Here is a 55,330-nt window from a genome sequence, read left to right as displayed (position 1 = left end):
GCGCTGGCGGCGAAGATCACCGGGTCCTGCGGGACCAGCGCCACCTCGCGACGGAAATCGTCGCGGGCCATGGTGGGCAGTTCAACCCCGTCGATGCTGATCACGCCCGCCTGCGGATCATAGAAACGCAGCAGCAGTTGCAGCACCGTCGTCTTGCCCGCGCCGGACGGGCCGACCAGCGCCACCGTTTCCCCCGGCGCCACGCGCAACGTGATGCCCGACAAGGCCGACTGGCCGGGGCGCTGGGGATAATGGAACAGGACGTTGTCGAAGACGATCTCTCCGCGCACGGGGCGGGCCAGCGGCATCGGGGCTTCGGGGTCCTGAACGGTGTCCTCGGCCTCCAGCAGCTCCACCAGCCGTTCGGTCGCGCCGGCGGCGCGTTGCAGCTCGCTCCAGATCTCGGACAGGGCACCCACGGCACCGGCCACCAGAACGGCGTAGATCACGAACTGCACCAGCTGGCCGGTGGTCATCCCCTCGGCCCGCACGTCACGCGCGCCGACCCACAGGATGCCCACCACGCCCGAGAACACCAGGAAGATGACGATCATCGTCATCACCGCGCGCGTGCCGATCCGGCGGCGGGCCGAGGCGAAAGTCTCCTCCGTCAGTTCGGCAAAGCGGGTGCGCACGGCGGACCCTTGCGTGAAGGCCTGCACGGTGGGGGTGGCCGTCAGGATCTCGGCCGCGTTGCCGGAGGATCGTGCGATCAGATCCTGGTTCTCGCGGCTGTGGTGGCGCAGGCGGCGGCCCATCACGACGATCGGGATTACCACCAGCGGCACCAGCAGCAGCACCAGCCCCGTCAGCTTCGCGGAGGTGAAGAGCATCAGCACCAGTCCCCCCGCCAGCATCATGACGTTGCGCAGCGCTACCGAGACTGACGATCCGATGACCGACAGGATCACCGTGGTGTCCACCGTCAGGCGCGAGATGACCTCGCCCGTGATGATGTTCTCGAAAAAGGCCGGGCTCATTGCCGTGACGCGGTCGAACAGGGCGCGGCGGATGTCGGCGATCACGCGTTCGCCCAGCCGGGTGACAAGGTAGTAGCGCGCCCCCGTCCCCACAGCCAGAAGCCCGGCGATGCCAAGAAAAGCCAGGAAGTATTCGTCCAGCAGAGCCTCGGTCGAGGTGCCGAAGCCGTCCACCACCCGCCGCACCGCGATGGGCAACGACAGGCTGGCCCCCGCCGTGACCGTCAGGGCGATCAGGGTGCCGATCACCATCACGCGGTACGGCCACAGGAACGGCACGAGCGCGCGCAACGTCCCCACCTTGCGCGACGATGCGCGGTCCGTGTCGTTGCGTCTGGCCATCTGCGTCCCCTTTTCGTCCGACGCGGGTTTAGGCCCATCATCCCCGGCGGGCAAGGCGCATCGCGCGGGCGTGATGGGGCTTCCCGCCGTCCCGCTTCCATGCCAACAAAGGCGGCACAGCACAGGGGATCGCCATGAACATCGACATGATCGAAGCCGCCGCCGCCCGGGCCCGGGGCCATGTCCGCCGCACGCCGCTGCTGGGATCGCCCTTTCTGGACGACCTTGCGGGACGCCGCATCCTGGTGAAGGCCGAATGCCTCCAGCACACGGGATCGTTCAAGTTCCGGGGGGCGTGGTCAGCGATCTCCGCCCTGCAGGGCGCGGCGGGCGTGATCGCCTTCTCCTCGGGAAACCACGCGCAGGGGGTGGCGCTGGCGGCGCGGATGCACGGGCTGCCGTCCGTGATCGTGATGCCGTCCGACGCCCCGGCCCTGAAGATCGCCAACACCCGTGCCTTCGGCGCGGAGGTGGTGCTCTACGACCGCCGCACCGAAAGCCGTGAGGAGATCGGCGAGCGACTGGCCCACGACCGCGACCTGACCCTGATCCGCCCCTATGACGAACCACTGGTGATCGCGGGCCAGGGCACCTGCGGGCTGGAGATCGCGGAACAGGCCGCCGAGCTGGGCGTGACCGAAGCCGACGTGCTGGTGTGCTGCGGCGGTGGCGGATTTACTGCCGGCATGGCGCTGGCCCTGGAAGGATCGCGCCTGCGGGTTCGCCCGGCAGAGCCCGAGGGTTTCGATGACACCGCTCGTTCCCTGAAAGCCGGAACGCGGCTGCACAACGGCGACGCGCAATCCATCTGCGACGCCATCGTCACCCCGGCCCCGGGCGAGATCACGTTCCCCATCCTTCAGCGCCTGTGCGGCCCTGGCCTCGTGGTTTCCGATGAGGAAGCCCTGCGCGCCATGGCCCTCGCCTTCCAGCGCCTGAAGATCGTGATCGAGCCGGGGGGCGCCGTGGCGCTGGCCGCGGCCCTTTTCCGCGACATCGAAGCGGAGACGGTGATCGTCACCGCGTCCGGCGGCAATGTGGATCCCGCCATGTTCCTCCGCGCGCTGGACACGCTCTGATGCCGCTGCTGCCGCTGTCCGACCGCGCGATCCAGTATGACACCCGTGGCGAGGGCGCGCCGGTCGTTCTGGCGCATCCCTTGGGCTTTTCGTCCGCGATCTGGGAGGGGATCACCCTGCCCGACCACCTGCGCGTCGCGTCCTACGACCTGCGCGGCGCACCGATGGGGGCCCTTGTCCGCGACGCCGAGGCGTTGATGGACGCGCTGGGCCTGCGCGACGCCGTATTCGTGGGTGCAGGCCTTGGCGGCTTGGTGGCGCAAGGGTTGGCCGTGAAGCGGATGGACCTGGTGCGCGGCCTTGTGCTGATGAACACGGCCGCCCGTGTCCCGGCCACCTCCGCCTGGCGGGCGGCGCAGACCACCGCCACCGACATGGCCCCGCTGATCGAGCCGATCATCGCCCGCAGCTTCGCCCCTGCCGCCCGCCGATCCGCCCCGGCGGACCGGGCGCGGGCGATGCTGTCGTCCTGCGATCCGGCGGTCTACGCGGCGGGCGCCGCGGCGATCGAGGGGACGGACTTCTACACGACCACCGCAACCCTGACCCTTCCCACGCTGGTGATGACCGGCGCGGACGATGCCATCACGCCGCCCGACCTTGCCCGGGAAACGGCCGATCTGATCGTGGGGTCCGAGTTCAGGTTGCTGCGCGGGTCCGGTCATTATCCCGCGCTAGACGCACCCCTTCCCCTATCGGAGGCGCTGAGCGCGTTTCTGGCGCGCATCGGGCATTGACGCGGAATCGGGCGGATCTATCTTTCGGGCATGGCTGACATATTCCGTATCATCATCGCGATCCTTCTTCCGCCGCTGGGCGTGTTCCTTCAGGTGGGCCTGCGGGGCGCCTTCTGGCTGAACATCCTTCTGACTCTGCTGGGCTACATTCCTGGCATCGTGCACGCGGTCTGGATCATCGCGCGCCGCTGATTGCGCTTGATCGCGGACGGGTGTCGCGACAACGTGAACGGATGCTCACGATCCTTCCCGAATCCCCGCTTCATCCTGATCTGGGCCTGCTGATGGAACGCCATCATCAGGCGATGCACGCAGACAGCCCGCCCGAATCCATCCATATGCTCAGCGCCGAACGGCTGGCGGAACCGGGCATCCGGTTCTTCGTCCTGCGCGATGATGGCCGTCCGGTGGGCATGGGCGCGTGGAAGGCCCTGACGCCCGATCATGCCGAGATCAAGTCGATGCACATCCTGACCGAGGAGCGCGGCCGCGGCCTTGCCCGTCAGCTGATGGAGTATCTGGTCGACCAGGCCCGCGCCGCCGGCTTCAAGCGCCTGAGCCTCGAGACCGGAGCGCAGGACAGCTTCGCCCCGGCCCGTGCCCTGTATGTGCGAGGCGGCTTCATCGAATGCGAGGCCTTTCCGCCCTACAAGCCGGACCCCAACAGCACATTCATGACGATGGCCCTCTAACACCTTGCGTCCTGCGCCTGCGTGACGCAAAAAGCGCGCGTGGCCCCGTAGCTCAACTGGATAGAGCAAGGACCTTCTAAGTCCTGGGTTGAGGGTTCAAGTCCTTCCGGGGTCGCCACTGCCCGCATAAGTATATGGCGAGAACGGATAAAGTCCCCAGTTTCCAGTCGGGTTTCCTGTTCCTGTGCTGCGTCCTTCCGGGTCATTTCGGCGTCATCCAATTGGTTCGCAAGCCGTATTTCATGGAAAACCAAGTTTCATCGGGCACGTCTATTGGGGCGAACTATCACGCAACCGCTCCGGCTGACGTAGCGTCTGGGTCTTTGGCGCGGCACTTTTTGCACACCACCTGCCAGTTTTCCGTCCTGCGATAGGCGCCGATGCGTCGCAGGTATAGCCTGACCTTGGCCCTTGGCAGAGAACGCATGCGCAGACGACGTCTTGACGAAGTTGCTTTGCACCGTTGCTTCCTCAGGCCGGTGAACAAAACGGCGGCTTGTCGGTTGATTGCCAAAGGGAGACCGACATGACCCAGAAACCCGACCAGACCCGCAACGACGAGCCGAAACGCGACGATGCACCTGCCGGCCAGCCGCAGAGCAAGGAGCACAGCCCAAACCCGGATCACACGTCTGATGACGCTCAGGCCAAATACGAAGGCTGAAGCCGCGGCCCTTAGTGCTTTATGCTGCGGAACGGCCTCGTATCGACCACCAAGTATAGGTCGAAGAGAATCGCACCGCTCTGGCAGGAGGCGCGCGGCAAGATCGTCGATGGATTTCTTAATACCATCTGTGCGCCGCAGAACAGGCCAATATCTTAAGGGCAACAGGCATGAAGAAGCCGCGGCGCTTGCGGGCGGCCGCGGCTCCTTTTGTGGACGTCCAGGTTAGCTGTCCTTGTGCTGATCCGGCTCTTCCTCGGGCATGATGTCGTCCGGCCTCTCCGGGATGATGTCGAGCGTGATTGGCGTGACCACGTTTCCAACCGGGTCCGGCCGGCGCTCGTCGTCTTCGCGATGTTCGGGATAGCCTGCCATCACTTGTCCTCCTCGGGGATACGGTTGCCGATGTGATCCTCGACCTGTTCGGTCAGGTTGTTCCTGCCGTCCTGGCCGCGGTCGCGCGAGTCCTGCGACTTGTCGCGGTTGGAAAGGATCTGGTTCTGCCCGATGTCCTCGGGCGCGATCTCGGACATGGCGCCGGTGCCGTCGCCTTTGCCCTGAACGTGCCCGCCGAACTTCTTGTGGTCTGCATGTGCCATGGTTGGTCCTCCTTGGGTACCAACGAAGTGCCGGGAACGATGTTCCTGCGCCAGCCATGCTGAGATGCTGATCTTGAGTGCGCGACGAACATCATCTTCCCATACGAACATCCGGGTGGACCGTCCGGATGAAATCTTGTCGGTGATGATCAGCGAACCTGCTCCACCACCCAGATACAGCCAGTTTCGCTGCTGGCGCCTCGGAATATTGTAAGTCGAGGATTTATCTAGACACGTGCGGGTATGAGCCTTCGATTTTTGTCTGCGGTAGCTGCGAGATAGTGCGGCCGAGGAGACGCGGCTTACGGCCATGCTGCGCCTTAGCGTACCAGCTTGCGACCTGGCGGGATCCGATTCAGCCAGTCCCCAGAGGAACGACTTGCGCAAAAGGCACAATGGCAGCCGCGCCGGCACCGGCCGCACACAGCCGAGGTTTGCCAAGTCAACTCCACCGACAAAGGGACTGACCCGTTGATCCTCATCGATCCAGTGATCGAGCCGATCCGGAACAGGGTCGTCTGCCCGTGCGCAACGCCGCTAACGTGACCCGACACGCCGATCCATGCTCACGTCGACCACAACACAGGTTCTCACCACAGCCAGACACAGGGCGACCAAAAGCCGGCTGCTCATTTCGATTTGTCAATACGGGGCATTGCCGGTTGCCATTCCGGGCAAGGGCGGGCGATAGTCGGGATGCCCCCCGAACAAGCGGAAACGCCTCCCCATGTTGACCGAACGCGACGTGTCCTTCTTCCATGTCATCGATCCGCCCGCACTTCTTCTGGACAGCATCATCCTGACCTGCACGCTGCGCCAGCACCTGCCCGGGGCGGAGGTGATCGCCTATTGCCCGGAAACCAAGCGCGATCTCGTCCCCGGCTACATCCGGGACTTCTACCAGCACATGGACGTGGACCTGCGCTTCATGCCTGCGGGGGAGTTTCAGCCCTATTACAAGCAGGGCAACAAGATCGTGGCCGCCTGCCAGCCCCGCAGCGCCAAGCACTCGGTCTTTCTGGACACCGACATCGCGATCGGGCGGCCCTTCGACATCAACCTTCTGGCCAAGGCGGGCCATGTGGGGGTGGTGCCGGAAGGCAAGTTCACCTGGGGCAAGGACCAGACCTGGTGGAACCGCGTGTACGAGAAGTTCGACATGCCCCTGCCCGAGGAGCGAATCCGGCTGAGCCGCGTTGCGCTTCCCAGCCTGCCCTATTTCAACGCGGGCATGGTGAGCTTCCCGACGGACTCCTCCTTCGCGGCCGAATGGATGGCCGTGGCGCTGGCGCTGGACGCGTATGAGGACATTCCCCAACGCCGCCCGTGGCAGGACCAGATCGCCCTGCCCCTTGCCATACAGCGCTCCGGCCTTGCGGCGGACGTTCTCGGCCCGATCTTCAACCTGTCCCTGACGCGCAACCTCAACAAGCCGCAAGAGGTGGAGCAGGAGATCCGTCGGGTCGACCGGGCCGACGGGATCATCCTGCACTTCCACCAGCCGCATTATCTGAACGACACCCGTTACGCCGGTGACGTGGATGCGGCCCTGCGCCGCTTCACCAGCTGGGACAGCGTGGACGCGATGATGGAAGGCCCACGCGAACGCAGCGCTCGCGCGGGCCACGTCTTCCACCAGTTTCACACGCTGAAGAACAACAAGCAGCGCACCCCGGAAGAGAACGAGCTGTTCAACAAGTACCGCACCGAGAAGGACGCGATCAACGTCGCGCGGCACAACATGGACATCTGGCTGAAGAGCCAGCCGGACTCCATCCTGCGCTGAAGCCCGGCCGCGACGCAATTGCTCCGTCCCGGCGCTGCTGCAGGGCGAGCCCTTGTAGCGATGTGGCTTTCGGCCATCCGGCGCCCGCGAGGGCACCGGACCGCCTTGCGGTCAGACGACTGTTACACCTTCGCCCGAAGCGACGGCCAGTGCTGCGACCACAGCGCTGCGATGGGCTTCGTATCGTTCCGGAAGCCGTGGAAGACGGTCGGATAGCACATGCCGGCTGCGGGATAGGCGCCGCCCGCCACACGGTCCACGTAATCCTTCCACGGGCGCCAGGCCGGGTGGAAAAGGCCAAGCGCGTGCAGCGCCCAGACCAGCCCCGCCGGCTGGTTCAGGCTGCGGTAATCCGCATCCAGCGCCGGGTTGATGCAGTTGTTGTTCTTCCCGTCATTGACGATCAGCCAATCCGGGTCCCCCACCTGCAGTTGAAACTTCGGCCGCATGAAAACCACATCCCCCTTGGCGAAGGGAATGGCGGGCTGGGCGTCGATCATCTCGGGCCGCACGCATGTCTCGTTTGCGCCGAGCGTGCCGGGATGGCGGGCGGTGACGGTGGCGCGGGCCCCGTCCCTTTCCCGCACGAGTTCCAGTCCCCCGACGCACAGGCGTGTCTGGTCGCCCTTCCAGCCCTGCGCCGTGTATTGCCGCATGAACGGCAGGCTGATCGACAGGCCGTCCACCGCATCGACCACACGGCGGCGGGTGATGGAGGAGCGGAACGGGTCGTCATGCGGCTCATAGGCGTAACGCAACGTTTCCGCCGTATGAGCGAAATACTGTTCGGGCCAGTTGCCGACGCGCTTCGTCGCCAGATCCTCGATCCCCTGCCCGAACGCCTTGCGCTTGAGGAGGATGGGCCCCAGCACGAATTGCCAGTGCCCGCCATCGGCGCCGATCTCCGGCCCGTCCCACTGGATGCCAAGGCTGATCAGCCCGCGCACCAGCGCCGTCTTTTCCGCCAGGGTCGGGATGTCGGTGCAGATCAGCATCATCGCCGTGTTGATCACGTTGCCGAGGTTGCGGCCGTAGTTCGTCTCGCAATCCCCGCTGTCGAAGGGGGTCAGCGTCTCGTACCCACCGTCGACATTGGTGCGGGTGGTCTTGCCGATGACCGGGTTGAAGCGCGAGATCCGCTCCACCAGAAAGGCCACGTCCACCGACACCCCGCCGCCGGGCAGGGCGGGAAGGCGGGACACGACACCGGCAAGGTCCAGAAGCGGGAACGCGGCCTTGCGCGTCGTGCGCACAACCGGCGGGGCAAAGGCGCGGGCTGGCGGCAGGGCATCGGTCACCTCCAGCGCGGAATACTGGGCCACCACCCCCCGGCGGGCGCCATAGGGGGATGCGGCCGTGGGCGTGCCCACGATCGGCCCCGGCACGCCCACCGACTTGAGGAGGTTGTCCCCGGCCTTCAGCGTCACCGGGAACGTCGCCAGCCGGGTCGCGTCAAAGGTTCCCATCGTGGCGCTGCCGGCGGCCCGCTGGTCCAGCCCGTGCATCCCGTCGCCGAGGGGATTCACCTCGGCCCCGTTCAGGACGCGCCCGAATTCGTCCCGTGCCGTGGGCGGCGACACGGAATGGACGGTGATCCCGGCGGTGGCCACCGCGGGCACCAGAACAAGAACGTCGTCCTGCGTCAGGCGGCTGCTTTTCGCCCCCGACACGACATAGGTCACGTTGCGGGCGACAAAGGATTGCGTGGTCACCGTCATCAGCGCGCCCCCGCCAGATGCAGGGCGTTCTGGGCGGCGTCTGCGTGTCTGCCTCGGATTGGGCAAGTCATAGAGGATCTCCTTGAACATCACGCGATTTGCGAGACCCTCAACCTGCCCCCAAGGTTTTTCGGAACGTTTGCGAGGGCGTGCGGCATCGATACAGGGCCTGCACATCCGCCGGCACGTCCGCCGTGTTCAGCCGGGCCCGATCCGTGTAGCACGTCATGGAAACATGCCGAAGGAACGCCGCATGACCACGACCGCCGCCGACAAGGCCGCCCTCCTCGCCACCTCCGTCCTGGTGCCCCTTGTCGGCTACCTGACGCTGACGCCGGGGGATGAGCTTCCGGTGGCGGCCCCCGGCAACGACAAGATCAACCACGCGCTGGCCTGGGCCGCGATGAGCTTCCCGCTGGCCGCGGCCCGTCCGCAGGCGATCAGGTGGATCCTGCCCGTGGCCGTGGCTTACGGGATCGCGGTGGAAATCCTTCAGCCCTTGGCAGGCCGGTCGCAGCAGGCTTCGGATGTGGTGGCCGACACCTTCGGCGCCCTGGCAGGATGCGGCCTTGGCTGGTTGCTGCACAGGGTTCTTATCGCGCGGCGGTAGGTTCCGGGGCGGGTATCCCTGCGCGTGCCGGCCGATGATCCTACTGGCGCCGAGCATGCTTCTGTCCGTCCATGTGCCGATCGCGTTGCATATGGGGAGACCCTGCCCTCAAGGCCGCCAAGCCCGCCGGTCATTGTGCTTGATCCTTGAGGACCTCCAGCGCCAAACAAACCATGCCTGTCTCGAGCCTCTGGCAAACAGGCCGAAACACCTACTTTCAAGCTTTCCAAGGCGACCGAAACATGGTCACGCTCAGCCGGAATGGCAAGGCAACTCAACTGAGACAACCGGTGTTGAGCCTGCTTGGCTAAGTCATTGATAATGATGGTACCGACTCCCCGGCTCGAACGGGGGACCCCCAGATCCACAATCTGGTGCTCTAACCTACTGAGCTAAGTCGGCACTGGGTGGGCGTTTAGCCCCCGGTTCGGGGGATTGCAACCCCCTTCTCGCTTGCATCCGGAACTTTCCGCGCTTACCCCCGAAGAAAGCAAGGAGCACATGGCCATGAGCATCGACAAGCAAAGCGACATCGCCGCGAACATCCAGATCGGCCCCACCACGCTGGGCATGGTCCGCATCTACATCGAGGCGGAGGGCATCGAACTCCCCCTCGACTTCGACCCGGACGAGGCAGAGGAGATCGCCGAGGAGCTGCTGGCCGCGGCCGAACGGGCGCGCCAGATGGGCGACAGCCCCGCCCCCGCCGGCAAGAAGAAGCGCTAGAACCGCGACAGCCCGAAATCCGGATCCCTCAGGCCCTGCAGGCGCTGCGCGGCGTGGCGGGCAAAGCACTGCACCATCGACTTGCGCCGCGCCGGGGCCAGCTTGTGTTCCGGCGCCATGCGCACGATCTCGGCGTCATAGGCGTCGGCCAGGATCAGGCCGGTGTCCTCGGGCAGAAGGTCGACCGGAAAGTCGGTGTCGACCGCCCAGAAGAACCGGTCGCACCATTCGCGGTAGTTCTGCCACTTGCGGTCCGACTGGAAGTCCGCGCGCCCGGACTTGCACTCCACGATCCAGATCTCCCCCTTCGGACCAAGGGCCATCACGTCGACGCGCAGGCCTGCGCAGGGCACCAGTTCGGGCACGGACACGTAATCCAGCGTCCGCAGATGCCGCGCCACGCCGCGCGCCAGCCGGAAACCGGGAGCTACAAGATCAAAGGGATCGGACATGCCCTTTGTATGAACGAAGCATGAACGGATGTCCAGATCAGGCGTAGAAGAGGCCGATCCGCTTGCCGTCCATCTCCTGCACCTCGATCTCCATGTCGTAGATGGAGGACAGGACGTCCGGCTGCATGATCTCGGCCACGGGTGCCGCGTGCACGATCCGACCGGCCTTCATCGCCACGATGTGATCGGAATACCACGACGCGAAGTTGATGTCGTGCAGGACCAGAACCACGGTCTTGCCCAGCTCGTCCGCCGCCCTTCGGATCAGCCGCATCATGTTGCGCGCGTGCTTCATGTCGAGGTTGTTCAGCGGCTCGTCCAGCATGACGTAATCGGTGTCCTGGCACAGCACCATGGAGATGTGGGCCCGCTGGCGCTGCCCGCCCGACAACTCGTCCAGAAAGCGGTCGGCCAGATCCTCCAGATGCAGGAAGCCGATGGCCTCTTCCACCTTGGCGCGGTCCTGCGCCGTCAGCCGCCCCTGCGACCACGGATACCGCCCGAACCCCACCAGATCCCGCACCGTCAGCCGCGAGGAGATGTGGTTGTCCTGCCGCAGGATCGACAGGCGACGGGCCAGAACCTCGCTTCGCGTCGTGTCGATGTCGAGCCCGTCCACCTGAACGCGGCCGCTGTCCTTGTCCATCAGCCGCGCGATCAACGACAGGAGCGAGGATTTCCCCGCCCCGTTCGGCCCGATGATCGAGGTCACGCCCCCCGCCGCGATGGTCAGGTTCACGCCGTCCACGCAGGGGGTGCTGCCATGACGTTTGGTCAGATTCTCGATGACGATCATCGCGCGGCCCCACGGATCAGAAGGAAGATGAAGATCAGCCCGCCCAGAAACTCGATGATGATGGACAGGGCCGTGTCGAAGGCGAAGACCCGTTCCAGCACCGTCTGCCCGCCCACAAGGCAGATGATGCCCAGAAGGACCGAGGCCGGCAGGATGAAGCGGTGCCGCCCGTCGCCGCACAGCACATGCGCGAGGCTGACGACCAGCAGGCCGAAGAAGGTCACCGGCCCCACCAGCGCGGTCGACACCGCCACCAGCACCGCGATGATGCCAAGGATCATGGCCACCCGGCGCCGATAGGGCACGCCAAGGCTGATGGCCCGCTCCCTCCCCAGCATCAGGACGTCGAAGCTGTGGGCGATACGCCACATCAGAAGGCTGGCCGTAAGCACAAGGGCGAAGGACACGCCCAGAAGCGTCGGATCAATGCGGTTGAAGCTGGCAAACAGCGTGTCCTGAAGGTTCTGGAACGCGACCGGATCCATCATCCGCTGCATGAAGCCCGACAGGTTGCGGAACAGCACGCCAAAGACGATGCCCACCAGCACCATCAGGTGCAGGCTGCGATGGCCGCGCAGGAACAGCCAGTGGAACAGAAGGGCGGCGAAGCCGGTCATCACCACCACCTCCACCCCGAACTGCGCCTTCACGGGCACGGCGACCAGCGCGCCAAAGCCGAAAAAGAACACGATCACCGTCCGGACCAGCACGAACAGCGCGTCGAACCCCATGATCGAGGGCGTCAGGATGCGGTTGCCCGTCACCGTCTGGAACAGGACGGTGGACACGGCGATGGAATAGGCCACAAGGCACAACCCCAGCAGCTTCGTCCCGCGGTATTCGAGGATGAAGGCCCAGCTGCCCTTGGCCCCCAGCGTCATGAAGGCGGCGGCCGCGATCAGGGCCACGATGGCCAGCGCCACCAGCACCAGTGCAGGGCGGCGTTCACGCAGCGGCATTGTGGCGTGTCCGAAGCAGCAGATACAGGAAGACGACGCTGCCGATCAGGCCCAGCATGGTGGCGATCGGGATCTCGTAGGGCTCGCGGATCGTGCGGCCCAGAATGTCGCAGGCCAGAACGAAGCCCGCGCCGGTGATGCCGACCCAAGGGACGGCGCGCCGCAGGTTGTCCCCCATCCGCAGGCTGACGATGTTGGGCACGATCAGGCCCAGGAACGGGATCGTCCCCACGCTGACCAGCACCGTCGCACTGACGAGGGAGACGATGACCAGCCCGATCACCACCGTCGCGCGGTAGTTCAGGCCGAGGTTCGTGCTCATGTCCCGGCCCATGGCGGCCAGCGTCAGCCGGTCGGCCGCGAACCATGCGGCGACGGCCAGCGCCCCCGCGATCCACAACAGCTCGTACCGGCCGCGCAGCACGCCGGAAAAATCCCCCATCGACCATGCACCCAGCGAGGCGAGAAGGCCCCAGCGATAGGCGATGAAGGTGCAGACCGCGCCGATGACCCCGCCCAGCATGATGCCGACCAGCGGCACCATCAGCACGTCGCGCAGGGGCACCATCCGCAGGATGCGCAGGAACAGCGCTGTTCCGGCCAGCGCGAAACCGGCGGCTACCAGCATCTTGGCCATCAGCGGCAGGCCGGGCGCGAACAGGGTGATCAGCAGCAGCCCCAGCATGGCCGATTCCACCGTGCCCGCGGTCGAAGGTTCGACAAAGCGGTTGCGGACGATCATCTGCATCACCATCCCCGCCACGGCGGTGGAGGCGCCGGCCAGCACCAGCGCCAGCGTGCGCGGCACCCGGCTGGCCAGAAGAACCTGGACCTGCTGCGCGTCCACGTCGCCGCGCAGCAGGTCCAGTGGGCCGATCTCGGTCACGCCGACAAACAGGCTCAGCCCCGCAAGGGCGAAGACGAGGCAGAGTCCGATCGTCAGCCGTGTCACGTCACTGCGCGTCCGTCAGGGCCGCGTCCACCTGATCCAGCAGCCGGTTCACGGCCTGATAGCCGTTCATGACAATATACGCCTCCTGCGGGTGCAGATAGACGACATGGTCGTTCTTCCAGGCGTTCGTCTGGCGGACCAGCTCGTTGTCCAGAACGGCCTTGGCAGCCTCGCCCGCCTCGCGGCCCACGGCGGCGTCGCGGTCCACGACGAACATCCAGTCAGGGTTGCGGTCCAGGATGAATTCATAGCTGGCCGCGTCGCCGCGGTCGGACCGGTCGTCCACCCCGTCCATGACCGACGGCAGCCCCAGTTCGTTGTGGATCCAGCCCGTGCGGGAATCCGGCCCGTAGACGCCGATCTTGCCGCCGCTGACCACGAGCATCAGGGCCCGGCCCTTGCCTTGCGCGTCGGCCTTCACCTTGGCGATCTTGGCCTCCAGCTCGCCCACCATCTCGGCCGCGCGATCCTGCGCACCGAAGATGTTCCCCAGTTCGGTGATGTTCGCGGTCACGCTGTCCAGAAAGGCGCCGTTGTCCACTGACAGGTCGATCGTGGGCAGAAGCCCTTCCACCTGCGGATAGGCCTTGGCCGACCGGCCGCCCAGGATCAGCAGGTCCGCATCGGCCGCCGCGATCGCCTCCACATCCGGTTCGAACAGGCTGCCGATCTTCAGATAATCGTTGCCGTTGTATTTCGACAGGTAGTCCGGCGCGTTCGACCCGGGCACCCCGGCCACCGCGACGCCCATCGCGTCCAGCGTGTCGACCGCGGCCCAGTCCAGCACCAGCACCTTCTTCGGCGCGGCGGGCAGCGTGACCTCGCCCTGGCGGTGGGTGATCGTCATCTCCTGCGCGCCGGCGGAGATGGCCAGAACCGAGGCGAGGCCGGCACCGGCCACAAGTCGTGCAATGAAGCTCATTCGTTTTCCCCTGAAATAAATTTCATCGGACTGGCGGTGGCTTGCCCCTGATACGGCGTCATTCACCATATCCGACAAAACTTGTAAACCTTCGGCGGCGCGTTGACGGGACACGGCGACGATTTAAGATGGGCGCATGATGCAGACCGAACCCGAAGACCTTGCGGCCCTGCCGCTGACACAGCTGCGGGCCTGTCCGCATTGCGATGCCTTGTATCGCCTGCCCACCGTGCGGCCGCGCGAACGCGCGGTGTGCCAGCGCTGCGGCCTTGTGCTTATGGCCCCCCGCGCCCGCGCCTTCACGCGCATCGTGGCGCTGTCGGCCTGCGCGCTGATCCTGCTGGCGGTCGCGCTGTTCACGCCGTTCCTCGACCTGTCGGCGGCGGGGCTGCATTCGGACGCCTCCATCTGGGACGCCGCGATGGCCTTTTCCGACGGGATCATGGTGCCTTTGTCCATCGCGGTGGCGGCCTTCATCATCGTGATCCCCGCACTGCGGCTGGCGCTGATCGTTTATACGGTGTTCCCCCTGATCGGCGGGGGCGCGCCCGCCCCGCACGCCGCCCGCGCCTTCCGCATCGCCGACGACCTGCGCCCCTGGTCCATGGCCGAGATCTTCGTGATCGGCGTGGCCGTGGCGCTGGTGAAGATCGCGGGCATGGCCTCCGTCACGCCAGGGATCGCGTTCTGGACCTTCGGTGTGCTGGTGATCGTGCTGATCTGGCAGGAATCCTTCGTGGACCGCGAACAGATATGGTCGGCGCTGGACGCGGCCCGGCCCGACCGCGGACAGGCCCCGGCATGACCGTGCGCATCCCCACCGCGCGCGGGGCCGGTCTGGTCGCCTGCACCCGCTGCGGCCGCGTGCACGAACCCCAAACGCCCCGTTGCACCCGCTGCGGATCCGCCCTGCAAAGCCGCGACACGCGCAGCCTGCAACGGGTCTGGGCGTGGTGGGCGGCGGGGCTGATCGCCTACATCCCCGCCAACATCTATCCGATGCTCCTGACCAGCGCGCTCGGCTCCTCCACCCAGTCCACGATTTTGGGCGGCGTGGTGGAGCTGTGGGCCCATGGCGACCTGCCGATCGCGATCATCGTCTTCGTGGCCTCGGTCGTGATCCCGGTGGGCAAGTTCCTCGCCATCGCCTTTCTGGCGCTGAAGCTGCGCGGGCCCCATAAACCAGACCGTCACGGCCGCCACCGCCTGTACGAGGTGGTGGAATTCATCGGCCGCTGGTCCATGATCGACGTGTTCGTGGTGGCAATCCTCGCCTCTTTGGTGCAGTTCAGCCTGGTTGCCACCGTCAATCCCGGCCTGGCCGCGATCTGCTTTGCCCTTTCGGTCGCCTTTACCATGCAGGCGGCCCTTTCCTTCGACCCCCGCATCATCTGGGATGACTGAGTGACCGACGAGACGCCCCCGCCCCGCCCCGCCGACATGCAGATTCGCCCGCCACGCCGGCGGTGGTGGCGGCGCATCTCCGTCATCTGGCTTGTTCCGCTGGTGGCGCTGGTCATCGCACTGGGCGTGGCCGTGCAAAGCTACACCAACCGCGGCACGCTGGTCCGCATCAGCTTTCAGGACGCCAGCGGGATCGAGGCGGGCAAGACCGTCCTGCGCTACCGCGAGGTGACGGTGGGCGCGGTGGAGTCCGTCAGCTTCTCCTCCGACCTTGGCCGCGTGATCGTGGCGGTGCGGGTGGCGAACGACATCGCCCAATACATGGATCAGGACGCCCAGTTCTGGGTCGTCCGGCCCGAAGTGTCAGTGCGCGGGATCAGCGGGCTCGACACGGTTCTGTCGGGCTCCTACATCGCCGGCGACTGGGACAACCGCATCAACGGCGAGGCGGAGACGTTCGAAGGTCTGGAAACCGCGCCCCTGCAGGCCCGTGGCGGCACCCCCATCACGCTGCGGCTGCAGGACGGGAACCAGATCTCGGCCGGGGCGCCGATCATCTACAAGGGGATCGAGGTCGGGACCGTGGGCACGCCCCGTCTGGACGACAGCGGCGCCAACGTCCTGATCGACGCCGTGATCCGCGCGCCCTATGACAAGATGCTGACCACAAACACCCGCTTCTGGGACACGTCGGGCTTCGACATCAGCCTTGGCACCAGCGGCATCCAGCTGGACGTGCGTTCGCTGGCGTCGCTGATCGAAGGCGGGATCACCTTCGACACCATCGTGTCGGGCGGCGACCAGATCGCGGCGGGGCAGGACTTCTTTGTCTATCCCGACGAATCGGAAGCGCGCAGCACCGTCTTCACCGGCGGCCCGCAGCTGGAACTTCCGCTGACCATGGTCATCGACGGATCGATCGAGGGGCTGAGCGAGGGGGCCGAGGTCCGCTACAAAGGCGCCACCGTGGGCCGCGTGTCGGATCTGGGCGCCATCGCCAACATGGATCCCGAAACCCCGCACATCCGCATGCTGGTGAACCTGCAGATCGACGTGGCAAAGCTGGGCCTGCCGAACGAGACGACGGTGGACGGCGCACGCGACTTCGTGGCCAACCTCGTGGAACGCGACAACCTGCGCGCGCGCCTCGCCACGGCCTCCCTCTTCACCGGATCGCTGATGGTGGAGCTGGTGGAGCAACCGGATGCCGAGCCCGCGACGCTGGACCTGACGAACGAGCCCTACCCCCTTATTCCCGTGGCGCCGCCGGCGATCACGGAATTCCAGACCACCGCGCAGGGCGTCATCAACCGCATCGGCGGCCTTCCGGTCGAGGAGTTGATGCAGGCCGCGATCGGCGCGCTGAACAGCGTGCAGACGCTGGCGGGCGATCCCGAAACGCGCCGCGTCCCGGCCGAGGCCGCGAACCTTCTGGCCGACGCGCGCGCCTTCCTGACGGGCGAGGACATCACCGGCACCCTGACCAACCTGAACCAGACCACGGCCAGCCTGCGCCGCATCTCGGAACAGCTGGAACAGGGACAGGCGGTGGCGAACCTGATCGCCGCGATCGACAAGGCCAACAACGCCCTGACCGGGGTCGAAGGCGCTTCGGCCGAATTCCCGCAGATCGCCCAGCAGGTCCGGGAACTGTCCGCCAAGGCCAACCGCCTGCAGATCGAGGAACTGGCCAACAGCGCCGACAGCCTGCTGCAAAGCGCCGACGCCGTTCTGTCGAACCCCAACACCCAACGCGTGCCGGGTGCGCTGTCCGACGCCCTGACCGAAGTGGCGCAGGTTCTGGCCGAGGTGCGCGAAGGCGGGGCCATCGGCAACGTGAACGATGCCATCACCGCCGCCGAGGAGGCCGCCAACAGCATCAACCGCGCGGCGCAGGACCTTCCCGCGCTGACGGCGCAGGCGGGCCGCGTTCTGAACGATGCCGGAACCACCGTATCCGGTTATGGCAGCGATTCCCGCTTCAATGTGGAACTGGTGACCGCCCTGCGCAGCCTGCAGGAGGCCGCCGATTCCGTGACCGCGCTGGCGCGGTCGATCCAGCGCAACCCGAACTCCCTCATCCTCGGGCGTTAAGGAGAGACACATGATGAAACCCGCCTTGACCCTTCTGCTGGTGGCGACCCTTGCCGCCTGCGGAACCCCCGACGCCTATCAGCTTCAGACCCAGCCCGTGGCGCAGCGGCTGAACACGTCCGCCCGCACGATCATGGTGCGCGAGGTGTCGATGCCCGATTACGCCACCGATGACAGCATGGCGCTGCAGGATGCGGGCGGCGCGGTGCAGATCCTGTCGCGCGCCCGCTGGGCCGACCTTCAGCCCCGCGCCGTGACGCTGGCCCTGTCGCGCCAGCTGAACCGCAGCCTGTCGGCCACCGTCGCCCCCGAACCCTGGCCCCTGTCCGGCCTGCCGGATGGCGAGGTGGACGTGCGCGTGGACCGCATCTTGGCCGGCGCCGACGGCCAGTTCCACCTTGACGGCATCTATTACGTGCGGGCCGAGGGTGTGTCGCTTGGCGCGCCGTCGCAGGATTTCGCCATCGCGGTGCCCGTCGCCGGTCAGGCCCCGGCCCAGATCGCGGTCGCCCAGTCGACGGCCGTCGCGCAGCTGGCCGCACAGATCGCCCGGTCCGTGGCGCGCTGACCCGGACTTGTGGTCCACGGGCCCGGACTTTATGTCAGGGCCCAAGACAGACGGAAGAGTGCATGCCCAAGAAGACGAAAAGCCCCGCGCGCGACTGGATCGAGAACGCGGCCCTACGCGGGCTGATCGGTGGGCTTCTTCTGTTGCCGTACCGCGTGCGCGTGCCCTTGTGCGGCTGGATCATGACCCATGTGATCGCCCCGATGGCGGGCTATCGCGACCGCATCCGCACGAACCTCGCCTTCGTGCTGCCCGACCTTCCGAAAGAGGAGGTGGAGCGTCTGGTCCGCAAGGTGCCGGACAATGTCGGCCGCACGGTGATCGAGTCCTATTCGGGCGCGGAGTTCCTGAAGCACGCGGGGGCCAGCCCCGTGCGCGGACCGGGACTGGCCGAGGTCGACAAGGCCCATGCCGAGAAGCGTCCCGTGATCTTCCTGACCGGCCATTTCGGAAACTATGAGGCGAGCCGCGCCGCGATGACGGCCCGCGGCTACACCGTCGGCGTCCTCTACCGGCCGATGAACAACCGCTATTTCAACAAGCACTATGTTGCGGCCATGGAATCGCTGGGCACCCCGGCCTTTCCGCGCGGACGTCAGGGCTTGGGCGGGATGCTGCGGCACCTGAAGTCGGGCGGCAAGCTGGGCATGCTGATCGACCTGCACATGTATGACGGCGCGCGGCTGACCTTCTTCGGCCAGACCGCGATGACCGCCCTGTCGGCGGCGGATCTTGCGCTGAAATACAAGGCTCTGCTGGTGCCCACCTATGCCGTCCGTCAGGAAAACGGTCTGGATTTCGAAATCGTGATGGAAGCGCCCATCCCGCACACGGACCCCGCGACGATGACGCAGGCCCTGAACGACTCGCTTGAAGCGCTGGTGCGCCAGCATCTGGATCAGTGGTTCTGGATCCACCGCCGCTGGAAGGCGGCGATGAAGAAGCGCCGGCGCTAGTTCAGGCGTTCCGCCGCGACCACGGCGCCGGGGCCCGGCGCCTGAAGGATCACCACCGTCCGGTCCTGCCCCGCAGCTGGGGCCTGGAGGTCCAGCGGCGCCTTGCCGTCCCAGTCTCCCACGACCTGCCAGTCCGTGACGATGTTGCGGTAGGCGATGGATTTGCCCGCATTCTCGCCGCGCTCGATCTCCACCGTCATCTCGGGGCGGAAGCGGACGACCTGCACCTGCACGGGCTGGGCCAGCGTGGCGGCCGCGGCCTGCACGTGGATCTTGTCGCCTTCGCGGGTCAGGGTCAGGTCGGGATCGGCGCTGCCCAGCTGCTGGGCGATCAGGGCCTGCACGCGGGTGGGCTGATTGCCTTCCACCCGCTCCGACCCGTCGATGATGAACTGGGGGGTGTACAGCATCCGGCTGCCTGCCACTCGGGCATAGTCCTTCTGACGCGCCGTGAAGGCCGCCTGCCCGAAGTGATCGGTCCAGCCGATGTAATCCCAGTAATCCACGTGCAGCGCCAGCGCCAGAACGCGCGGATCGTCCGCCAGCTGGGCCAGAAGCTCATCCGCCGGGGGGCAGGCCGAGCAGCCCTGCGAGGTGTAAAGCTCCACCACGACGGCGGGGGCGGAGTCCGCCCAGGCCGCGCCGGAGATCCCGAGGCTCAGTCCACAGACGGTGCCGAACAGTCGCTGCATGATCCCCACCTTCCTTCGCGGCCTTTCTAAACGCCCCGGCCCGCCCATGCCAATCAAGGAATTGAGAGATTTCGTGCCGATACTTTTCTTGCTGGCAAACCGGCATACATTCGTATACCGATAGGCCGAGTCTTGCACCGTGTCGCCGAGGCTGGCATCACGGAGGCAGCGCCACCAACCCGAGCCAGTGCCAGGAGGCCCGCTATGACCGTCACCGTTGGCCATGACAGCCAAAAGACCCGCAAGACGCTTTCCGTCAATGGAAAGAACGTCGCGTACTACTCCATCCCCGCGGCCCAGGCCGCCGGTCTGGGTGAATTCGACAAGCTTCCGGCCGCGCTGAAGGTCGTGCTGGAAAACATGCTGCGCTTCGAGGATGGCAAGACCGTCACCGTCGACGACATCAAGGCCTTCTCCGACTGGGGCAAGTCCGGCGGCAAGAACCCGCGGGAGATCGCCTACCGCCCTGCCCGCGTGCTGATGCAGGACTTCACCGGCGTTCCCGCCGTGGTGGACCTTGCCGCGATGCGCGACGGCATCCTTGGCCTTGGCGGTGACGCCCAGAAGATCAACCCGCTGAACCCGGTGGACCTGGTCATCGACCACTCGGTCATGATCGACGAATTCGGCAACCCCCGCGCCTTCCAGATGAACGTCGATCTGGAATACGAGCGCAACATGGAACGCTACACCTTCCTGAAATGGGGCCAGAAGGCGTTCAACAACTTCCGCGTGGTGCCTCCGGGAACCGGCATCTGCCATCAGGTGAACCTTGAATATCTGGCGCAGACCGTGTGGACGGATCAGGACCAGAACGGCGAGGAAGTGGCCTATCCCGACACGCTGGTCGGCACCGACAGCCACACGACCATGGTCAACGGTCTGGCCGTCCTCGGCTGGGGCGTCGGCGGGATCGAGGCCGAGGCCGCGATGCTGGGCCAGCCCGTGTCCATGCTGATCCCCGAGGTTGTCGGCTTCAAGCTGACCGGCCGAATGATGGAAGGCACCACGGCGACCGACCTCGTGCTGAAGGTCGTGCAGATGCTGCGCAAGAAGGGCGTGGTCGGCAAGTTCGTCGAATTCTACGGCGAAGGCCTGGATCACCTGCCGCTGGCCGACCGTGCGACGATCGCCAACATGGCGCCCGAATACGGCGCGACCTGCGGCTTCTTCCCGATCGACGCGGAAACGCTGCGCTATCTGGAACAGACCGGCCGCGACAAGGACCGCATCGCGCTGGTCGAAGCCTATGCCAAGGAGAACGGCTTCTGGCGCGGCGCCGACTATGCGCCGATCTACACCGACACGCTCGAACTCGACATGGGCGAGATCGTGCCCGCCATCTCGGGTCCGAAGCGTCCGCAGGACTACACCCCGCTGACGAACTCGGTCGCGGGCTTCCGTTCCACGCTGGCCGACTATCGCAAGGTCGAAGGCGACGTCATGGATCTGGTGAAGTCCGTTCCGGTCGAGGGCAAGGACTACACGATCAATGACGGATCCGTCGTGATCGCGGCCATCACCTCATGCACCAACACGTCGAACCCCTATGTGATGATCGGGGCCGGTCTGGTCGCCCGCAAGGCCCGCGCGCTTGGCCTGACCCGCAAGCCGTGGGTGAAGACTTCGCTCGCCCCCGGAAGCCAGGTCGTCCAGGAATACCTGGAAGCCGCGAACCTTCAGGAAGATCTCGACTATGTCGGCTTCAACCTCGTCGGTTTCGGCTGCACCACCTGCATCGGCAACTCCGGCCCGCTGGGCGATGCCGCGATCTCCAAGGCCATCAACGAGAATGATCTGGTGGCCACGGCCGTCCTGTCGGGAAACCGGAACTTCGAAGGCCGGATCAGCCCGGACGTGCGCGCGAACTACCTCGCCTCGCCCCCGCTGGTCGTGGCCTATGCCATCGCCGGCGACATGAACATCGACCTGACCACCCAGCCGCTGGGTCAGGATCAGAATGGCAAGGACGTCTTCCTGAAGGACATCTGGCCCTCGAACGAGGAGATCGCCGATCTGGTCCACAAGACCGTGACGCGTGAAGCCTTCCAGAAGAAATACGCCGACGTCTTCAAGGGCGACGAAAAGTGGCAGGCGGTGGAGACGACGGACAGCGAGACCTACGACTGGCCGCCGACCTCCACCTACATCCAGAACCCGCCCTACTTCCAAGGGATGGCGAAGGAACCGGGCGTGATCTCGGACATCAAGGACGCCAAGGTTCTGGCGATCCTCGGCGACATGATCACGACCGACCACATCTCGCCCGCAGGCTCGTTCAAGCCCACGACTCCGGCCGGGAAATACCTGACCGAGCGTCAGGTTCCGCAGAAGGATTTCAACTCCTACGGCTCGCGCCGCGGGAACCATGAGATCATGATGCGCGGCACCTTCGCCAACATCCGCATCAAGAACGAGATGCTGGACGGCGTCGAAGGCGGCTACACCAAGGGTCCGGACGGGCAGCAGACGTCGATCTTCGACGCGTCGATGGCCTATCAGCAGTCGGGCACCCCGCTGGTGATCTTTGGCGGGATCGAATACGGCGCAGGTTCGTCGCGTGACTGGGCGGCCAAGGGCACCGCGCTTCTGGGCGTGAAGGCCGTGATCGCCGAGTCGTTCGAGCGCATCCACCGTTCGAACCTCGTGGGCATGGGCGTCGTCCCGTTCGAGTTCACGAACGGCGACACCCGCAAGAGCCTGAACCTGACCGGCGACGAGACGGTGAGCATTGAAGGCTTGGCCGGCGATCTGAAACCGCTGAGCAACGTGCCCTGCACCATCACCTATGCGGATGGCACGGCGAAGTCGATCAAACTGAAATGCCGGATCGATACGGCGATCGAGATCGAATACGTCGAGAACGGCGGCGTGCTGCACTACGTGCTGCGCGACCTCGCCAAGTACTGATGAACGAGGCCCCGGAGCGATCCGGGGCCTTTTTCATTGCGCGAAGGGCAAGGTTAGCGGCAGCGCCGCGCCCAGCGTCTGACCGTGCGACAGGTCCGGGAACACGTGCTGCGTCACCGTCAGCTTCGGCCGGGACCGCAGCCGCTCTACGAACGCCTCCCTCCGCTTCGCGGCTTCGGCCCGGTGCTGGCGGAACGCTTCCTCATCCATCGTGCCGCGCCGTCCTTCCGCCGCGCTGTAGGCGAGGAACAGCGGCGTCGGCCGCGGCAGATCCGCCGGTGTGATCCGCTCCAACACCCCATCCCCCCACCACAGCGACGGGCTGACCGCCGCATACCGGTCGAAGCTTGCAGGCGCGGTCAGCAGCGTCCAGAGGGTGAAGAGGCCGCCGAAGGAATGCCCGGACAGGGTGCGCGTGGTGATGGCGAGCCCATCCTCCGCCGCCGCGCGCAACGGGCCGGTCAGGCGCGGCAGGAACAGCTGCGCACCGCCGATCCTGCGCTCGGGCCGCTCGGGGTCCGGCACCGGGCCGCCAGCCAGCGGGGTGTAGTCCAAGGAACGGCGGGTGGTGTCGAACCGTTCGTCGGTCGGGTATCCGATCCCCAGAACCGCAAGGCCCGGCACCGCAGTCAGCATGTCCGGCGTCAGCGCATCAAACATGCCGTTGCCGTCCAGAAGATAGAGCGCATGTGTCGCACCTGCGACAGGGACGGCACGGAAGATCCGGTACCCATCAACGTCCCACACGTCCAGACGATGGCTGGGAACCGCGGCCCTCAGAATCGACAGGTCGGCCTTCGACGGCCGGAACTGGGCCCGCGCCAGCGCGGGCGCGGTCAAGGCAAGGCCGGTCAGCATGAAGCGTCGTGTCCACATATTCCTACTCTTTTCCTAAGGCATAGAACGTCGCGGCGTGGGAAGGAAAGTGTCTTTTCCGGCTGCCGGTCTTGGGATAGGCGACGGGCATGGAATTGCGTGTTTCGGATCTGAGCTGCGCCCGCGGCGGGCTGATCGTCCTTCAGGGCGTGTCGCTGACGTTGCGGGCAGGTCAGGCGCGGGTGCTTCGGGGTCCGAATGGGTCGGGAAAGACCACGCTGCTGCGCACACTGGCAGGCCTGCAACCCCCCGTCGCCGGCCGGATCGACGCGGGCGCGGATGCCATCACCTACGCCTCCCACCTCGACGGCCTGAAGGCCACGTTGACCGTGCGCGAGAACTTGCAGTTCTGGGCCCGCGTCCACGATCGTCCGGTGGGCGATGCGCTGTTGCGCATGAATCTTGACGGTCTGGCGGATCGGCCCGCGCAGGCGCTGTCGGCGGGGCAGAAACGCCGGCTGGGGCTTGCGCGTCTGCTGGTGACGGGGCGGCCGATCTGGCTTCTGGACGAACCGACGGTGTCGCTTGATGCCGCGTCGGTCGCGCTTTTCGCTGCGGTCGTGCGGCAGCATCTGGCGGACGGGGGCGCGGCGCTGATCGCCACCCATATCGATCTGGGCCTTGATGCCGAGGTGCTGGAGATGGCCCCCATCGCCGCCCGTGACATCCTGCCCCAGGGCGGCTTCGACGAGGCGTTCCTGTGATCGCCCTTCTGCTTCGGGACCTGCGCCTGTCGGTGCGGTCGGGCGGCGGCTTCGGGCTGGGGCTGGCCTTCTTCCTGTTGGTCACCATCCTCGTGCCGCTGGGCGTCGGCCCCGAAAGCGCGCTGCACGCCCGCATCGCGGCCGGCATCCTGTGGATCGGCGCGCTGCTGGCCTGCCTGCTGTCCCTTGACCGCATCTTCGCGCTGGATCACGAGGATGGATCGCTGGACCTGCTGGTCACGGCGCCGATGCCGCTGGAAGGGATCGTCGCGGTGAAGGCGCTGGCGCACTGGCTGGTCACCGGCCTGCCCCTGACGCTGGCCGCACCGCTGCTGGGCGTTCTGCTGAACCTTCCCGTGCACGGGTATCCGTGGCTGTTCGTGTCGCTTCTGGTGGGCACACCCGCGCTGTCGGTCATCGGCACCTTCGGCGCAGCCCTGATCGTGGGGCTGAAGCGCGGGGGCCTTCTCCTCAGCCTGCTGGTGCTGCCGCTGTATGTTCCCACGCTGATCTACGGGGCGGAGGCGGCGCAGCGCGGGGCGGACGGCCTGCCCGCGCTGGTGCCGCTGGCGCTTTTGGCGGCCATCAGCGCGGGCAGCGCCGCCCTGCTTCCATTTGCCTCGGCGCAGGCGCTTCGGATCAATCTAAGATGACTTGTGCTGCGCGCGGAAAAGGATGAATCCACCTTCATGTCGATCTGGGAATACGCGAATCCACGGAAGTTCATGCAAGTCTCGGGGCGGTTCCTGCCCTGGGTGGCGGGACTGGCGGCCCTGTGTCTGGTCGTGGGCCTGATCTGGGGCTTCTTCCTGACACCGGACGACTACCGCCAGGGTGCCACCGTCAAGATCATCTTCCTGCACGTTCCGTCCGCCCTCGTCGCCATCAACGGCTGGATGGTGATGCTGGTCGCCTCGCTGATCTGGCTGATCCGGCGGCATCACGTGTCGGCGCTGGTGGCCAAGGCCGCGGCGCCCGTGGGCATCACCATGACGGTGATCGCGCTGATGACCGGGGCGATCTGGGGCCAGCCGATGTGGGGCACGTGGTGGGCGTGGGATCCGCGGCTGACCTCGTTCCTGATCCTGTTCATGTTTTATCTGGGCTACATCGCGCTGTGGCAGGCGATCGAGGATCCGGACACCGCCGCCGACCTCACCTCCGTCCTGTGCATGGTAGGGTCGGTGTTCGCCATCCTGTCGCGCTATGCGGTGCTGTTCTGGAACCAAGGGCTGCATCAGGGCGCGTCGCTGTCGATGGACAAGCAGCAGCACATGTCCGACACCTACTGGTATCCGCTGGTGCTGTGCATGGCGGGCTTCATGCTGCTGTTCCTCGCGCTGGTGCTGCTGCGCACCCGGACCGAGGTGCGCCGCCGCCGCCTGCAGGCCCTGATCCTGAGGGAGCGGATGGCATGATGCCAGAACTGGGAAAATACGCGGGCGCCGTTCTGGGCGCCTATGGCTTGTCACTTCTGCTGATCGCGGGGCTGGTCGGGCTGTCAGTCTGGCAGGCGGTGCGGATGCACGCCCGCCTGCGCGATGTGGAGGAACGGGGCAAGGAATGAAACCGCTGATCCTCATCCCTCCGCTAGCCTTTGCGGGCCTGGCCGCGCTGTTCTGGTTCGGCATGATGCGCACCGATCCCGGCGCCCTTCCCACGGCGTTCGAGGGCAAGCCCGCCCCCGCCATGGCCGCTACCCCTCTGGGCCCCGACGCGCCCCCCACCGACGCGCAACTGCGTTCGGGCGGGGTGAAGCTGGTCAACTTCTGGGCCAGCTGGTGCGCGCCCTGCCGGCAGGAACATCCGGTGCTGGAACAGCTCGCGGCCGAGGGGGTGGAGATCATCGGCGTCAACTACAAGGACCGGCCCGAAAACGCGCTCAGGTTTCTCGCGGAACTGGGGGATCCCTACGCCGCCAAGGGCGCGGACGAAACTGGGCGCATGGGGCTGAACTGGGGCCTGTATGGCGTGCCCGAGACGTTCGTCATCGACGGTCAGGGCAACGTGCTGGCGCGCATCGCGGGCCCCATCACCCCCGCCGCGGTGAACGCGGTCCTGCAACCGGCGCTGCAGGCGGGCGGCTAGACCGCCTGCCCCGCGGCCCAGCCCGACGACCACGCCCACTGGAAGTTGTAGCCGCCCAGCCAGCCCGTGACGTCCACCACCTCGCCCACGAAATGCAGGCCGGGCATGCGCCGCGCTTCCAGCGTGCGGGGGTCCAGATCCTCGGTGTCCACACCGCCCAGCGTGACCTCGGCCGTGCGGTAGCCTTCGGTGCCCACAGGCTTCAGCTGCCATGCATGGACCTGCCGCTCGATCGCCTCGATCGCGCCGTTCGACAGGGCGCCGATGGCCCCCGTCACGCCGCAGACCTCCTCCATCCGGCGGGCCAGCTTTTCGGGCATGTGCCGCGTCAGCGCCGTTCGCAGGGCGATTCGGGGCTGTTCGCCGCGCAACTGCCGCAGATCGTCCGACAGGCTGCGACCGGGCAGAAGGTCCACGGTCAGCGCCTCCCCCTCACGCCAGTAGCTGGAGGCCTGAAGGATCGCGGGACCTGACAGCCCGCGATGCGTGAACAGAAGGGCTTCGTCGAAGCTGGCGCCGGTGGTCACCCGCGCGTCCAGCGCGATGCCGGACAAGGGTTGCAGATGCACCAGCTCCTGTTCGGCAAAGGTCAGCGGCACCAAGGCGGGCCGCGTTTCGATCACGTTCAGGCCGAACTGGGTCGCAAGCTGATAGCCGAAGCCCGACGCGCCCATCTTGGGGATGGACTTGCCGCCCGTGGCCACGACCACCCGCTCCGCCTCCACCACCCCGCGCGAGGTGACGACACGAAAGCCGCCTTCCACCTTCTCCACGCTGGTGCCGAGCCAGAGCTGGACGCCCGCCTCGCGCATCTGGTCCAGCAGCATCCGCACGATCTGGGTGGAGGGACCGTCGCAGAACAGCTGGCCCAGCGTCTTTTCGTGCCAGGCGATTCCCGCCTCGTCCACGCGGGCCACGAAATCCCACTGGGTGTAGCGCTTCAGGGCCGACAGCGCGAAGCGCGGGTTGCGCGACAGGAAGCGGTCCGCCGCGATTCCGGTGTTGGTGAAGTTGCACCGCCCCCCGCCCGAAATGCGGATCTTCTCCCCCGCCGCCTTGGCGTGGTCGATGACAAGAACGCGCCGCCCGCGGCGGGCGGCCTCGATGGCGCAGAACATGCCGGCCGCGCCGGCACCAAGGATCACGATATCGGTTTTCATGCCACGTCCCTAGCCGTCCCCGAAGTTTTCGACAACGCGCGATTTTTTTCGCAATTGCCTCTTGCAGCCTCCGCAACCTCTCGCTAGAACCCGCCTCACGCAAGTTGGGGCGTCGCCAAGTGGTAAGGCAGCGGTTTTTGGTACCGCCATTCGCAGGTTCGAATCCTGCCGCCCCAGCCAAAATCTTCCGGATTTTCCAAGCTTTTTCGACGTGAACCCAAGGTTCGCGTTCTTGCGCATGAAGCGCGGGCTTTCCGTCCACAAAATCATCAAACTGACGGCCGGTCCCTACTTTCTCGCCGCAAAACAGCTATGATGAATATATGGCCTGCTCGAGGTTCAGACCCAAAAAGAGATGAAAGGCCAGCTTCATGGTTCTTGTGGACAAGGAAGAGCGTCGGCGGGGCATACCGCTGACGCCGGTCTGCGCGATCGGCGCCTCGGCCGGAGGCGTCAGGGCCCTTCAGCGGTTCTTTCACAAGATCGACGACAACCTTGGCCTGGCCTATGTGGTCATCATCCACCTGTCCCCCGAACATGACAGCGCGCTGAGCGAAATTCTGGCCGGACGCACGGCCATGCCGGTCCGGCAGGTCGGCGACACCCCGACGCTGGAGCCGAACTGCGTCTACGTGATCGCGCCCGACTGCGAGCTGGTGATCGAGGGGAACGGCATCCGCTCCCGCCCCTTCACGGAACCGCGGGGCAAGCGCGCGCCCATCGACCTGTTCTTTCAATCCATCGCTTCCGCGCGCGGTGATGGCATCGCGGTCGTGCTCAGCGGGGCGGGATCGGACGGCGCGCTTGGCGTGCGCCAGGTGAAGGAAGCCGGCGGCGTGATCTTCGTGCAAGACCCGGGGGACGCCGAATTTTCCATGATGCCGCGCAGCGCCATCGCCAGCGGCGTGGCCGATTTCGTCGAACCGATCGACAAGATGGTGGACCGGATCGCCGAGGTCAGCCAAAGCAAGGAAGCCCTGCGCCGGATCGGCGAGGGTGAGGCCGAGGACGACCTGCGCCGCATCCTGAGTTTCCTTCATGCCCGCACCGGCTACGACTTTTCGTCCTACAAGCGCGCGACCGTTCTGCGCCGTGTGACCCGCCGCATGCAGGTCAACCGGATGATCAGCCTGGCCGCCTATGCCGACTATCTGCGCGAGAATCCGGAGGAGGCGCAGGATCTGTTCGGCGACCTCCTGATCTCGGTCACGGCGTTCTTCCGCGACCCCACCGCGTTCGACGCGCTGTTGAAGGAGGCGATCGTCCCGCTGTTCGACAGCCTTGTGGGCGACCAGAAGCTGCGCCTGTGGTCCGTGGGCTGCGCCACGGGCGAGGAAGCCTACAGCCTCGCCATCCTGATGCTGGAAGAGGCGGAGCGGCGGCAGGTCACCCCCAACATCCAGATCTTCGCGACCGATCTGGACGATGGCGCGCTGGCGACCGCCCGCGAAGGCCGCTATCCGAAAAGCATCGAGGCCGACGTGTCCGAGGACCGGCTGCGGCGATTCTTTGTGGACGATGGCAGCCATTACCGCATCCGCAAGGAAGTGCGCGACATGGTGCTGTTCGCCCATCACAGCGCGCTGAAGGATCCGCCCTTCATGCATATCGACCTTGTGACCTGCCGGAACCTGCTGATCTATCTGGAACGCGACATGCAACGCCAGCTTCTGGCGCTGTTCCATTACGCGCTGCGGCCCCGGGCCTACCTGTTCCTTGGTTCGGCCGAAAGCATCGACACGCGGCCCGAATTCTTCACCGCCTGCGACCGCGAGGCGCGCGTCTATCTGGCCAAGCCCCGTGTGGACCGGCGGGGCGAGATGCTGACCCAGCTGCCGCGCGAACATCAGCCCTATTCGCCCCTGCCGCGCCCCGCGCTGGACCTGCGTGAACGTGCGGCCTTTGTGCCGCCCCTGATCCACAAGGCTGCACTGGAGGAAAGCGCCCCGCCAAGCGCCTTGGTGGACGAGGAGCACCGCGTCCTGAACCTGTCGCGCAATGCGGGCCGCTACATCCGCCCGCCGGAAGGCCCGCTCAGCAACTTCCTGCCCGACATCGTCCTGCCCGAGCTGCGGGCCGAATTGCGCCGCGCCCTGCACCGGGCGCTGGACGCGAAGGAGGCGACGCTGACGCTTCCCGTGGCGGTGGCCTTCGATGGGGCCGGCCGCCGCGTGGTGATGCACGTGTCCCGGCACGTGTCCGACGAACGCGGCGCGCCGCAGTCGCTCGTGCTGTTCATGGACGGAGGCCCGGTGACCGAGGCGACCGCGGTGGTCGACGAATCCTCCCCCGGCATCGACCACCTGCGCCGGGTTGAGGAAGAACTGCGCATCACCCAGGAACGGCTGAGCACCAGCCGGCGCGAACATGAAAGCGCCATCCAGGAGCTGCGGGTCGCGAACGAGGAACTCCAGTCCATCAACGAGGAGTATCGTTCGACCGCCGAGGAGCTGGAAACCAGCAAGGAGGAGCTGCAATCCATCAACGAGGAGCTGTCCACCGTCAACAGCGAGCTGAAGACGAAGCTGGACACCATCGCCTCGGCCCACAGCGACCTGCAGAACCTGATCAACGCGACCGAGATCGGCACCCTGTTCCTTGACACCAAGCTGCGGATCAAGATGCTGACCCCGGCGGTGGAGCAGCTGTTCAGCGTGACCGACAGCGACGTGGGTCGGCCGATCTCGGACTTCACGCACAAGCTGGTCTATGACGGTCTGGAACGGGACGCCGCCCGCGTGCTGCGCGACCTTGCCCCGTTCGAGGCCGAGGTCGCCACCCGCACCAAGGGCTGGCTGATGATGCGGCTGCGCCCCTATCGCACCGTGGACGACCGGATCGAGGGCGTTGTCCTCAGCTTCGTGGACATCAGCGCGCGGCGCGAGGCCGAGGAGCGGCTGCGCCAAAGCGAGGACCGCTATCGCCGCCTGTTTGAGGCGATGGACGAAGGCTACATCCTGGCCGAGGCGATCCGGGACGAGGATGGGACGCCGAAGACTTTCGTGATCCTGGATGCCAACCCCTCGGCCTATCGCCTTCTGCAGGCCGAACTGAAGGCCCGGCACCTGGCCCGCAGCCACGCCTCGGCCCGTCAGGATTGGTGGACCCTCGCCGAACGGGTGCTCGCCTCGGGCGAGACGGAGCGGCTGGAATTGTGGGACGGCGTCGTGCGCCAGTGGTTCGAGGTCAGCGCTTCGAACGTGGATGAAAACCGTGTGGCCGTGCTGTTCCAGGACATCACCGAACGCAAGCGTCACACCGACGAGCGTGAGCTTCTGGTGGGGGAGCTGAACCACCGGGTCAAGAACATGCTGGCGGTCGTCCAGTCCATCGCGCGCCAGACCCTGCGGTCAACCGACCGCCCCGAGGCCTTCACGGACTCCTTCAGCAAGCGGCTGGAAGCCCTCGCCCGCGCGCACAGCATCCTGACGCAAGATCACTGGCGCGGATCGGACCTGCGCGAACTGGCGACGGCCACCTTGCAAAGCTTCTCGTCCGAGGCGGAGCAGAAGCTAGTGCTGGACGGGCCCCCGGCCTTCCTGTCGCCCAACGCCACCATCTCCTTCGCGATGGCGCTGCATGAACTGGCCACCAATGCGGTGAAATACGGGGCCCTGTCCTCCGCCGCAGGTCTCGTCTCGCTGAACTGGGCGTGGACCAAGAGCGGCGACGAACGTCGCCTGATCTTCGCGTGGAAGGAAAGCGGCGGCCCGACGGTTGTCCCGCCGACCCGCAGGGGTTTCGGCGGCCGCCTTCTGACCAGCGTGGCGCGGGAACTGAGCGGCACCGCCACCCTCAGCTACGCGCCGGAAGGCTTCTCCTGCGTCATCGATTTTCCGGCAGAAAGGCCGCCCCATCATGCAACCGTCTAAGCCCCTGACCCTGTTCCTTGTGGAAGATGAAGCCCTGATCGCCATGGATCTGGAATGCATCATCGAGGATATGGGTCATGCGGCCGTCGGTCCGGCCGCCAATGTGGATCAGGCGATCGCCCTGCTGGGCAGCCTGTCCACCCCGCCCGACGCGGCCATCGTGGACGCCAATCTGGGCGGCGTGTCGGCCCTGCCCATCATCGAGGCGCTGAAGGCGGCACAGATCCCGACCATCATCGCTTCGGGCTACGAGCCCGACGAATTGCAGCGGCTGGGCCTGTCCGGGCTGCTGATCCGCAAGCCCTATCATCCCGGCAACCTGGCCGACGCGCTGACCCGGGTGCTTCAGGGCGGCTGACGCCGGGCCGCGGAACAGGACCGCGGCCGCGACGTTTACCCGAACCGGCAGGGGAGGACGAGATCATGGCAGGACAGCGCGCGTTGGGCATCGGGGGCTCCACCGGGGCCATTCCTGTTCTACGCACGATCCTTCAGCAGATTCCGGCCGATTTTGCGGCCCCCATCTTCGTGGTCGTCCATGTGGGCGGGCGCGGGCAGGACCTTCTTCACAACAGTTTGGCGGCGGCCTGCACGCTTCCGGTGCTTCTGGCGCAGGACAATGTGCTGGCACTTCCGGGGCATGTCTATGTGGCGCCGGCGGATCACCATCTTCTGGTGGTGGACGGCTGCATTCGTCTGGGCCGCGGCCCGCGCGAGAACATGAGCCGCCCCGCCCTCGACCCCCTGTTCCGGTCCATGGCGTCCAGCTACGGATCCGGAGCCATTGGGGTCGTCCTGTCGGGCAACCTGAACGACGGGGCCGCCGGCCTTTCCGCGATCAAGCTGTGCGGCGGCCTGACCGTGATCCAGAACCCGGGCGAAGCGGTTGCCCCCGACATGCCGCTGGGGGCGCTGGCCGCAAGCGACATCGACTATCGCAGCCCCGCGGCCAATATGGGCCTGCTTCTGGCGCGGCTGGTGGAGGAGCCTCCGGGGCCGTCCGTGCCCACCCCCCCGGATATCGAGCTGGAGATCGACATCGCCCTTGGCCGCCCCTGCCTGTCGCCCACGATCGCCCAGATCGCCAACCCGGTCACCGTGTCCTGCCCCTCCTGCGGCGGCGTGATGTCGGAGGTTCATCGCGGCCCGCTGCGTTTCCGCTGCCAGGTCGGCCATGGCTACACGGCCGAGGCTTTGGCCGCCGAACAGGAAGGCTCGCTTGACGAGGCCTTGCGCGTCGCCTTCCGCATCGTCGGCGAACGCGTCACGCTGATGGAACGTATGGCGCAGGAGGCGGGCGATGCCGGGCGCACCCACACGCGGGACGACTTCCTCGGCAAGGCCGCCGAGTTCACGCGCTATGTCGACATCCTGCGGTCGGCCGCGCTGAACGGGGTGTCGGGCCGCGCCTGATCCTAGCCGGTCAGAGCGCGCGTCTCGAACCCCTTCAGAACGCGGCGGGCCGTCTTGCCATAGCTGCCGGGCAGCGTGGCAAGGTCCGGGAACAGCGCAAGCAGCTCGGCCCGCGCGGTCGGGCAGATCGTGCCGAGGCCGTAGGAGCCAGGGTGGTAGCTTTCCGTGGCGGCACCATTGGCATAGACGACCTCATGTCCGTCGAACAGCATGTGGATATAGGTGACGCGGTCCGTCTCCTCCACCGTCACGTGCCGATCGTCCACCATGTGCTTGGCCGAGGCCAGCACCTCCCGCTCTCCGAACAGCAGCTCCGCGCGATACCCTTCCACCAGCAGGCGATGCTGGGGGGAGACGACGAGGTCCGCGGTCAGGTCCGGCACAGCCCCCTTGCGCAGGCGGATCGGCGCGAAGGTGCCGCGCCCCGACACGGTAGTCTCGCCGATCCAGCGGATGGGTTGCAGCCCATGGTCGCGGGTCACGACCAGATCGCCCGCCTTCAGCGTCTCGATCGTCCGCAGCCCGCCCAGGGTTCGGATCATCGCGCCGGGGGTGAAGCAGATGATCTGCTCGATCCCTTCATAGTGCAGCGTCGCGCCGTTGCCGAAGACGGCCGTGCCGTAGAAGGAGGTCACCCCGTCCACGACCTCCGATCCCGCGCCCTCGAGGGAAACCGGGATGGAGGTGCCGAAGTCGAGCACGTCGAACCCCTCACCCCCCGACACGGAGGCGGCACCTTCCGGCCCTTCCAGCACGAAACGGTCATCCCCCACGCCGCCGCTGGCCGTATCGGTGCCGGACACCGTGATCCGGTCGTTGCCCGCGCCGCCCAGCAGCACATCCGTGCCCGCCTCGCCCGACAGGGTGTCATCGCCGTCGCCGCCGTCCAGCGTGTCGTTGCCGGGCGTGACGGGCTGCGTGTCGAAACTCACATCCGTCAGGTAAAGATAGCGCTGCCCCGTGCCGGCTGCGCTGTCATAGGCCACCTCGATCCGCGCCACGGGGCCGGGAATCGTCACGGCCAGCGTGCCGGCCGCCTGGTTCGGATCGTCCGAGCCGGGGCCGGCCGTGACGGTCGATCCCGACAGCGTGTCGTTGCCGCCGGGGATCAGCGTCACCGGCACCGCGTTCCCGTCCGAATCGTACGCCGTCACCCGCACCCGGTCGACATAGGTGCTGGGGTCGGCATCGATGTCGTTGATGCGGAACGCCACGTTTCCCACCGCGTCCGAAACCCCCTCCGTGTCCGAGGTGAAGGTGAGCGTCGCCACCTCCGGCCCCGCGCCGGTGGAGGTCAGTTGAAGGCCCGAATTCGTCAGCGCCCCGGTGCCCGCGAATTGGGGGGTGTTGGTGATGGTGGCGGTCGGCGTCTGGGTCGGGCTGGAATAGCCGAAATCGATGGACATCCCCGCCGTGGTCTGGGTGAAGCCGCCGTTGACGTTGGTGCCGATGCCCTGCTGCGCCCAGGAAAACGTGCCGCTGGTTCCGGTGCCCGCCTCGGCATCGCCGCGCAGCACGTCGTCGCCGGCCCCACCGCTCAGGCTGTCATCGCCGCCGCCGCCTTGCAGAACGTCGGCATCATCGCCGCCCGAAACGGTGTCCCGGCCTTCGCCCCCGTCCAGCGTGTCGCGACCTGCATCCCCCTGCACCAGATCCGCGCCCGCGCCGCCCGAGGCGACGTCGTCGCCGTCCCCGCCCGAAAGGCTGTCCGCCCCGCCCGCGCCGATCAGCGTGTCGCCGCCCGCGCCGCCCACCAGCGTTTCCGCAGCGCCGGTGCCGGTCAGCGCATCGTCCTGTGCCGAGCCCAGAACAACCTCCACCCCCGTCACCACATCGCCTTGGGCGGTTCCGCCCGTGCCGACACCACCCGACAGGTCCACGCTGACCCCGGCGGCCGAGGCGGAATGGTCCAGCGTGTCGATGCCCGCCCCGCCCGCGATGGTGTCCGCGCCCTCTCCGCCCAAAATGCTGTCATCGCCCGTTCCGGCCGCGATGGAATCGTTCCCCGCGCCGCCCGTCAGCGTGTCGTTGCCGTCATTCCCCGTCAGCGTGTCATCGCCCTCCACGCCGAACAGGACGTTCGCGGTTGCATTGCCGGTCAGCGTGTCGTTCTGGTCGGACCCGATCACGCCCTCGAACAGACCGATCGTGTCGCCCGCGGCATCCCCGCCTGTGGGCAAGGCGGAAAGCAGCGACACGTTCACCCCGCCTGCCGAGGAGCTGTAGTCCAGGATGTCGAAGCCCGCGCCGCCGAACAGCCGGTCGCCCCCCGCGCCGCCGATCAGGGTGTCGTTGTCGTCACCCCCGTCCAGACTGTCCGCATCCGCGCCGCCGAACAGAAGGTCGTTGCCGATTCCCCCGGCCAAAGTGTCCGTGCCAGCCTCGCCGAACAGCGTGTCGGCCGCGGCACCGCCGTAAAGCGAGTCCACTCCAGCGCCACCGAACAGGCTGTCGGCGCCTTCATTTCCGAAGATGCCATCCACGCCGTCACCGCCATAGACGGTGTCGGCCCCGCCATAGGCATTGACGACATCGTTGCCCGTGCCTTGACCGGTGGCGTCGGGGCCTCCGTAAATCAGGTCAGAGTCAATGGTGCCGTTGAGGGTGTCGTTGCCTGAACTTCCGAAACGGGTTGCCATGCCATCCTCGCTGCGCTGCAGCGCGACGGTAGCAACAGGTCGGGCACCGATCAACCTGTGATTGACCGGCGCCCGACAAACTTACTCTTAGCAGGTGGCCCGATTACGTCCGGCGCGAGAAGTAGTTCGCCACCAGCGCGCCGGAAATGTTGTGCCACACGCTGAAGATCGCGCTTGGCACCGCCGCCAGCGGCGAGAAGTAGGCCGTGGCCAGCGCCGCGCCGAGGCCGGAGTTCTGCATCCCCACCTCGATCGCGATGGCCTTGCGTTTGGCGAGGCTGAGCCCGCACGCGCGCGCAGCAAGGAAGCCGATCAGGTAGCCGAGCCCGTTGTGCAGCACGACCACGGCAAAGATGGTCAGGCCCGACTGGATGATCGCGCCCTTGGAGGCGCCGACGACGGCCGCCACGATCAACACGATCCCCGCAACGCTGACCAGCGGCAGCGCCGGAACAGCCGCCCGCACGACCGCCGGCAGCAGCTTCTGCGCGGCGAAGCCTAGGGCCAGCGGCAGCAGCACGACCTTCACGATGGACAGGAACATCTTCCACGCGTCCACGGGCAGGTATTCGCTGGCCAGCATCAGCACAAGGAAGGGCGTCACCACAGGCGCCAGCAGCGTGGTCACGCTGGTGCAGGCGACGGACAGGGCCACGTCGCCCTTGGACAGATAGGTCATGACGTTGCTGGACGTTCCCCCCGGGCAGCACCCCACAAGGATCACGCCCGCCGCGACCTCGGGCGGCATGGGGATGATCTTGGTCAGGATCACCGCCAGCAGCGGCATGATGATGAACTGCGCGAGCACGCCGATCCCGACCTCCACCGGGCGGCGCACCACCTCCTGGAAGTCCTTGACGGACAGGGTCAGGCCCATTCCGAACATGATGATGCCCAAAAGCGGGATGATCCACGGTGTCAGCTGCTTGAACGTGTTCGGCATCAGGAAGCCCAATACCGCGAACACGATCACCCAAAGTGCAAATGTCTTGCCGACGACGGCCGAAAGCCTTGCGATGAACGCCATGATGTCCCCCTTGTGCGCAACAAAGTTGCGTCCGTACAGGGGGACGCTTAAATCCACGGCGATCGAAGATCAAGCCGGGAAGCGGGCTCAGCGGCCCTCCAGCACTTCGATCACGGCGGCGGCGGGCACGTCGTCGGCGATGAAGGCGTCTCCGATCGCGTTCATCAGGATGAAGCGCAGGCGGCCGTCGACCACCTTCTTGTCTTGCCCCATCAGCGCCAGAAGGGCCTGCGCGTCCGGCAGCTCGCCCGCAATGTCCGAAAGGGACGCCTTCATCCCCATCCCGCGCAGATGCGCCGCGATGCGCGAGGGCGCCTCCTGCCCCAGAAGCCCCAGCTTCCGGCTGAGGTCGGCGGCCATCAGGCAGCCGATGGCGACCCCCTCGCCGTGCAGCAGACGGTCGGAATACCCCGTGGCCTTTTCCAGCGCGTGGCAGAAGGTGTGGCCGAGGTTCAGAAGCGCGCGCTCGCCCTCCTCCGTCTCGTCCCGTGCGACGATGGCCGCCTTCATGCCCAGGGCATGGGCGACCGCGTCCAGGCGAAGATCGTCGCTGGATCGGATCTGCGGACCGTTCGTTTCCAGCCATTCGAAGAAGGTGGCGTCGCCCAGAAGGCCGTATTTCACGACCTCGCCATAGCCGGCCCGGAACTCCCGCTCGGGCAGCGTGTCCAGCGCGCCGATGTCGGCCAGCACCAGCGCGGGCTGGTGGAAGGCGCCGACGAGGTTCTTGCCCTGCGCGGTGTTGATCCCGGTCTTGCCACCCACCGAACTGTCCACCATCGCCAGAAGTGAGGTCGGGATCTGCACGAAGCGCACCCCGCGCCGCAACACGGCGGCGGCAAAGCCCGCCAGATCGCCGATCACGCCGCCGCCAAGCGCGATGACGATGTCGCGGCGCTCCACCTTCTGCTCCAGCAGCCATTCGACGGTGCGGGTGAAGTGCGGCCAACTCTTGGTGCCTTCGCCGGCGGGCAGGATCAGCGCCTCGACCGCGATGCCGGCCGCGTTCAGGCTGGCGCGCAGGGCGGGCAGCTGGGTGGCGGCGACGTTTTCATCCGTGACGACCACGACCTTCGGGCGGCGCAGCAGCGGCCCGACATGCTCCGCCGCCGTTTCGATCAGGCCGCGCCCGATGCGCACGTCATAGCTGCGGGGGCCGAGGGATACGGGAACGGTCTTCATCTCAATCCTCCAAGACGTCGGGATGGGCGGCCAGCGCGTCCTGCACGCGCTGCGCGGTGCGTTCCACGCTGGTGCCACGCTCGCTGGGAACGGTGACGCGGGCCCGGGCATAGATGCCTTCGCGCGCGGTCAGAAGATCGGCCAGCGTGCGGCGCGGGTTCGGCGTGCGCAAAAGGGGGCGCGTGTTGCGGTTGCGCACGCGCTGCCACAACGTCTCCAGATCCGCGCTCAGCCACACCGACACGCCGTAGGCGTCGATCAGGTCGCGATTCGCCTCGGCCAGAAAGGCCCCGCCGCCGGTGGACAGAACCGAAGGCGGGCCCTGAAGCAGCCGGTCCAGCACCTGGGTTTCGCGGGCGCGAAAGAACGCCTCGCCGTCGCGGGCGAAGATCTCGGGGATGGTGCGATGGGCCGCGGCCTCGATCTCATGATCCGTGTCAAGGAAAGGGACGCCCAGCTGGCGCGCCAGCTGCGTGCCCACGGCGGTCTTTCCCGCGCCCATCATGCCCACAAGAACGACGGTTTTCTTCAGCCGCGTCACGATCGTGCCATCTCCGTCCGCTTTTCCTGTCCGCCGGCTGGTCGCCTGCGGCGTTATGCGGTAATGGCGTGAACCGAAAGCGATTGCCATATGTAAATCGGACAGACGCCGAAACGGCGCAAGGGGCAGAAGGGCGGAACGATGGGTCTTATCATCAAGGCGGTGCTGGTGATTGCGGTGCTGATCTTCCTGGGGCTGACGGGATACGCCTATCTGGGCGATCTGACACCCCCGCAAACCGAAGTGACGGCGCCGGTGACGCTGGATGGGAACTAGGCACGCCCTTGCCCTGACGATGTGCCTTGCCCCCGGCCTTGCCGGGGCCGAGGCGCCGATGTCGGCCATCGACTGGCTGTCCCGTTCGGTCACGGCGCCCGCGCCCGTGGCGGCACCGCCAGAGGTGCCGGCGGAGCCCCCGACGGCGCAGGTGCCGGACACGCCGGTGCTGGACGTGGCGGGCCTTCTGACCCCGCGCCAGACCGGGCTTCCGCGTGAACTCTGGGGGGCCGGATCCTCACGCGTGATCGCTGAGAAGATCACAGCGATGCCGGTCAACACTCTGCCCGCCCTGCACGAGCTGGCGATGAACGTGCTTCTGGCCGAAACCCACGCGCCCCGCGATGCGGGGACCGAAGGCCTCGTGTTCTTTTCCCGGCTGGACAAGCTGCTGGCCGTCGGCGCGCTGGAACAGGCGCAGGCGCTTCTGGACGTGTCCGGCGCGGTCGAGGCCAAGGCCTTCCGCCGCCAGTTCGACATCGCCCTGCTTCTGGGGACCGAGGATCAGGCCTGCGAGACGCTGGAGGCCGCGCCCCAGCTGGCACCGACCTATCCCGCCCGCATCTATTGCACGGCGCGCACGGGCGACTGGTCCGCCGCCGTGGTGGTGCTGCATTCGGCGCAGGCCCTTGGTCTGGTCGATGCCGAGGATGACGCCCTTATCTCCCGCTTCCTTGATCCGGAACTGTTCGAGGGGGAGCCGCCCCTGCCCCCGCCCGCGCGCCCGACCCCCTTGGAGTGGCGCATGTTCGAGGCGATCGGCCAGCCGCTGCCCACCCTGACCCTGCCCTTGGCCTATGCCCATGCGGAGCTGCGCGATTCGTCGGGCTGGAAGGCGCAGCTGGACGCGGCGGAGCGGCTGACCCGCGCCGGCGTGCTGGACCCGAATCGCCTTCTGGGCCTGTACACGCTGCAACGTCCTGCGGCGTCGGGCGGGGTGTGGGACCGCGCCTCGGCCATTCAGGCGCTGGATCGGGCCGTGACCGATGGTGACGCCCGCGCGGCCGCGCAGGCGCTGCCGATGGCGTGGTCCGCCATGACGGGGGCGGAGCTGGAAGTGGCCTTTGCCCGCATGTACGCGCCACAATTGCTGGCCTTGCCCATGACCGGCAGCGCCGCGCAAATGGCCGCTCGCCTTGGTCTTCTGACGGGGCGGCTGGACGGGGTGGGGACGCTGAACGCCTCCTCCGAACCGAAGGACCGGTTCCTGACCGCCATCGCCACCGGATCGCCTGCCAACGCGCCCACCGTGGACGGGCTGTCCCGCGCCATTGCCGCAGGATTCTCCAGCGATCCTGTCCCGCCCGAGGCAGACGAGCTTCTGTCCCAGCAACGGCGGGGTGAGGCGTTGCTGCTGGCCATGACGATGCTTTCACGCGGTGCGCAGGGCGATCTTCAGGGCGTGACCGAGGGGATTTCGACCCTGCGCGCGCTGGGGCTGGAACCCGCCGCGCGCCGGGTCGCTCTGCAACTGATGATCCTTGACCGGCGCGGCTGATGGAGGAGCGCTGGATCTCCCTGTTCCTGGACGCGCAGGCCGCGGATGTGGGGGCGGCGCGCAACACGCTGCTGGCCTATGGGCGCGACCTGAAGGACTTCCTGTCCTGGCTGGAGCGACGCGGCGGAAGCTTCGCCACCGCCGACCGTGCGGCGGTGGAGGATTACCTGATCTTCTGCGATGCCCAGGGGCTGTCGAAGGCGACGCGCGCCCGGCGACTGGTCTCCATCCGTCAGTTCTACCGCTTCCTGCATGATGAGGGGCTGCGCGAGGACAACCCCGCGATCCGCCTGAAGGGACCCGGAACGGACAAGCGCCTTCCCGGCACTCTCAGCATCGACGAGGTGGACCGCCTCCTTGATTCCGCCCGCGACCGGGGGCGCGGCGACACGCTTCAGGTGCGCAACCGTTGCCTGCTGGAGCTTCTCTATGCCACGGGCATGCGGGTGTCCGAGCTCGTGGGGCTTCCCATCGCCGCCGCGCGGGGCGATCCGCAGATGCTGCTGGTGCGCGGCAAGGGCGGCAAGGAACGCCTTGTGCCCCTGTCCCCCCCGGCGCGCGAGGCGCTGATCGCCTGGCTGGAACGCCGGGACGCCGATGAGGCCGAGGCGGATTCGAAGTTCCTGTTCCCGGGCCGCGGCGCCACCGGCCATCTGACGCGGGAATACTTCTTCCGCCTGATCCAGCAGATCGCGGCCGATGCGGGCATCGCGCCGTCGCGGGTGACGCCGCACACGCTGCGCCACGCCTTTGCCACCCATCTTCTGGCGGGCGGCGCCGATCTGCGGGCGATCCAGCTGATGCTGGGCCATGCCGACATCGGCACGGTGGAGATCTACACCCATGTGCTGGACGAACAGCTGAAGAACCTTGTCCTGAACCATCACCCGCTGGCCAAGGACTGACAAAGCCGTCACGCCCGCGTCACATTTGGGTGTTGACGCATGACCCCGCCGCGCATAGCCTTTACCCCAATAAGTCGGCCCGTCCGACAGGGGGTGTACAAGGGGAAGGGCTGGCCGTTGGGCCGGCCCTTTCCTCATTTCGCGCCTGACAGGGTGATGTGCGCATGCTAAGCCCGGATCGGAACCACTTGAGGACCGAACTGCATGTCCAAGACCCTCTCCACCCTTCTTGCCCTGACCCTCGGGATGTCGCTGGCGCAGGCCGCGCTGGCGCAGGACTCGGCGCCCGCCGCCGCCCCTGCCCCCGCCGCACCGGCCGCCACGGCCGATGACGCATCCGGACAGGACCTGAACATGGGCCAGACGGCCGAAGACCAAAATCCGATGAAGGTGGCCGGCACCTTCGGATCCTGGGAACAGCGCTGCATCGCCGACGAGGCGGGCAAGGACCGGTGCCAGCTGTACCAGCTGCTGAAGGACAAGGACGGCAACAACGTCGCCGAATTCAGCATGTTCAACCTGCCGGCCGGCCAGCAGGCCGCCGCAGGCGCCACGGTCATCGTGCCGCTGGAAACGCTGCTGACGGCGAACCTGTCGCTCAAGATCGACAGCTCGCCCGCCAAGGTCTACCCCTACACCTGGTGCAGCACCGTGGGCTGCGTCGCCCGCATCGGCTTCACGCAGGCCGAGGTGGACGCGCTGAAGAAAGGCTCCGCCGCGCAGCTGACGCTGGTGCCGGTGGTCGCGCCGGACCAGAAGGTCGTCCTTGATCTGTCGCTGTCGGGATTCACGGCCGGTTACGACGCCGTTGTTGCGGCGAACGGGAAATAAGGACCAAGGGCCCCGGCGCGATCCGGGGCCCTAGGCCCTTTTCAGGGCCAGAACCGCGTTCAGCCCGCCAAAGGCAAAGGCGTTGGACAGCGCGACCTTCACCTTCGCGTCGCGCGCCACGTTCGGAACCACGTTCAGCGCGCATTCCGGGTCCGGCTCCTCATACCCGATGGTCGGGGCAATGACGCCGTCGCGCAGGGCCATGATGCAGGCCAGAAGCTCCACCGCGCCGGTGCCGCCGATCAGGTGCCCGTGCATCGACTTCGTCGAGGAGATCATCAGCCGGTCCGCATGCGGCCCGAACACATCCGCCACCGCCGCGCATTCCGTCTTGTCGTTCGCCGCCGTGCCGGTGCCGTGGGCGTTGATGTAACCGACCTCATCCCCGTTCAGGCGCGCGTCGCGCAATGCGCCCGCAATGGCGCGGGCCGCGCCCTGCTTGTTCGGCATCACGATGTCGGAGGCGTCGGAGGTCATGGCGAAGCCCACCACCTCGGCCAGGATTTCGGCCCCGCGGGCGCGGGCATGCTCATGCTCCTCGAACACGAAGATGGCGGCGCCTTCGCCCTGCACCATGCCGTTGCGATTCAGGCTGAACGGGCGGCACGCGTCGCGGGACATGACGCGCAGCCCTTCCCAGGCCTTGATCCCGCCAAAGCACAGCATGGATTCGGACCCGCCGGTCAGCATCACCTGCGTCATGCCCGACCGGATCATGTGGAAGGCCTGCCCCATCGCATGGTTGGAACTGGCGCAGGCCGTGGCCACGGTGAAGCTGGGACCCTTGAGGTTGAACTCCATCGACAGGTGGCTGGCGGCGGCGTTGTTCATCAGCTTGGGCACGACAAAGGGATGGACGCGGTTCTTCCCCTCCTCGTAGACGGTGCGGTAGTTGTCGTCCCAGGTATTCACGCCACCCGCCGCAGTGCCGAGCACCACGCCGGCCTCGTAGCTCAGCCGGCCGTCGAAGTTCAGGCCGGACTGGGCCACGGCCTCGCGCCCAGCCAGAAGGGTGAACTGGGTGAACTTGTCGTAAAGGGCGATCTGCTGGCGGTTGAAGCGCGCCTCGGGGTCCCAGTCGTGAACCTGCCCGCCGATCTGGATGCTCAGCCGGTCCTTGTCGCGGATGTCCAGCTCGGTGATGCCGCAGCGCCCCTCGCGAAACGCCTCGAACGTGCCCTTCACGTCGTGGGCCAGGGCGTTGATGGTCCCGGCCCCCGTGATGACGACGCGCTTCATGCCCGGGCAGCCACCAGATCCTCCACCGCGGCGATGATGGAGCCGACGGAGGAGATGTCGAACTGGCTGGCCGCAGGCTCGTTCGCGTTGAAGGGGACGGAGACGTCGAACGTCTCCTCGATCGCGAAGATCGTCTCCACCAGGGCCATGCTGTCGATCCCAAGCTCGGCCAGGGTGGAGGCCGGGGTCACGTCCGACGGATCAAGAAGCGCTTGGTCGGCGATGATCCGGATGACCTTGTCTTCAACCGTGTCCATCCGCGGTCTGTCCTTTCCCGTAGGTTCAGTCTTCTTGCACGTCCTTTGCAACGATTTTTTGAAGGTCTTTCACCGTCGCCGCAAGGCGCGGCAGGCGGCGCAGGGCCTTCTGCATCTCCACATGCGCGTCCATCTTCACGGCGGGATAGCCCAGAAGCACGCGACCTGCGGGCGCGTTGCTGAGGATCTTGGTCCCGCCGCCCGCGATCACGTCGTCGCCGATGAAGATGTTGTCCGACACGCCGACCTGCCCCGCCAGCACCACGCGATCACCGATGCGAACCGATCCCGCCACGCCCACAAGGCCGCAGAGCAGGCAATCACGCCCGACGCGCACGTTGTGGCCGAGGTGGACGAGGTTGTCGATCTTGGTGCCGCTGCCCACGACCGTGTCGCGGATCGTGCCGCGGTCGATGGTCGAATTCGCCCCCACCTCCACATCGTCCCCAATCTCGACCGAGCCGAGGGAGTGGATGCGCGTCCAGGCCTGTTCGCGGATACCCTCGCGCACACCAAGCGTCTCGCGGATCTCCTCGATCCCCGACTTTTCGGGCGTGACGAAGCTGAGGCCGTCATTGCCGATGGCGCAACCCGGCTGCGCGATGAAGCGGTCGCCGATGCGGACCCGCGCGCCGATCTTCGCGCCTGCGTAGATCAGCGCGTCGTCCCCGATCCGCACCCCTTCGCCGATGGCGACGTGCGAGGCGATGCGGGCGTTTCGCCCGATCACGGCCCCCGCGCCCACCGACACGAAGGGCCCGATGGCCGCCCCGTCGCCGATCACGGCGGTGGGATCGATCGCGGTCATGGGATGGATGCCGGGGGCGATCAGCGGACCCTTGTCCATCATGCGCGACAGCCCGGCCATGGCAAGCCGGCCGCGCGGGGCAAGGATGGCCGCCTTCAGGCCCAGCGAACGCCAGTCGGCGCCCGGCCAGACCATCGCGGCCTGCGCGGATCCCTTGCCCAGCCCTTCCGCGTATTTGGGGTCCATGGCCAAGGCCAGGTCCTGCGCGGTGGCCGCGGCGGGTTCGGCCACGCCGTCGATCCGGATGTCCAGGTCGCCTTCAGCCTCGGCCCCGATGGCGGCGGCAATCTCGCGGATGGTGTGTGTCATGGTGCGCTCCGTCTTTGAGGGCAACGTAACCTTCGGCTGCCCGAAGTGCCACCCCGGGCATCATGTGGTGGTTCTCGGCGCGATTACGCCGAATTGTGCCATGACGCAGCGGAACAGGCCGTAAAAACTTTTGGAATTTCCGGCCGAATGCGCCATAAATTAACCCATCAATCACGAAGACCTCGCAGACAAGGGGCCGTGACAGAAATTGGGACAGGCAGACTGATGGCAGGACAATCCTTTCCGGCGTTGACGCGGCGCGGTCTTCTGGGTGCCTTTGCGGCGACGGTCGTCGTGGCGGCCCCTTCGGCGTCGAACGCATTCGGGTTTCTTCGGGGCGCGGGCGATGTACGCCGCATCCGCATGTACAACGGACGCACGGGCGAATCGCTGGACTCGATCTACTGGATCGAAGGGCAGTACATCCCGGAATCGCTGCAGGACGTGAACCGCTTTGTCCGCGACTGGCGCACGAACGAGGTGATCAACTTCGACGCCCGCACGCTGGACATCATGGCCGCGTCCCATTCGCTGATGGACACGACCGAACCCTACCTGCTGCTGTCGGGCTACCGTTCGCCCAAGACGAACGCCATGCTGCGCTCGCAATCGGAAGGCGTGGCGCGCAACTCTCTGCACATGTCGGGCAAGGCGGCGGACCTGCGGCTGAAATCGCGATCCGTGTCGCAGATGGCCCGCGCGGCCGAGGCGTGCTCGGCCGGCGGCGTGGGTCGCTATTCGGGGTCGAACTTCGTGCACATGGATTGCGGCGCCGTCCGCCACTGGGGCGCCTGAGGGCGCCACCCGTAACGGGCGTCATGGACGCCCGCGGAACCCCATCGCCACCACGAACTTTTCCGACGAATCCGCGCGCGACGCCGGCGGCTTCACGTTGGCGACCTTGGTGAAGTTGCGCTTCAGCAGTGTTTGAAGCTCGTTCTCGGCCCCGCCCGCCAGAACCTTGGCGACAAAGGTCCCACCCTCCTCCAGCACGTCGAAGGCGAAGAAGGCCGCGGCCTCGCACAGCGCGATGATGCGCAGGTGGTCCGTGCCCTTGTGGCCCGAGGATGCAGCGGCCATGTCGCTCATCACGACATCGGCGGGCCCGCCCAGCCAGTCCTTGACCTTCTGATCGGCGTCATCTTCCAGGAAGTCCAGCTGATGCACCTCGGCGCCGGATATAGGCTCCACCTCCTGAAGATCCACACCCAGAACGGTGCCCTGCGGCTTGTTCGGCTTCTGGCCAAGGGCGTTCACACGCTCCACCGCCACCTGGCACCAGCCGCCGGGGGCGCAGCCCAGATCGACCACGCGCGAACCCGGCTTCAGGAAGCCGAACTTGTCGTCCAGCTCCAGGATCTTGAAGGCGGCGCGTCCACGGTAGCCTTCCTTCTTCGCCCGCTGCACGTAGGGGTCGTTTAGCTGCCGCTCCAACCACAGCGTCGAGGACAGCTTGCGCCCCTTCGCCGTCTTGACGCGCACCCGCAGATCGCGCTGGCCCCGTCCGGAGGTGTTCTTTTCCGTCATCACAGTGGTCCGTCTTCCAGAACGCCATCCGCGTTCATCTGTTGATAGAGCAAGCCTTCCCGCAACCCGCGATCGGCCACCGAAAGGCGGTCCGTCGGCCAGATCCGCATCAGCGCCTGAAGGATGGCCGCGCCCGACATGATCAGGCTGTGCCGGTCGCGCCCGATCTGCGGGTCCACGCGCCGCCCTTCCGGGCCAAGCGCCAGATAGTCGCGGATCACCTGGTCGATCTGGTCCGACGTCATGTGCAGCCCGTCCACCTTGGTCCGGTCATAGCGCCGCAACCGCAGGAAGGACGCGGCAACCGTCGTGATCGTCCCCGAGGTCCCGATGATCTGGAACCCTTCGCGCGCGTTTTCGGAGTTGTAGGGAGAGAAGCTCGACAGGTTCTCCTCGAAGAACCAGCTCATGAGCGCGAAGCGGGCAGCGTCATCCTCCACATCCGCGAACTGGTCCTTCAGCGTCGCCACGCCTAGGGGCACCGAGATCCAGTCGACCACGCGCGCCGCACCACGCCGCGGCTTGAAGCCGTTGTGCAGCGCCATGATGGAGCGCGCGCGCTGATCCGGCGCCACCTCCGACAGGTCGATCCACACAAGTTCGGTCGAGCCGCCGCCGATGTCGATCACCAGCAACTGCTCGGTCTTCGGGTTGACCAGCGGCGCGCAGGAGATGACGGCGAGGCGGGCCTCCTCCTCGGGATTGATGATCTCCAGCTGCAGGCCGGTTTCGCGGCGCACCATGCGGATGAAGTCGCGCGCGTTGCGGGCGCGGCGGCAGGCCTCTGTGGCCACCAGACGCATCCGGCGCACCCGGTGCTTTTCCAGCTTCTTCTGGCAGATGCGCAGCGCCTGCACCGTCCGGCCCATGGACGCACGCGAAAGCCGACCGGACGCTTCCAGCCCCAGGCCCAACTGCACGGTCTTGGAAAAGCTGTCCACGACCTGAAAGTGACTGCCCTTGGGCTCGGCAATCAGCATGCGGCAACTGTTCGTACCCAGATCCAGCGCCGCATACAGCGTGGAACCGGGCGAGGTGGCGGAAGGTTCGACCCGCGACGAATCGACGGGGAGCGCGTCCGCACCTCTGGGACGCTCGGGCGCCATTGAATCGCCCTCCAATTCGGTTAACCCCTACTTTAAGTCCGCCCTGCCGCTGTTGCAAGGCCACGGGGGAACCCACGCCGGGGGGTCGCGTTACAAAGGTGTGATGAAGGAGTGTGCCATGCGCTGGATCCTGCTTGCCGCGACCTGCCTGATGCCCCTGCCCGCAGTGGCGGCCAATGTCTATGATTTCGCAGCGGAAACCCCCGGCTTCAGCCGTTTCGCCGCGCTGATGCGCCAGACGGGCATCGACCGGGCGCTGTCAAATCCCGGCCCCTACACCATCTTCGCCCCGCAGGATTCGGCCTTCGCGTCGCTGCCCGCTGGCCTTGAGCGGGAAAAGCTGGTGCAGATCCTGACCTGCCACATGGCCCCCACCCGCGCACTGACCGAAGTTCTGGCCACCGGCCGCCCCGCCGTCGTCCGCACGGTCGGCGGCTGCCGCATCGCCATGTATCGCACACGCGACGGGATCATGCTGCGCGATGACACGGGCCACGAGCACCGGCTGACGGCCGCCGACATCCCGCGCTCGAACGGAGTGATCCACACTGTCGACTCACTGATCCTCCCGGCCTATTGACGCCCCGCTTGCCGTGGACTACTGAAAACCCGTCGCGGGTGTAGCTCAATGGTAGAGCAGAAGCTTCCCAAGCTTACGACGAGGGTTCGATTCCCTTCACCCGCTCCAGACAGCATCACCCTAAGGCATTGCTTTAGCTCGCATAATTTTGGAATTGGGTGTCGTTCAGGACCGCTTGGGATTTAGAACAGAAGGACAACATCTGCCTGTCGCGGCCTTCGAATCCCGAAGACTCCCGAAGGATGTTCTTGATTTGATCAGGTGCCATCGCCCCAGGCATACATCCCTTTGCGGTTTCGCTTGTCATCGATTTGCTTCTCGAGATCGGGGATTTTGAGGCACCACTGCCTAACCGCTTCCAAGGCCTCTTCCATGGTGTCTGCATAGCCCAGAGACGCCGGGTAAAGCTGAACGGACCAATTCCATTCCTTTGTCGCGTATGTCGTCTGATACATGACGCGGCCTACCTTGATGTGCTTGTACAGCACCAGCCAGTCGGTGTGATTTCCCTCGCCGGGCCATGTTAGCTTGCGTGTCCACATGCATGAACATTTGCAGAACTTTACTTGATTCGGGAAGAAGGTCGCGTGTTGATCATCCTCGCGCCTGATGCCTTCGGTTCGGCACTATTGCCCTACCTCCTGCGCTGGCTCCTGATCCACAGGGACGTTGCCTTTCATGCGATATGGATGACCGCGCCTGTGGATGTAGGCATGACCATGGCCAACGGCGCCTCCGCCTCTGGCTCCGGCTTCATCGACGCCGCCAGTTCCACCAGATCGGCCGTCAGAGGCTGCAAGCTGACGGCCAGGCTTTCGAGGATCTGGGGTTGGGTGCGCATCTGCATAGCGACAGCCGTTAACCATGTTGACGCCGCTCACGTTCACGTTACGGTTGAGCAGCCGAGGCAGCCGGCATACAGGCAGAAGCGGGGGTGGTCCGGCGACCCCCGCCGCCTTTCCCATATGGCTACATTTTCATCATTGTATGTCTATTCGCTGGACAATGTGTCTTTTCGGTCACTATTTGCGATAATTATGTTAAAATTAGTCAATAATTATCAGAGCGCGCAGAAGTTGCGTACGGTTGCGTACTGACCCTTCGATCACCGGAGTATCGTGCACAACATCGGATCAGACTATGGCAACGTTAGACTTCATCTACCTTGGCAATCGGGGGATAGCCAATTCGGACCTCATTGGGAACTACGGCACCAGCGAGACGCCTCTTCTGGAAACAGGGATATCACCCACGACGTTTGGAGGTCCGGATACGAACAGCTTGAGTACGGGCAACGCGCTTTCTTATGAGGTTGACGGAACAACCATCAACTCCACCGTAGCATCGATCCGCCGCTACAACTCGGAGCTCACTCTGACAGATGGCAGCGTCCAGACGGTGAACCTCTTCATTGTGCAAACGGCGGCAGGTGATCTGCTTGTGACGCCTGGTGGCCTGACCGCCCCCTTCTTCGCGGATGGTGCGGGTCTGGTCTCGATCGACGTGGTCACATTCTCGTCCAATACCGGCGGCTTGACGGGCATCACGCCCACCCAGTGGGCGTGCTTCGTCAAGGGCACCCTGATTGAAACGGATCGGGGCAAGATCCCCGTCGAAGATTTGAAGGTTGGGGATCTAGTTATGACCGCAGATCACGGCCTTAAACCGATCCAGTGGGTCGGAAGCAAGAAGCTGGATGGCTTTGATCTCCAAGCCACACCCAACCTTCATCCAATTCGCATACGCCAAGGCGCGTTGGGAGATGGCCTCCCGACTGCGGACCTCGTTGTGTCTCAACAACACCGCATCCTTGTGCGCTCGAAGATCGCTATGCGGCTCTTCGGAGCGTCTGAAGCTCTCGTAGCCGCGAAGCATCTGACGTTGCTCGAAGGCATCGACGTTCTCGATACTGTCAGGGAGGTTGAATACTTCCATTTTCTGTTCGACGGCCACCAAATCATCTTCGCCGAGGACACCGCGACAGAGTCGCTTTACGTCGGCCCCATGGCGAAGAAAGGCGTCGGCCCCGAAGCGCTGGAAGAGATCTATGCGCTGTTTCCCGAGCTGCGTGATTACAAGGATGGGGTGCTGCCGGAGCCTGCCCGTCCGTTCGTCCCGAAACGGATGGCAATCAAGATCGCTGAGAAACATGTGGAAAAGAACCGCGCATTGCAGTCGGCAGCCTGAGACGCAAAGTAGGCGATGCCTCTGTCAAGGCACGGTAGGACGACTGGGCGGCTCGCCTGACAGGTTGAACCCAGTTAGGTTACCGTTAAGGTTGAGCTGCCGAGGCAGGTAGCATGCAGGCAGAAGCGGGGGCGGTTCCGGCGCCCCCCGCCGCCTACTCTGCCGTCAGCAAGCTCAAAGACGAAGTTGCCATCCACGATAAGCGCGCCGTGCACGACATGCAGTTGAGACTTTTGATAACTCAGCGTCAGCTAAAGTTGTACAACATTCAATGATTAGCCGCGTTACAGAACAAGCCGATCAAACAAATACGGTCTTTCCCGATGGCGCACGAACTGTCTAGCAGCGTGTTCGGTCTCTATCAGGGCTGCTGATAGCAGAATACGAGCGTTCCTTGTAGTCTCCGAAACAAATGCATCGGATTGCGACAAATCGAGAGCCAGTCGAATGCAATCGTTCAACTCATCGATAATGTTCTCGGGCGAGAAGGTGGCTGAGATCCGCGGACATCTTTTTGCCTTCTGGTCATCAGTCACTTTGGCCTCTTAAGGTGATTGCTGCATGCTTGTGCTTGTATGTGAGGCGTCTATTGCTGTCGCTCCACGTACCACCTGGAGCTTAGCAAGGATCGGTTTACGGAAAGTTACGATTAGCAGACAAGTCTTCCAGGCCGTAATCCTCTTAGCCGAGCCTGCAAGGCCCATACCTGATAGCGCAGCCGCGTCGCACCCACGTGACCGTCCCGAACAAGTTGCGCGCCAAGGTCCCCTCGCCCACACACGACGCGAACCTGAGGCAAGCCGTCAGGACCAGTTCCGTACGGGATGACATATATCTTCCGCCATTTGAGTAGATGAAGCAGTCGTGCACGGGCCTCATAACTTTCGTGCGGCCATGAGACGCCCCAAAGGCGATACTCTGAATGATCGATCGACAATATCCCGGAGCTAGAGACAAGGATGATCTCCGACGCGAAGAAAGCGTTCTTATCCACGTGCGAAAGTGCCCTGGTGAACGTCCAGAACCATCCAATCGCTACATATAAATTTAATATATTCACAAGTTCCTCCTTTGACGAGGAGGACTGATGACGAAGGACAGTTGCTCTCATGTTAAAGCGAAAACGAATAAAATTAGCTGATCATCTAAGTCAGTAGCTTCATGCAACGATCCGTTAACCGCCTCCTGCCATGTCTTCTCCCGGGACAACGCAGGATGGATGCATCGTGATAACGAAGGACATGTTTGGTGGGCATATGCTGTACACCAAGGACATGACAGATGCCGGGGGACCCTTTGACAAGTTCACCGACCTCATTCCGACATCTTCTTTACGTTATCCAGGCGGTGGCGTAACCGAACATCTGAGTCCCGAAGATGGTTCTTGGGACGCTATCTTTGGTGATCCCGGAACCGTCGGCGATCCTGCCAGGGTGCTGACGGTTAAAGAGGCTTTCTCGTTCGCTGCAGAGCATAATGCTTCGATCGACTTCGTACTTCCTACCTATAACTTCCTTACAGATGGAGCGGTGGGAGAGCGCGAACCCGACACAGCGGCCATCGACTCGATGATGGATCGGGTCACCGAGATGCTCAGCGGTGTGTACGGTGACGTAGATATCAAGTCATTTGAAATTGGCAACGAATACTGGGGCGGCGACACGATGACCGCCACCGAGTATGGCAAGTTGGCCAACTACATGTCGGTCCGCCTAGACGAGACAATAGAGGCATATAAGGATACGCTGACCGATACAGCGAACTTCGTTGAGCCGGAAATTGGTGTGCAAAACGGGGCGTGGTGGAAAACATCGCAAACCGATACGCAGGACATATTAGACCAATTAGGAGCCGAAGCCAGAGCAACCATAGATAACGTAGTAACTCATCATTATCCGAAAACGTACGATCAAGCTGTGGACCATGATCTATTCTACAATGATCTTGATGTTTTTCGAAACGCCGAAGGTTTGAAAGACGTAGGCGTTCACGTCAGTGAGTGGAACATGAACAGCCGGTTTGACGAGCCGGGAATGCCGCAAATGTCTGGAATGCTGGCAACGTTCGACCAGATGGTGAGCGAAGGTGTCACAGATGCCAACATCTGGGGCAATCAATATAAATTCTTGTCCACTCGTCTCTCCGGCATGTCTCACAATCCCGGCGAAGGCGTGGCCCCAGAGGATATAGATGTCTGGTTGACACCTGCGGGCGAGGCCTATCGGCTGCTTGCAAACAACACCACGGGCACTGATTTGAAAGGCCTGAAGGCGGAGGACGTCTTCGACGTGATGCCGGCGGACAAGGTCGATATCCACTCCTACGGCAACGCCGAGAAGACTGTCATCTACCTCGCATCCCGCTCTGACAGCTCCCAAGCGTTGGATCTAAACCTGGACAAGTTACTGCAGGAGTTCCCCGGAGCACATATCTCCGTAACTTCGCTTGCCGGTCAGGACATCCCTTCAACCGGCGCCAATGAGGCGGACCCGCACACCGTCAAAGCCCGCGTCGAGATGAACCACACAGATCAGCAGGATCTCGTAGCTGATGGCGGCATGCTGAATTTGTCGCCTTTTGGCCTAGTTCAGGTTGTGGTGACGAAAGCCGGTCACGGGGTCAACCTGTACGGACAAGACAGCGTCCTCGACCCGAAGGATGACTTGGGCGAAGTGATGACGGGAGGATCCGGCGGAGACAAAATCTACGGGAATTTGGGCGACGACACACTGCATGGGATGTCCGGCGGTGATATCCTTTATGGCGGCCAAGGGGATGATGTCCTGTACGGGGGGGCCGGTAAGGATGTCCTTGTGGGAGGCGATGGCAACAACCTCCTCTATGGCGGCGCCGACTCAAACGTCCTCATCTCCGATGATGGTCATTCCGACATCATAACGGGTCCCGATGGGGACCTGGTGATGATCACCGGCGACAGTTCTGCAAAAATCACGAGCAACGGAAACGACTTCTTCTCACTGGCAACAAAGGGTGAAGTCGAGATCACCGGCTTCAATGCCGTCAGTGATTTCCTGAAGATTGGCTACGGAGAGGATGATGTTCTGGATGCCCTGGATGGCATGAGCATCATCAATGACACGGATATTTTGATTACATCGACGAAGTTCGGCTCCATCAAGCTGACAGGCGCTGCAGACCAGTTTTCGGAAGTTGAGTCAGCCTTGTCTGATCAACTGAGCGACGACAAAATGAACGAGTACTTGTCGTCCAAGGAAGATCCTCAGAATACAGAAGACGACAGCGCGCCGGCAGACAGTGATCACCTTCCTGCATCGGAAGTCGCAAAAGCCTCTATGTTTGCGCTGCAGGGGGCTGGCAGTAGTAGTGCGCCCATATCTGCAGACACCATTGCCGAATATATTTCGACCTACGTCGGCGATATAAATGTCGATCAGGCGGCACTCATGGCGCGGGCCTCTATTGGAGAGGATGGAGCGTCCAGCCTGTTCTATGGCACAAAGGCTGATAGCATCGCCACATACTTCGGCGATGAAGCCGCAAACGGCATCATGAAAACGCTGTACAAGGGCTATATTCCCAGCGGCCCAGACGAAGATCAAGATGAAGGTCAGGAGCCGACCCCTGTACCGGATGATGGCCTTCCGACAGATCCCTCCAATCCGCCTCCTGTAGACGAAAACACCCCGCAGCCTGATCTTCCGATCAAGCCGACGCCGACACCTGAAGCACCGAACCCTCCCCCGCCCGTAACAGAACCGCCTCTTGAGGACGGGGACGATGGGGATGACGAACCTCTGTTTCCAGAAATACCCTGGGAAGAGGAGCCGTCCGATGAAGAGAACTATCCCCCTGCGGACGATTACGATGACAGCGCGGCCAGCGGCGGAGGGGGCTCCTGCTTCGTTGCAACTGCTACCTACGGTGACGGCAGGCATACTGACGTCGTCGAACTGCGACGTCTTCGCGACGAACATCTTGTGACCCACCCGCTTGGAAGAGCCTTCATAGGGTTCTACTGGGCGGTCGGGCCCACATTGGCGAGTTTCACGTCACCGAGAAACTTGGCGGGTCGTGTGTCAAAGCGTTGCATCAGGCATGTTCTCGCTCTCGCAGCCACTGCTCAAACGCGAACCGACAGAATATCCTAGAATTCGTAACGCCTAGCATGTACCTCACCCCCTCAACTCAAGCATCTGTCACTACGCTGTCTAATTTTCTTTAATGCACGAACCACGCGACCAGCCCGCTGATGATGCAATCTCTCCGCATCTCGCAGAGGCGTCAGGACGTACGCTCCAAGATGAATATCTACTCCTACGTGACGAAGCCCAAGCCCAGCTTGAGGTGATTGCCAAAGGCGATCACGAACGTGCTGCAAATTATGATGTTCGATATCTCAAGCTACTGCTGCCCCTGATCAGGGCAGCAGACGTCATGAATTCCTGATGGTTGCATACCAAACAGCCCTGAGGGGTAAACCTTCTTTCCAAAAAAGTAAATTTTTTCATATGGTTATGATTGTTAAACCTTTAGTAACCTTGTGGCGGGTAGATCGGCGGATAATTGCCGACCACAACGAGCGTGGAAACGATGAACGAAGAAGACGACGGTATGCGTGGAGCACTAATCAGCCTAAGTGCCCATGCCTACGCCCGCGGTATGCCCGAGCTTGGCGATCAGCTTATACATTTGACTAACATGGTGCCGGTTCGTGAAGTCAGAAAATATCGCCGGCCTACTCTGCGGCTCGTCGTTCCCGGGCCGTCGAGCCGCGAAATTAATCTATTATCTCAAACAGACAGTCCGACCGATACGCCGAAGACAAAGTGTGAGCCGACAAAATGCATAGTCGAATAAGTCGTACTCATATGCTTATCTCCTGTCATCTTGGTCGACTCAGCCAGATCTCCGTTCAGTTAACCTAACATTCAGCTTACAGGATGTATGTTGAAGGCTAAGGAGGATCCAGATGATTGACCGAGCAAACCTCATGGCTAATTCCCTTTTAAGCCTGAGCGCGTGTGCCTACAGAGATGGTTTTGCTGATGTGGCGGAGGGGCTTGAAGCACTCATCGCGCAGCTGCCTATCCCAAAAGACAGCTGCTTATCACAAAGACCTGTCTCTACTGAGGTGCCGTTATTGAAGCTAAGGAAACGCACTATTCGTAGCGTTACCTGAGCAAGATGATCAGTCTCACGATATTAGCGCAGGACACCTCACTGAGGCGAAGGGCTTGAAACAAGCTCTGAGTCTACAAGAGGTGAGCGAGAAATGAGTCGATTGATGACAACAGCTGAATTAATTCCCGTTCTCACCTCGGCAGCCGGTCCTTGATGACCTCGCCCAATCGCTCCATGCGCTCAGATCGCTCTTCAAGTTGGTCGAAGCGGCGCTCCATCTGATCGATCCTGCGCATTGCATCGTCCAGCTTCCGGCCGAGCTGCCGCACCTCCTCCAGAACGAAAGGGATCAGCTTGGCGTTTTCCTTCACCGCCTCCATGGGCGAGGCATGCGGCTCCGGGGGTGGCCGCTTCCACATGTAGACGATGGCGAAGATGAACCCGAGCAGCGCCAACGTTCCGATCAGGCCGTATTCGCCCAGTGATCGTTCCGTCAGGGCATCAATGGGTGGCATAGTGGATGCGCTCCCAACGCAGGCGAGAAGCCGCGCGGAACTCGGCTAT

At 64.9% G+C, this 55,330-nt stretch carries 54 protein-coding genes and 4 tRNA genes (1 of these 58 cut by a window edge); 33 read left to right on the top strand and 25 right to left on the bottom strand.

Annotated elements, in window-relative coordinates; translation table 11 throughout:
• Nucleotides 1-1,322, bottom strand: the 5' portion of a protein-coding gene (locus PIJ50_RS06895) for an ABC transporter transmembrane domain-containing protein (protein WP_271973893.1). Its footprint begins 451 nt before the window's first position; the window shows 1,322 of its 1,773 coding nt (coding positions 1-1,322); its start codon is at nt 1,320-1,322; its stop codon lies beyond the left edge, outside the window.
• Nucleotides 1,323-1,456: 134 nt separating this feature from the next.
• Here PIJ50_RS06895 and PIJ50_RS06890 point away from each other — a divergent pair, with 134 nt between their 5' ends.
• From PIJ50_RS06890 to PIJ50_RS06865, 6 genes are all read left to right on the top strand, one after another.
• On the top strand, nt 1,457-2,401 hold the full coding sequence (locus tag PIJ50_RS06890) for a threonine ammonia-lyase (RefSeq protein WP_271973892.1): 945 nt from the start codon (nt 1,457-1,459) through the stop codon (nt 2,399-2,401).
• Nucleotides 2,401-3,138, top strand: a complete 738-nt coding sequence (locus tag PIJ50_RS06885; protein ID WP_271973891.1) for an alpha/beta fold hydrolase — start codon at nt 2,401-2,403, stop codon at nt 3,136-3,138. The genes PIJ50_RS06890 and PIJ50_RS06885 overlap by 1 nt, the downstream gene beginning before the upstream one ends.
• Before the next feature lie 30 nt (nt 3,139-3,168).
• On the top strand, nt 3,169-3,330 hold the full coding sequence (locus PIJ50_RS06880; protein ID WP_271973889.1) for a YqaE/Pmp3 family membrane protein: 162 nt from the start codon (nt 3,169-3,171) through the stop codon (nt 3,328-3,330).
• Nucleotides 3,331-3,371: 41 nt separating this feature from the next.
• Nucleotides 3,372-3,830, top strand: a complete 459-nt coding sequence (locus tag PIJ50_RS06875) for a GNAT family N-acetyltransferase (protein ID WP_271973888.1) — start codon at nt 3,372-3,374, stop codon at nt 3,828-3,830.
• A gap of 41 nt (nt 3,831-3,871) precedes the next feature.
• A tRNA-Arg gene (locus tag PIJ50_RS06870) sits at nt 3,872-3,948 on the top strand.
• A 408-nt stretch (nt 3,949-4,356) separates the two neighbouring features.
• The gene (locus PIJ50_RS06865) at nt 4,357-4,494 is read left to right on the top strand and encodes a hypothetical protein (protein WP_271973886.1); all 138 of its coding nucleotides are present in this window, start codon (nt 4,357-4,359) and stop codon (nt 4,492-4,494) included.
• A 225-nt stretch (nt 4,495-4,719) separates the two neighbouring features.
• Here the strand turns inward: PIJ50_RS06865 and PIJ50_RS06860 are convergent, their stop codons facing one another.
• Together PIJ50_RS06860 and PIJ50_RS06855 are read right to left on the bottom strand one after the other, a co-directional pair.
• Nucleotides 4,720-4,869 (bottom strand): hypothetical protein, encoded by a 150-nt coding sequence (locus PIJ50_RS06860; RefSeq protein WP_271973884.1) that lies wholly within the window; start codon nt 4,867-4,869, stop codon nt 4,720-4,722.
• Nucleotides 4,869-5,093 carry a hypothetical protein gene (locus PIJ50_RS06855; protein WP_271973882.1) on the bottom strand — a complete coding sequence of 75 codons (225 nt, stop codon included), beginning with the start codon at nt 5,091-5,093 and terminating at the stop codon, nt 4,869-4,871. The genes PIJ50_RS06860 and PIJ50_RS06855 overlap by 1 nt, the downstream gene beginning before the upstream one ends.
• A 727-nt stretch (nt 5,094-5,820) precedes the next feature.
• Here PIJ50_RS06855 and PIJ50_RS06850 point away from each other — a divergent pair.
• Nucleotides 5,821-6,879, top strand: coding sequence for a GT-B fold glycosyltransferase domain-containing protein (locus PIJ50_RS06850; protein WP_271973880.1), 1,059 nt, complete (start codon nt 5,821-5,823; stop codon nt 6,877-6,879).
• Between the two features lie 122 nt (nt 6,880-7,001).
• Here the strand turns inward: PIJ50_RS06850 and PIJ50_RS06845 are convergent, their stop codons facing one another.
• Nucleotides 7,002-8,597, bottom strand: coding sequence for a hypothetical protein (locus PIJ50_RS06845; RefSeq protein WP_271973879.1), 1,596 nt, complete (start codon nt 8,595-8,597; stop codon nt 7,002-7,004).
• Between the two features lie 253 nt (nt 8,598-8,850).
• On the opposite strand from PIJ50_RS06845, the gene PIJ50_RS06840 reads away from it, so the two are divergent.
• Nucleotides 8,851-9,207 carry a VanZ family protein gene (locus PIJ50_RS06840; protein WP_271973877.1) on the top strand — a complete coding sequence of 119 codons (357 nt, stop codon included), beginning with the start codon at nt 8,851-8,853 and terminating at the stop codon, nt 9,205-9,207.
• 325 nt (nt 9,208-9,532) lie between these two features.
• Here PIJ50_RS06840 and PIJ50_RS06835 read toward each other — a convergent pair.
• Nucleotides 9,533-9,609 (bottom strand) — tRNA-His (locus PIJ50_RS06835).
• 105 nt (nt 9,610-9,714) lie between these two features.
• On the opposite strand from PIJ50_RS06835, the gene PIJ50_RS06830 reads away from it, so the two are divergent.
• Nucleotides 9,715-9,933, top strand: a complete 219-nt coding sequence (locus PIJ50_RS06830) for a DUF6324 family protein (RefSeq protein WP_271973875.1) — start codon at nt 9,715-9,717, stop codon at nt 9,931-9,933.
• On the opposite strand, the gene PIJ50_RS06825 is transcribed toward PIJ50_RS06830, so the two are convergent.
• The 5 genes from PIJ50_RS06825 to PIJ50_RS06805 are packed head-to-tail and all read right to left on the bottom strand — an operon-like array spanning nt 9,930 to nt 14,014.
• The gene (locus PIJ50_RS06825; RefSeq protein WP_271973873.1) at nt 9,930-10,385 is read right to left on the bottom strand and encodes an MmcB family DNA repair protein; all 456 of its coding nucleotides are present in this window, start codon (nt 10,383-10,385) and stop codon (nt 9,930-9,932) included. The genes PIJ50_RS06830 and PIJ50_RS06825 overlap by 4 nt on opposite strands.
• 37 nt (nt 10,386-10,422) lie before the next feature.
• Complete coding sequence (locus tag PIJ50_RS06820; protein ID WP_271973872.1) at nt 10,423-11,181, bottom strand: iron ABC transporter ATP-binding protein; 759 nt, start codon at nt 11,179-11,181, stop codon at nt 10,423-10,425.
• Nucleotides 11,178-12,140: an iron chelate uptake ABC transporter family permease subunit gene (locus PIJ50_RS06815; protein WP_271973870.1), complete on the bottom strand. Its 963-nt coding sequence runs from the start codon at nt 12,138-12,140 to the stop codon at nt 11,178-11,180. The genes PIJ50_RS06820 and PIJ50_RS06815 overlap by 4 nt, the downstream gene beginning before the upstream one ends.
• Complete coding sequence (locus PIJ50_RS06810; protein ID WP_271973869.1) at nt 12,127-13,092, bottom strand: ABC transporter permease; 966 nt, start codon at nt 13,090-13,092, stop codon at nt 12,127-12,129. The genes PIJ50_RS06815 and PIJ50_RS06810 overlap by 14 nt, the downstream gene beginning before the upstream one ends.
• A gap of 1 nt (nt 13,093) precedes the next feature.
• Complete coding sequence (locus tag PIJ50_RS06805; RefSeq protein ID WP_271973868.1) at nt 13,094-14,014, bottom strand: siderophore ABC transporter substrate-binding protein; 921 nt, start codon at nt 14,012-14,014, stop codon at nt 13,094-13,096.
• Between the two features lie 136 nt (nt 14,015-14,150).
• Between PIJ50_RS06805 and PIJ50_RS06800 the strand changes: the two genes are divergently transcribed.
• The 5 genes from PIJ50_RS06800 (at nt 14,151) to PIJ50_RS06780 (ending at nt 19,036) form a co-directional block, all read left to right on the top strand.
• Nucleotides 14,151-14,819 (top strand): paraquat-inducible protein A, encoded by a 669-nt coding sequence (locus PIJ50_RS06800; protein WP_271973866.1) that lies wholly within the window; start codon nt 14,151-14,153, stop codon nt 14,817-14,819.
• On the top strand, nt 14,816-15,418 hold the full coding sequence (locus PIJ50_RS06795; protein WP_271973865.1) for a paraquat-inducible protein A: 603 nt from the start codon (nt 14,816-14,818) through the stop codon (nt 15,416-15,418). Before PIJ50_RS06800 ends, PIJ50_RS06795 begins: the two co-directional genes overlap by 4 nt.
• On the top strand, nt 15,419-17,512 hold the full coding sequence (locus PIJ50_RS06790) for a PqiB family protein (protein ID WP_271973863.1): 2,094 nt from the start codon (nt 15,419-15,421) through the stop codon (nt 17,510-17,512).
• Nucleotides 17,513-17,522: 10 nt separating this feature from the next.
• Complete coding sequence (locus PIJ50_RS06785) at nt 17,523-18,080, top strand: PqiC family protein (protein WP_271973861.1); 558 nt, start codon at nt 17,523-17,525, stop codon at nt 18,078-18,080.
• A gap of 62 nt (nt 18,081-18,142) precedes the next feature.
• Nucleotides 18,143-19,036, top strand: coding sequence for a lysophospholipid acyltransferase family protein (locus PIJ50_RS06780; protein ID WP_271973860.1), 894 nt, complete (start codon nt 18,143-18,145; stop codon nt 19,034-19,036).
• On the opposite strand, the gene PIJ50_RS06775 is transcribed toward PIJ50_RS06780, so the two are convergent.
• Nucleotides 19,033-19,728 (bottom strand): DUF1223 domain-containing protein, encoded by a 696-nt coding sequence (locus PIJ50_RS06775; protein WP_271973859.1) that lies wholly within the window; start codon nt 19,726-19,728, stop codon nt 19,033-19,035. The genes PIJ50_RS06780 and PIJ50_RS06775 overlap by 4 nt on opposite strands.
• Before the next feature lie 204 nt (nt 19,729-19,932).
• Between PIJ50_RS06775 and acnA the strand changes: the two genes are divergently transcribed.
• Complete coding sequence (gene acnA / locus PIJ50_RS06770; RefSeq protein WP_271973858.1) at nt 19,933-22,638, top strand: aconitate hydratase AcnA; 2,706 nt, start codon at nt 19,933-19,935, stop codon at nt 22,636-22,638.
• Nucleotides 22,639-22,671: 33 nt separating this feature from the next.
• Here the strand turns inward: acnA and PIJ50_RS06765 are convergent, their stop codons facing one another.
• A complete protein-coding gene (locus tag PIJ50_RS06765) occupies nt 22,672-23,514 on the bottom strand; it encodes an alpha/beta hydrolase (RefSeq protein ID WP_271973856.1) in 843 nt (280 codons plus the stop codon).
• Between the two features lie 89 nt (nt 23,515-23,603).
• Here PIJ50_RS06765 and ccmA point away from each other — a divergent pair, with 89 nt between their 5' ends.
• The 5 genes from ccmA to PIJ50_RS06740 are packed head-to-tail and all read left to right on the top strand — an operon-like array spanning nt 23,604 to nt 26,306.
• A complete protein-coding gene (ccmA, locus tag PIJ50_RS06760; protein ID WP_271973855.1) occupies nt 23,604-24,218 on the top strand; it encodes a heme ABC exporter ATP-binding protein CcmA in 615 nt (204 codons plus the stop codon).
• A complete protein-coding gene (gene ccmB, locus PIJ50_RS06755; RefSeq protein ID WP_271973853.1) occupies nt 24,215-24,871 on the top strand; it encodes a heme exporter protein CcmB in 657 nt (218 codons plus the stop codon). The genes ccmA and ccmB overlap by 4 nt, the downstream gene beginning before the upstream one ends.
• 36 nt (nt 24,872-24,907) lie before the next feature.
• On the top strand, nt 24,908-25,636 hold the full coding sequence (locus PIJ50_RS06750) for a heme ABC transporter permease (RefSeq protein WP_271973851.1): 729 nt from the start codon (nt 24,908-24,910) through the stop codon (nt 25,634-25,636).
• On the top strand, nt 25,633-25,785 hold the full coding sequence (ccmD, locus tag PIJ50_RS06745) for a heme exporter protein CcmD (RefSeq protein ID WP_271973850.1): 153 nt from the start codon (nt 25,633-25,635) through the stop codon (nt 25,783-25,785). Before PIJ50_RS06750 ends, ccmD begins: the two co-directional genes overlap by 4 nt.
• Nucleotides 25,782-26,306, top strand: a complete 525-nt coding sequence (locus PIJ50_RS06740; RefSeq protein ID WP_271973848.1) for a DsbE family thiol:disulfide interchange protein — start codon at nt 25,782-25,784, stop codon at nt 26,304-26,306. Before ccmD ends, PIJ50_RS06740 begins: the two co-directional genes overlap by 4 nt.
• Here the strand turns inward: PIJ50_RS06740 and PIJ50_RS06735 are convergent.
• Entirely contained in the window at nt 26,303-27,466 is a 1,164-nt protein-coding gene (locus tag PIJ50_RS06735) for a BaiN/RdsA family NAD(P)/FAD-dependent oxidoreductase (RefSeq protein ID WP_271973847.1), read from the bottom strand. The two genes, PIJ50_RS06740 and PIJ50_RS06735, sit on opposite strands and share 4 nt — an antisense overlap.
• 105 nt (nt 27,467-27,571) lie before the next feature.
• Between PIJ50_RS06735 and PIJ50_RS06730 the strand changes: the two genes are divergently transcribed.
• From PIJ50_RS06730 to PIJ50_RS06715, 4 genes are all read left to right on the top strand, one after another.
• Nucleotides 27,572-27,646: transfer RNA gene (locus tag PIJ50_RS06730), tRNA-Gln, on the top strand.
• Between the two features lie 191 nt (nt 27,647-27,837).
• Nucleotides 27,838-31,338 carry a CheR family methyltransferase gene (locus PIJ50_RS06725; RefSeq protein ID WP_271973845.1) on the top strand — a complete coding sequence of 1,167 codons (3,501 nt, stop codon included), beginning with the start codon at nt 27,838-27,840 and terminating at the stop codon, nt 31,336-31,338.
• Nucleotides 31,325-31,696 (top strand): response regulator, encoded by a 372-nt coding sequence (locus PIJ50_RS06720; RefSeq protein ID WP_271973843.1) that lies wholly within the window; start codon nt 31,325-31,327, stop codon nt 31,694-31,696. The genes PIJ50_RS06725 and PIJ50_RS06720 overlap by 14 nt, the downstream gene beginning before the upstream one ends.
• A 65-nt stretch (nt 31,697-31,761) precedes the next feature.
• On the top strand, nt 31,762-32,751 hold the full coding sequence (locus PIJ50_RS06715; RefSeq protein WP_271973842.1) for a chemotaxis protein CheB: 990 nt from the start codon (nt 31,762-31,764) through the stop codon (nt 32,749-32,751).
• Between the two features lie 2 nt (nt 32,752-32,753).
• Here the strand turns inward: PIJ50_RS06715 and PIJ50_RS06710 are convergent, their stop codons facing one another.
• The 4 genes from PIJ50_RS06710 to PIJ50_RS06695 form a co-directional block, all read right to left on the bottom strand.
• A complete protein-coding gene (locus PIJ50_RS06710; protein ID WP_271973841.1) occupies nt 32,754-35,390 on the bottom strand; it encodes a Hint domain-containing protein in 2,637 nt (878 codons plus the stop codon).
• 103 nt (nt 35,391-35,493) lie between these two features.
• The gene (locus tag PIJ50_RS06705) at nt 35,494-36,417 is read right to left on the bottom strand and encodes a bile acid:sodium symporter family protein (protein WP_271973839.1); all 924 of its coding nucleotides are present in this window, start codon (nt 36,415-36,417) and stop codon (nt 35,494-35,496) included.
• A gap of 87 nt (nt 36,418-36,504) precedes the next feature.
• On the bottom strand, nt 36,505-37,605 hold the full coding sequence (gene aroB / locus PIJ50_RS06700; protein ID WP_271974183.1) for a 3-dehydroquinate synthase: 1,101 nt from the start codon (nt 37,603-37,605) through the stop codon (nt 36,505-36,507).
• Nucleotides 37,601-38,143: a shikimate kinase gene (locus PIJ50_RS06695; protein WP_271974182.1), complete on the bottom strand. Its 543-nt coding sequence runs from the start codon at nt 38,141-38,143 to the stop codon at nt 37,601-37,603. The genes aroB and PIJ50_RS06695 overlap by 5 nt, the downstream gene beginning before the upstream one ends.
• 138 nt (nt 38,144-38,281) lie before the next feature.
• Here PIJ50_RS06695 and PIJ50_RS06690 point away from each other — a divergent pair, with 138 nt between their 5' ends.
• The 4 genes from PIJ50_RS06690 to PIJ50_RS06675 all read left to right on the top strand — a co-directional run bounded on the left by PIJ50_RS06690 (nt 38,282) and on the right by PIJ50_RS06675 (nt 41,650).
• Nucleotides 38,282-38,416, top strand: coding sequence for a hypothetical protein (locus tag PIJ50_RS06690; protein ID WP_271973838.1), 135 nt, complete (start codon nt 38,282-38,284; stop codon nt 38,414-38,416).
• Nucleotides 38,406-39,914: a hypothetical protein gene (locus PIJ50_RS06685; protein WP_271973836.1), complete on the top strand. Its 1,509-nt coding sequence runs from the start codon at nt 38,406-38,408 to the stop codon at nt 39,912-39,914. Before PIJ50_RS06690 ends, PIJ50_RS06685 begins: the two co-directional genes overlap by 11 nt.
• Nucleotides 39,914-40,819 carry a tyrosine recombinase gene (locus PIJ50_RS06680; RefSeq protein ID WP_271973834.1) on the top strand — a complete coding sequence of 302 codons (906 nt, stop codon included), beginning with the start codon at nt 39,914-39,916 and terminating at the stop codon, nt 40,817-40,819. Before PIJ50_RS06685 ends, PIJ50_RS06680 begins: the two co-directional genes overlap by 1 nt.
• Nucleotides 40,820-41,023: 204 nt before the next feature.
• On the top strand, nt 41,024-41,650 hold the full coding sequence (locus PIJ50_RS06675) for an invasion associated locus B family protein (RefSeq protein ID WP_271973832.1): 627 nt from the start codon (nt 41,024-41,026) through the stop codon (nt 41,648-41,650).
• Nucleotides 41,651-41,680: 30 nt separating this feature from the next.
• On the opposite strand, the gene PIJ50_RS06670 is transcribed toward PIJ50_RS06675, so the two are convergent.
• The 3 genes from PIJ50_RS06670 to lpxD are packed head-to-tail and all read right to left on the bottom strand — an operon-like array spanning nt 41,681 to nt 44,263.
• Complete coding sequence (locus PIJ50_RS06670) at nt 41,681-42,889, bottom strand: beta-ketoacyl-[acyl-carrier-protein] synthase family protein (protein WP_271973831.1); 1,209 nt, start codon at nt 42,887-42,889, stop codon at nt 41,681-41,683.
• Entirely contained in the window at nt 42,886-43,146 is a 261-nt protein-coding gene (locus tag PIJ50_RS06665) for an acyl carrier protein (RefSeq protein ID WP_271973829.1), read from the bottom strand. Before PIJ50_RS06665 ends, PIJ50_RS06670 begins: the two co-directional genes overlap by 4 nt.
• Nucleotides 43,147-43,171: 25 nt before the next feature.
• Entirely contained in the window at nt 43,172-44,263 is a 1,092-nt protein-coding gene (lpxD, locus tag PIJ50_RS06660) for a UDP-3-O-(3-hydroxymyristoyl)glucosamine N-acyltransferase (protein ID WP_271973828.1), read from the bottom strand.
• A gap of 225 nt (nt 44,264-44,488) precedes the next feature.
• On the opposite strand from lpxD, the gene mepK reads away from it, so the two are divergent.
• Complete coding sequence (mepK, locus tag PIJ50_RS06655; protein WP_271973826.1) at nt 44,489-45,058, top strand: peptidoglycan L,D-endopeptidase MepK; 570 nt, start codon at nt 44,489-44,491, stop codon at nt 45,056-45,058.
• A 21-nt stretch (nt 45,059-45,079) separates the two neighbouring features.
• On the opposite strand, the gene PIJ50_RS06650 is transcribed toward mepK, so the two are convergent.
• Both PIJ50_RS06650 and PIJ50_RS06645 read right to left on the bottom strand, forming a co-directional pair.
• Entirely contained in the window at nt 45,080-45,790 is a 711-nt protein-coding gene (locus PIJ50_RS06650; protein WP_271973824.1) for an RlmE family RNA methyltransferase, read from the bottom strand.
• On the bottom strand, nt 45,790-46,896 hold the full coding sequence (locus PIJ50_RS06645; protein WP_271973823.1) for a Ppx/GppA phosphatase family protein: 1,107 nt from the start codon (nt 46,894-46,896) through the stop codon (nt 45,790-45,792). The genes PIJ50_RS06650 and PIJ50_RS06645 overlap by 1 nt, the downstream gene beginning before the upstream one ends.
• A gap of 118 nt (nt 46,897-47,014) precedes the next feature.
• Between PIJ50_RS06645 and PIJ50_RS06640 the strand changes: the two genes are divergently transcribed.
• Together PIJ50_RS06640 and PIJ50_RS06635 are read left to right on the top strand one after the other, a co-directional pair.
• Nucleotides 47,015-47,476, top strand: coding sequence for a fasciclin domain-containing protein (locus PIJ50_RS06640; protein ID WP_271973821.1), 462 nt, complete (start codon nt 47,015-47,017; stop codon nt 47,474-47,476).
• A 34-nt stretch (nt 47,477-47,510) separates the two neighbouring features.
• Nucleotides 47,511-47,584, top strand: a tRNA-Gly gene (locus tag PIJ50_RS06635).
• A 149-nt stretch (nt 47,585-47,733) separates the two neighbouring features.
• On the opposite strand, the gene PIJ50_RS06630 is transcribed toward PIJ50_RS06635, so the two are convergent.
• Together PIJ50_RS06630 and PIJ50_RS06625 are read right to left on the bottom strand one after the other, a co-directional pair.
• The gene (locus tag PIJ50_RS06630; protein ID WP_271973820.1) at nt 47,734-48,018 is read right to left on the bottom strand and encodes a hypothetical protein; all 285 of its coding nucleotides are present in this window, start codon (nt 48,016-48,018) and stop codon (nt 47,734-47,736) included.
• Nucleotides 48,019-48,152: 134 nt separating this feature from the next.
• Nucleotides 48,153-48,323 (bottom strand): hypothetical protein, encoded by a 171-nt coding sequence (locus PIJ50_RS06625; protein ID WP_271973818.1) that lies wholly within the window; start codon nt 48,321-48,323, stop codon nt 48,153-48,155.
• A gap of 293 nt (nt 48,324-48,616) precedes the next feature.
• Between PIJ50_RS06625 and PIJ50_RS06620 the strand changes: the two genes are divergently transcribed.
• Nucleotides 48,617-49,663: a Hint domain-containing protein gene (locus PIJ50_RS06620; protein ID WP_271973816.1), complete on the top strand. Its 1,047-nt coding sequence runs from the start codon at nt 48,617-48,619 to the stop codon at nt 49,661-49,663.
• A 1,226-nt stretch (nt 49,664-50,889) separates the two neighbouring features.
• Nucleotides 50,890-53,793 carry a calcium-binding protein gene (locus PIJ50_RS06615; protein WP_271973815.1) on the top strand — a complete coding sequence of 968 codons (2,904 nt, stop codon included), beginning with the start codon at nt 50,890-50,892 and terminating at the stop codon, nt 53,791-53,793.
• Between the two features lie 1,164 nt (nt 53,794-54,957).
• Here PIJ50_RS06615 and PIJ50_RS06610 read toward each other — a convergent pair.
• Nucleotides 54,958-55,281 carry a hypothetical protein gene (locus tag PIJ50_RS06610; protein ID WP_271973813.1) on the bottom strand — a complete coding sequence of 108 codons (324 nt, stop codon included), beginning with the start codon at nt 55,279-55,281 and terminating at the stop codon, nt 54,958-54,960.
• Between the last annotated feature and the right edge of the window lie 49 nt (nt 55,282-55,330).

Source organism: Falsirhodobacter sp. 20TX0035 (assembly GCF_028307215.1).
Taxonomy (GTDB): domain Bacteria; phylum Pseudomonadota; class Alphaproteobacteria; order Rhodobacterales; family Rhodobacteraceae; genus Falsirhodobacter.
Note: the sequence above shows the minus strand (reverse complement) of the source record. Positions and strands in the feature narration are given on the sequence as shown.

Excerpts from the sequence above, each read along its gene's own strand:
- ccmD (WP_271973850.1), top strand. The coding sequence starts at position 25,633 with ATGATGCCAGAACTGGGAAAATACGCGGGCGCCGTTCTGGGCGCCTAT.
- PIJ50_RS06795 (WP_271973865.1), top strand. The coding sequence starts at position 14,816 with ATGACCGTGCGCATCCCCACCGCGCGCGGGGCCGGTCTGGTCGCCTGC.
- PIJ50_RS06680 (WP_271973834.1), top strand. The coding sequence starts at position 39,914 with ATGGAGGAGCGCTGGATCTCCCTGTTCCTGGACGCGCAGGCCGCGGAT.
- PIJ50_RS06840 (WP_271973877.1), top strand. The coding sequence starts at position 8,851 with ATGACCACGACCGCCGCCGACAAGGCCGCCCTCCTCGCCACCTCCGTC.
- PIJ50_RS06735 (WP_271973847.1), bottom strand. The coding sequence starts at position 27,466 with ATGAAAACCGATATCGTGATCCTTGGTGCCGGCGCGGCCGGCATGTTC.
- PIJ50_RS06875 (WP_271973888.1), top strand. The coding sequence starts at position 3,372 with ATGCTCACGATCCTTCCCGAATCCCCGCTTCATCCTGATCTGGGCCTG.
- PIJ50_RS06610 (WP_271973813.1), bottom strand. The coding sequence starts at position 55,281 with ATGCCACCCATTGATGCCCTGACGGAACGATCACTGGGCGAATACGGC.
- PIJ50_RS06670 (WP_271973831.1), bottom strand. The coding sequence starts at position 42,889 with ATGAAGCGCGTCGTCATCACGGGGGCCGGGACCATCAACGCCCTGGCC.
- PIJ50_RS06620 (WP_271973816.1), top strand. The coding sequence starts at position 48,617 with ATGGCAACGTTAGACTTCATCTACCTTGGCAATCGGGGGATAGCCAAT.
- PIJ50_RS06685 (WP_271973836.1), top strand. The coding sequence starts at position 38,406 with ATGGGAACTAGGCACGCCCTTGCCCTGACGATGTGCCTTGCCCCCGGC.
- PIJ50_RS06830 (WP_271973875.1), top strand. The coding sequence starts at position 9,715 with ATGAGCATCGACAAGCAAAGCGACATCGCCGCGAACATCCAGATCGGC.
- acnA (WP_271973858.1), top strand. The coding sequence starts at position 19,933 with ATGACCGTCACCGTTGGCCATGACAGCCAAAAGACCCGCAAGACGCTT.
- PIJ50_RS06720 (WP_271973843.1), top strand. The coding sequence starts at position 31,325 with ATGCAACCGTCTAAGCCCCTGACCCTGTTCCTTGTGGAAGATGAAGCC.
- PIJ50_RS06865 (WP_271973886.1), top strand. The coding sequence starts at position 4,357 with ATGACCCAGAAACCCGACCAGACCCGCAACGACGAGCCGAAACGCGAC.
- PIJ50_RS06625 (WP_271973818.1), bottom strand. The coding sequence starts at position 48,323 with ATGCAGATGCGCACCCAACCCCAGATCCTCGAAAGCCTGGCCGTCAGC.
- PIJ50_RS06805 (WP_271973868.1), bottom strand. The coding sequence starts at position 14,014 with ATGAGCTTCATTGCACGACTTGTGGCCGGTGCCGGCCTCGCCTCGGTT.
- PIJ50_RS06650 (WP_271973824.1), bottom strand. The coding sequence starts at position 45,790 with ATGACGGAAAAGAACACCTCCGGACGGGGCCAGCGCGATCTGCGGGTG.
- PIJ50_RS06880 (WP_271973889.1), top strand. The coding sequence starts at position 3,169 with ATGGCTGACATATTCCGTATCATCATCGCGATCCTTCTTCCGCCGCTG.
- PIJ50_RS06640 (WP_271973821.1), top strand. The coding sequence starts at position 47,015 with ATGCGCTGGATCCTGCTTGCCGCGACCTGCCTGATGCCCCTGCCCGCA.
- mepK (WP_271973826.1), top strand. The coding sequence starts at position 44,489 with ATGGCAGGACAATCCTTTCCGGCGTTGACGCGGCGCGGTCTTCTGGGT.
- PIJ50_RS06780 (WP_271973860.1), top strand. The coding sequence starts at position 18,143 with ATGCCCAAGAAGACGAAAAGCCCCGCGCGCGACTGGATCGAGAACGCG.
- PIJ50_RS06630 (WP_271973820.1), bottom strand. The coding sequence starts at position 48,018 with ATGTGGACACGCAAGCTAACATGGCCCGGCGAGGGAAATCACACCGAC.
- PIJ50_RS06845 (WP_271973879.1), bottom strand. The coding sequence starts at position 8,597 with ATGACGGTGACCACGCAATCCTTTGTCGCCCGCAACGTGACCTATGTC.
- PIJ50_RS06860 (WP_271973884.1), bottom strand. The coding sequence starts at position 4,869 with ATGGCAGGCTATCCCGAACATCGCGAAGACGACGAGCGCCGGCCGGAC.
- PIJ50_RS06885 (WP_271973891.1), top strand. The coding sequence starts at position 2,401 with ATGCCGCTGCTGCCGCTGTCCGACCGCGCGATCCAGTATGACACCCGT.
- PIJ50_RS06750 (WP_271973851.1), top strand. The coding sequence starts at position 24,908 with ATGTCGATCTGGGAATACGCGAATCCACGGAAGTTCATGCAAGTCTCG.
- PIJ50_RS06825 (WP_271973873.1), bottom strand. The coding sequence starts at position 10,385 with ATGTCCGATCCCTTTGATCTTGTAGCTCCCGGTTTCCGGCTGGCGCGC.
- PIJ50_RS06740 (WP_271973848.1), top strand. The coding sequence starts at position 25,782 with ATGAAACCGCTGATCCTCATCCCTCCGCTAGCCTTTGCGGGCCTGGCC.
- PIJ50_RS06800 (WP_271973866.1), top strand. The coding sequence starts at position 14,151 with ATGATGCAGACCGAACCCGAAGACCTTGCGGCCCTGCCGCTGACACAG.
- PIJ50_RS06890 (WP_271973892.1), top strand. The coding sequence starts at position 1,457 with ATGAACATCGACATGATCGAAGCCGCCGCCGCCCGGGCCCGGGGCCAT.
- PIJ50_RS06690 (WP_271973838.1), top strand. The coding sequence starts at position 38,282 with ATGGGTCTTATCATCAAGGCGGTGCTGGTGATTGCGGTGCTGATCTTC.
- PIJ50_RS06675 (WP_271973832.1), top strand. The coding sequence starts at position 41,024 with ATGTCCAAGACCCTCTCCACCCTTCTTGCCCTGACCCTCGGGATGTCG.
- PIJ50_RS06710 (WP_271973841.1), bottom strand. The coding sequence starts at position 35,390 with ATGGCAACCCGTTTCGGAAGTTCAGGCAACGACACCCTCAACGGCACC.
- PIJ50_RS06705 (WP_271973839.1), bottom strand. The coding sequence starts at position 36,417 with ATGGCGTTCATCGCAAGGCTTTCGGCCGTCGTCGGCAAGACATTTGCA.
- lpxD (WP_271973828.1), bottom strand. The coding sequence starts at position 44,263 with ATGACACACACCATCCGCGAGATTGCCGCCGCCATCGGGGCCGAGGCT.
- PIJ50_RS06855 (WP_271973882.1), bottom strand. The coding sequence starts at position 5,093 with ATGGCACATGCAGACCACAAGAAGTTCGGCGGGCACGTTCAGGGCAAA.
- PIJ50_RS06850 (WP_271973880.1), top strand. The coding sequence starts at position 5,821 with ATGTTGACCGAACGCGACGTGTCCTTCTTCCATGTCATCGATCCGCCC.
- PIJ50_RS06765 (WP_271973856.1), bottom strand. The coding sequence starts at position 23,514 with ATGTGGACACGACGCTTCATGCTGACCGGCCTTGCCTTGACCGCGCCC.
- PIJ50_RS06715 (WP_271973842.1), top strand. The coding sequence starts at position 31,762 with ATGGCAGGACAGCGCGCGTTGGGCATCGGGGGCTCCACCGGGGCCATT.
- PIJ50_RS06645 (WP_271973823.1), bottom strand. The coding sequence starts at position 46,896 with ATGGCGCCCGAGCGTCCCAGAGGTGCGGACGCGCTCCCCGTCGATTCG.
- PIJ50_RS06820 (WP_271973872.1), bottom strand. The coding sequence starts at position 11,181 with ATGATCGTCATCGAGAATCTGACCAAACGTCATGGCAGCACCCCCTGC.
- ccmA (WP_271973855.1), top strand. The coding sequence starts at position 23,604 with ATGGAATTGCGTGTTTCGGATCTGAGCTGCGCCCGCGGCGGGCTGATC.
- PIJ50_RS06785 (WP_271973861.1), top strand. The coding sequence starts at position 17,523 with ATGATGAAACCCGCCTTGACCCTTCTGCTGGTGGCGACCCTTGCCGCC.
- PIJ50_RS06815 (WP_271973870.1), bottom strand. The coding sequence starts at position 12,140 with ATGCCGCTGCGTGAACGCCGCCCTGCACTGGTGCTGGTGGCGCTGGCC.
- PIJ50_RS06665 (WP_271973829.1), bottom strand. The coding sequence starts at position 43,146 with ATGGACACGGTTGAAGACAAGGTCATCCGGATCATCGCCGACCAAGCG.
- PIJ50_RS06775 (WP_271973859.1), bottom strand. The coding sequence starts at position 19,728 with ATGCAGCGACTGTTCGGCACCGTCTGTGGACTGAGCCTCGGGATCTCC.
- PIJ50_RS06725 (WP_271973845.1), top strand. The coding sequence starts at position 27,838 with ATGGTTCTTGTGGACAAGGAAGAGCGTCGGCGGGGCATACCGCTGACG.